Annotated in this window: 48 protein-coding genes (2 of these 48 cut by a window edge); 25 read left to right on the top strand and 23 right to left on the bottom strand. The window is 65.7% G+C overall.

What is annotated here, in order from left to right; translation table 11 throughout:
* From smc to AC3WLX_RS10550, 5 genes are all read right to left on the bottom strand, one after another.
* Window positions 1-2,546 carry the 5' portion of a chromosome segregation protein SMC gene (gene smc / locus AC3WLX_RS10570; protein WP_492335788.1) on the bottom strand. It extends 919 nt beyond the left edge of the window, so only the first 2,546 of its 3,465 coding nucleotides appear in the window; its start codon is at window positions 2,544-2,546; its stop codon lies off the left edge, out of view.
* Window positions 2,547-2,763: 217 nt separating this feature from the next.
* Complete coding sequence (locus AC3WLX_RS10565; RefSeq protein WP_492335787.1) at window positions 2,764-3,420, bottom strand: DsbA family protein; 657 nt, start codon at window positions 3,418-3,420, stop codon at window positions 2,764-2,766.
* 127 nt (window positions 3,421-3,547) lie between these two features.
* Window positions 3,548-4,045: a DUF721 domain-containing protein gene (locus AC3WLX_RS10560; protein ID WP_291624884.1), complete on the bottom strand. Its 498-nt coding sequence runs from the start codon at window positions 4,043-4,045 to the stop codon at window positions 3,548-3,550.
* Window positions 4,046-4,055: 10 nt separating this feature from the next.
* The gene (locus AC3WLX_RS10555) at window positions 4,056-4,376 is read right to left on the bottom strand and encodes a HigA family addiction module antitoxin (protein ID WP_492335786.1); all 321 of its coding nucleotides are present in this window, start codon (window positions 4,374-4,376) and stop codon (window positions 4,056-4,058) included.
* Window positions 4,351-4,632: a type II toxin-antitoxin system RelE/ParE family toxin gene (locus tag AC3WLX_RS10550; protein ID WP_291624888.1), complete on the bottom strand. Its 282-nt coding sequence runs from the start codon at window positions 4,630-4,632 to the stop codon at window positions 4,351-4,353. The genes AC3WLX_RS10555 and AC3WLX_RS10550 overlap by 26 nt, the downstream gene beginning before the upstream one ends.
* Before the next feature lie 82 nt (window positions 4,633-4,714).
* Between AC3WLX_RS10550 and mutY the strand changes: the two genes are divergently transcribed.
* The gene (gene mutY, locus AC3WLX_RS10545) at window positions 4,715-5,824 is read left to right on the top strand and encodes an A/G-specific adenine glycosylase (RefSeq protein WP_492335785.1); all 1,110 of its coding nucleotides are present in this window, start codon (window positions 4,715-4,717) and stop codon (window positions 5,822-5,824) included.
* A 3-nt stretch (window positions 5,825-5,827) separates the two neighbouring features.
* Here the strand turns inward: mutY and AC3WLX_RS10540 are convergent, their stop codons facing one another.
* Window positions 5,828-7,576: a sensor domain-containing diguanylate cyclase gene (locus tag AC3WLX_RS10540; protein WP_492335784.1), complete on the bottom strand. Its 1,749-nt coding sequence runs from the start codon at window positions 7,574-7,576 to the stop codon at window positions 5,828-5,830.
* Between the two features lie 251 nt (window positions 7,577-7,827).
* Between AC3WLX_RS10540 and AC3WLX_RS10535 the strand changes: the two genes are divergently transcribed.
* Entirely contained in the window at window positions 7,828-8,247 is a 420-nt protein-coding gene (locus AC3WLX_RS10535; RefSeq protein ID WP_492335783.1) for a PaaI family thioesterase, read from the top strand.
* A gap of 31 nt (window positions 8,248-8,278) precedes the next feature.
* On the opposite strand, the gene AC3WLX_RS10530 is transcribed toward AC3WLX_RS10535, so the two are convergent.
* Entirely contained in the window at window positions 8,279-9,556 is a 1,278-nt protein-coding gene (locus tag AC3WLX_RS10530; RefSeq protein ID WP_492335782.1) for a flavin-dependent oxidoreductase, read from the bottom strand.
* Window positions 9,557-9,683: 127 nt separating this feature from the next.
* On the opposite strand from AC3WLX_RS10530, the gene AC3WLX_RS10525 reads away from it, so the two are divergent.
* Entirely contained in the window at window positions 9,684-10,304 is a 621-nt protein-coding gene (locus tag AC3WLX_RS10525) for a glutathione S-transferase family protein (RefSeq protein ID WP_291624899.1), read from the top strand.
* 107 nt (window positions 10,305-10,411) lie between these two features.
* On the opposite strand, the gene AC3WLX_RS10520 is transcribed toward AC3WLX_RS10525, so the two are convergent.
* A complete protein-coding gene (locus AC3WLX_RS10520; RefSeq protein ID WP_492335781.1) occupies window positions 10,412-11,332 on the bottom strand; it encodes a LysR family transcriptional regulator in 921 nt (306 codons plus the stop codon).
* Between the two features lie 91 nt (window positions 11,333-11,423).
* On the opposite strand from AC3WLX_RS10520, the gene AC3WLX_RS10515 reads away from it, so the two are divergent.
* From AC3WLX_RS10515 to AC3WLX_RS10495, 5 genes are all read left to right on the top strand, one after another.
* Window positions 11,424-11,867 (top strand): nuclear transport factor 2 family protein, encoded by a 444-nt coding sequence (locus AC3WLX_RS10515; RefSeq protein ID WP_492335780.1) that lies wholly within the window; start codon window positions 11,424-11,426, stop codon window positions 11,865-11,867.
* Between the two features lie 5 nt (window positions 11,868-11,872).
* Window positions 11,873-12,259, top strand: a complete 387-nt coding sequence (locus AC3WLX_RS10510; RefSeq protein ID WP_492335779.1) for a YjiS-like domain-containing protein — start codon at window positions 11,873-11,875, stop codon at window positions 12,257-12,259.
* A complete protein-coding gene (locus AC3WLX_RS10505) occupies window positions 12,198-12,782 on the top strand; it encodes a biliverdin-producing heme oxygenase (protein WP_492335778.1) in 585 nt (194 codons plus the stop codon). The genes AC3WLX_RS10510 and AC3WLX_RS10505 overlap by 62 nt, the downstream gene beginning before the upstream one ends.
* A complete protein-coding gene (locus tag AC3WLX_RS10500; protein WP_492335777.1) occupies window positions 12,779-15,325 on the top strand; it encodes an HWE histidine kinase domain-containing protein in 2,547 nt (848 codons plus the stop codon). Before AC3WLX_RS10505 ends, AC3WLX_RS10500 begins: the two co-directional genes overlap by 4 nt.
* A gap of 259 nt (window positions 15,326-15,584) precedes the next feature.
* Window positions 15,585-17,594, top strand: coding sequence for a methyl-accepting chemotaxis protein (locus AC3WLX_RS10495; RefSeq protein ID WP_492335776.1), 2,010 nt, complete (start codon window positions 15,585-15,587; stop codon window positions 17,592-17,594).
* A gap of 57 nt (window positions 17,595-17,651) precedes the next feature.
* Here the strand turns inward: AC3WLX_RS10495 and AC3WLX_RS10490 are convergent, their stop codons facing one another.
* Both AC3WLX_RS10490 and AC3WLX_RS10485 read right to left on the bottom strand, forming a co-directional pair.
* A complete protein-coding gene (locus tag AC3WLX_RS10490; RefSeq protein ID WP_492335775.1) occupies window positions 17,652-18,332 on the bottom strand; it encodes a glutathione S-transferase family protein in 681 nt (226 codons plus the stop codon).
* Between the two features lie 261 nt (window positions 18,333-18,593).
* Window positions 18,594-19,724, bottom strand: coding sequence for a site-specific DNA-methyltransferase (locus tag AC3WLX_RS10485; RefSeq protein ID WP_492335774.1), 1,131 nt, complete (start codon window positions 19,722-19,724; stop codon window positions 18,594-18,596).
* 431 nt (window positions 19,725-20,155) lie between these two features.
* On the opposite strand from AC3WLX_RS10485, the gene ypfJ reads away from it, so the two are divergent.
* The gene (ypfJ, locus tag AC3WLX_RS10480; protein ID WP_492335773.1) at window positions 20,156-21,088 is read left to right on the top strand and encodes a KPN_02809 family neutral zinc metallopeptidase; all 933 of its coding nucleotides are present in this window, start codon (window positions 20,156-20,158) and stop codon (window positions 21,086-21,088) included.
* 152 nt (window positions 21,089-21,240) lie between these two features.
* Window positions 21,241-21,804 carry a molybdenum cofactor biosynthesis protein B gene (gene moaB / locus AC3WLX_RS10475; protein WP_492335772.1) on the top strand — a complete coding sequence of 188 codons (564 nt, stop codon included), beginning with the start codon at window positions 21,241-21,243 and terminating at the stop codon, window positions 21,802-21,804.
* Window positions 21,805-22,017: 213 nt separating this feature from the next.
* On the opposite strand, the gene AC3WLX_RS10470 is transcribed toward moaB, so the two are convergent.
* Both AC3WLX_RS10470 and AC3WLX_RS10465 read right to left on the bottom strand, forming a co-directional pair.
* Window positions 22,018-22,977 carry a bifunctional helix-turn-helix transcriptional regulator/GNAT family N-acetyltransferase gene (locus AC3WLX_RS10470; RefSeq protein WP_492335771.1) on the bottom strand — a complete coding sequence of 320 codons (960 nt, stop codon included), beginning with the start codon at window positions 22,975-22,977 and terminating at the stop codon, window positions 22,018-22,020.
* Window positions 22,978-23,040: 63 nt separating this feature from the next.
* Window positions 23,041-23,616: a glycosyltransferase family protein gene (locus tag AC3WLX_RS10465; protein WP_492335770.1), complete on the bottom strand. Its 576-nt coding sequence runs from the start codon at window positions 23,614-23,616 to the stop codon at window positions 23,041-23,043.
* Between the two features lie 316 nt (window positions 23,617-23,932).
* Between AC3WLX_RS10465 and AC3WLX_RS10460 the strand changes: the two genes are divergently transcribed.
* Entirely contained in the window at window positions 23,933-24,775 is an 843-nt protein-coding gene (locus tag AC3WLX_RS10460; protein WP_492335769.1) for an RMD1 family protein, read from the top strand.
* Window positions 24,776-24,832: 57 nt separating this feature from the next.
* Here AC3WLX_RS10460 and AC3WLX_RS10455 read toward each other — a convergent pair whose 3' ends face one another.
* The 4 genes from AC3WLX_RS10455 to AC3WLX_RS10440 form a co-directional block, all read right to left on the bottom strand.
* Window positions 24,833-26,440, bottom strand: coding sequence for a PEP/pyruvate-binding domain-containing protein (locus AC3WLX_RS10455; protein ID WP_492335768.1), 1,608 nt, complete (start codon window positions 26,438-26,440; stop codon window positions 24,833-24,835).
* Window positions 26,441-26,451: 11 nt separating this feature from the next.
* Complete coding sequence (locus AC3WLX_RS10450) at window positions 26,452-28,380, bottom strand: hypothetical protein (protein ID WP_492335767.1); 1,929 nt, start codon at window positions 28,378-28,380, stop codon at window positions 26,452-26,454.
* 300 nt (window positions 28,381-28,680) lie between these two features.
* Window positions 28,681-29,871, bottom strand: coding sequence for an acetate/propionate family kinase (locus AC3WLX_RS10445; RefSeq protein ID WP_492335766.1), 1,191 nt, complete (start codon window positions 29,869-29,871; stop codon window positions 28,681-28,683).
* Between the two features lie 2 nt (window positions 29,872-29,873).
* Window positions 29,874-32,288: a phosphoketolase family protein gene (locus tag AC3WLX_RS10440; protein ID WP_492335765.1), complete on the bottom strand. Its 2,415-nt coding sequence runs from the start codon at window positions 32,286-32,288 to the stop codon at window positions 29,874-29,876.
* Window positions 32,289-32,498: 210 nt separating this feature from the next.
* Here AC3WLX_RS10440 and AC3WLX_RS10435 point away from each other — a divergent pair, with 210 nt between their 5' ends.
* From AC3WLX_RS10435 to AC3WLX_RS10425, 3 genes are all read left to right on the top strand, one after another.
* Window positions 32,499-33,662: a PA0069 family radical SAM protein gene (locus tag AC3WLX_RS10435; RefSeq protein ID WP_291629742.1), complete on the top strand. Its 1,164-nt coding sequence runs from the start codon at window positions 32,499-32,501 to the stop codon at window positions 33,660-33,662.
* Window positions 33,663-33,750: 88 nt separating this feature from the next.
* Window positions 33,751-34,605 (top strand): ribonuclease HII, encoded by an 855-nt coding sequence (gene rnhB / locus AC3WLX_RS10430; RefSeq protein ID WP_492335764.1) that lies wholly within the window; start codon window positions 33,751-33,753, stop codon window positions 34,603-34,605.
* Between the two features lie 204 nt (window positions 34,606-34,809).
* Window positions 34,810-36,318: a glycosyltransferase family 39 protein gene (locus AC3WLX_RS10425; RefSeq protein ID WP_492335763.1), complete on the top strand. Its 1,509-nt coding sequence runs from the start codon at window positions 34,810-34,812 to the stop codon at window positions 36,316-36,318.
* Between the two features lie 59 nt (window positions 36,319-36,377).
* Here AC3WLX_RS10425 and AC3WLX_RS10420 read toward each other — a convergent pair whose 3' ends face one another.
* On the bottom strand, window positions 36,378-37,193 hold the full coding sequence (locus AC3WLX_RS10420) for a uracil-DNA glycosylase (protein ID WP_492335762.1): 816 nt from the start codon (window positions 37,191-37,193) through the stop codon (window positions 36,378-36,380).
* Window positions 37,194-37,327: 134 nt separating this feature from the next.
* On the opposite strand from AC3WLX_RS10420, the gene AC3WLX_RS10415 reads away from it, so the two are divergent.
* From AC3WLX_RS10415 to AC3WLX_RS10405, 3 genes are all read left to right on the top strand, one after another.
* Window positions 37,328-38,989 carry an electron transfer flavoprotein-ubiquinone oxidoreductase gene (locus tag AC3WLX_RS10415; protein WP_492335761.1) on the top strand — a complete coding sequence of 554 codons (1,662 nt, stop codon included), beginning with the start codon at window positions 37,328-37,330 and terminating at the stop codon, window positions 38,987-38,989.
* Window positions 38,990-39,277: 288 nt separating this feature from the next.
* Window positions 39,278-41,077, top strand: coding sequence for a tetratricopeptide repeat protein (locus AC3WLX_RS10410; RefSeq protein WP_291630425.1), 1,800 nt, complete (start codon window positions 39,278-39,280; stop codon window positions 41,075-41,077).
* 27 nt (window positions 41,078-41,104) lie between these two features.
* Complete coding sequence (locus AC3WLX_RS10405) at window positions 41,105-41,989, top strand: 4-(cytidine 5'-diphospho)-2-C-methyl-D-erythritol kinase (RefSeq protein ID WP_492335760.1); 885 nt, start codon at window positions 41,105-41,107, stop codon at window positions 41,987-41,989.
* A gap of 111 nt (window positions 41,990-42,100) precedes the next feature.
* On the opposite strand, the gene AC3WLX_RS10400 is transcribed toward AC3WLX_RS10405, so the two are convergent.
* The 5 genes from AC3WLX_RS10400 to AC3WLX_RS10380 all read right to left on the bottom strand — a co-directional run bounded on the left by AC3WLX_RS10400 (window position 42,101) and on the right by AC3WLX_RS10380 (window position 46,979).
* On the bottom strand, window positions 42,101-42,976 hold the full coding sequence (locus AC3WLX_RS10400) for an alpha/beta fold hydrolase (RefSeq protein WP_492335946.1): 876 nt from the start codon (window positions 42,974-42,976) through the stop codon (window positions 42,101-42,103).
* Between the two features lie 7 nt (window positions 42,977-42,983).
* Complete coding sequence (locus AC3WLX_RS10395; RefSeq protein WP_492335759.1) at window positions 42,984-43,616, bottom strand: LysE family translocator; 633 nt, start codon at window positions 43,614-43,616, stop codon at window positions 42,984-42,986.
* Window positions 43,617-43,660: 44 nt separating this feature from the next.
* On the bottom strand, window positions 43,661-44,923 hold the full coding sequence (gene fabF, locus AC3WLX_RS10390; protein ID WP_492335758.1) for a beta-ketoacyl-ACP synthase II: 1,263 nt from the start codon (window positions 44,921-44,923) through the stop codon (window positions 43,661-43,663).
* 1 nt (window position 44,924) lies between these two features.
* The gene (locus tag AC3WLX_RS10385) at window positions 44,925-45,440 is read right to left on the bottom strand and encodes a winged helix-turn-helix transcriptional regulator (RefSeq protein WP_492335757.1); all 516 of its coding nucleotides are present in this window, start codon (window positions 45,438-45,440) and stop codon (window positions 44,925-44,927) included.
* 531 nt (window positions 45,441-45,971) lie between these two features.
* Complete coding sequence (locus AC3WLX_RS10380) at window positions 45,972-46,979, bottom strand: polyprenyl synthetase family protein (RefSeq protein ID WP_291622832.1); 1,008 nt, start codon at window positions 46,977-46,979, stop codon at window positions 45,972-45,974.
* Window positions 46,980-47,110: 131 nt separating this feature from the next.
* Here AC3WLX_RS10380 and AC3WLX_RS10375 point away from each other — a divergent pair, with 131 nt between their 5' ends.
* The 6 genes from AC3WLX_RS10375 (at window position 47,111) to glyS (ending at window position 52,886) form a co-directional block, all read left to right on the top strand.
* Complete coding sequence (locus AC3WLX_RS10375) at window positions 47,111-47,338, top strand: putative signal transducing protein (RefSeq protein WP_492335756.1); 228 nt, start codon at window positions 47,111-47,113, stop codon at window positions 47,336-47,338.
* Window positions 47,331-48,092: a tRNA1(Val) (adenine(37)-N6)-methyltransferase gene (locus tag AC3WLX_RS10370; RefSeq protein WP_492335755.1), complete on the top strand. Its 762-nt coding sequence runs from the start codon at window positions 47,331-47,333 to the stop codon at window positions 48,090-48,092. The genes AC3WLX_RS10375 and AC3WLX_RS10370 overlap by 8 nt, the downstream gene beginning before the upstream one ends.
* Before the next feature lie 215 nt (window positions 48,093-48,307).
* Window positions 48,308-49,216 (top strand): S49 family peptidase, encoded by a 909-nt coding sequence (locus AC3WLX_RS10365; RefSeq protein ID WP_291622826.1) that lies wholly within the window; start codon window positions 48,308-48,310, stop codon window positions 49,214-49,216.
* 104 nt (window positions 49,217-49,320) lie between these two features.
* Window positions 49,321-49,512 carry a hypothetical protein gene (locus tag AC3WLX_RS10360; RefSeq protein WP_291622834.1) on the top strand — a complete coding sequence of 64 codons (192 nt, stop codon included), beginning with the start codon at window positions 49,321-49,323 and terminating at the stop codon, window positions 49,510-49,512.
* 207 nt (window positions 49,513-49,719) lie between these two features.
* Window positions 49,720-50,655: a glycine--tRNA ligase subunit alpha gene (locus tag AC3WLX_RS10355; protein ID WP_492335754.1), complete on the top strand. Its 936-nt coding sequence runs from the start codon at window positions 49,720-49,722 to the stop codon at window positions 50,653-50,655.
* Window positions 50,655-52,886 (top strand): glycine--tRNA ligase subunit beta, encoded by a 2,232-nt coding sequence (glyS, locus tag AC3WLX_RS10350; protein ID WP_492335753.1) that lies wholly within the window; start codon window positions 50,655-50,657, stop codon window positions 52,884-52,886. Before AC3WLX_RS10355 ends, glyS begins: the two co-directional genes overlap by 1 nt.
* 333 nt (window positions 52,887-53,219) lie before the next feature.
* On the opposite strand, the gene AC3WLX_RS10345 is transcribed toward glyS, so the two are convergent.
* The gene (locus tag AC3WLX_RS10345; protein WP_291622820.1) at window positions 53,220-53,570 is read right to left on the bottom strand and encodes a DUF1236 domain-containing protein; all 351 of its coding nucleotides are present in this window, start codon (window positions 53,568-53,570) and stop codon (window positions 53,220-53,222) included.
* Between the two features lie 223 nt (window positions 53,571-53,793).
* Here AC3WLX_RS10345 and AC3WLX_RS10340 point away from each other — a divergent pair, with 223 nt between their 5' ends.
* Together AC3WLX_RS10340 and ppdK are read left to right on the top strand one after the other, a co-directional pair.
* Entirely contained in the window at window positions 53,794-53,949 is a 156-nt protein-coding gene (locus AC3WLX_RS10340; protein WP_008562090.1) for a DUF3096 domain-containing protein, read from the top strand.
* 99 nt (window positions 53,950-54,048) lie between these two features.
* Window positions 54,049-56,248 carry the 5' portion of a pyruvate, phosphate dikinase gene (gene ppdK, locus AC3WLX_RS10335; RefSeq protein WP_492335752.1) on the top strand. Its footprint extends 755 nt past the window's final position, so the window shows 2,200 of its 2,955 coding nt (coding positions 1-2,200); its start codon is at window positions 54,049-54,051; its stop codon lies off the right edge, out of view.

The raw sequence follows: 56,248 nt of genomic DNA, 5'->3' as shown, positions 1-56,248 counted from the left end.
GCCATGCGGCGGTCGTTCTCGGCGTACTCGATCTCGGTGATCAGCGCACTGCGCTTCTCGGCGAACACGGCCGGCGCGTTCTCCAGTTCGCTGCGCTCGATCGTGAGCTCGGCGATGCGGGCCTGGATGGTGTCGATATGGGAGGCCGCGCTCTCCTTGCGGTTCTGCCACTCGGTGCGCTCGGCGAGGATCGCCTGCACGCGCCGGTCGGCAAGCTCGGCTTCGCGCGCCAGCGCCTGCGCCTCGGCGCGAACCTGGGCGGCCATGCGGCGGTGGCCTTCGATGTCGCTGCGGACGGCGGCGAGACGCGTCTCGGTGTCCTCGCTCGACGGCAGCTCGCCGATACCGGCCTGGGCGTATTCATAGGCGGCCTCGGCCTCGGCGCGGTCGGCGGCGAGGCGGCTGTGCGCTTCCGACAGTGTCGCCTTGCGCGCGGCATGGCGGCTGATCTCGCGCTCGGCATTGGCATGGCGCTCGCGCGCGACGTTCAGCTCGCGCTGCGCGGCCCGCCAGGCTTCGCGGCTGGCGCCTTCGGTGCTCGCCGCCATTTGCAGCTCCGACTCGGCGTTCTCCAGCGCCTGGCGCTTGATCTGCGCGTCGATGCGGGCCTGCTCCAGCTCGTTCTCGATGTCGACGAGACGGGCGCGTTCGGCCAGGCGCCGCGCGGCGCCGGTCGGGGCGTGCGCCGCGGCGACGAAGCCGTCCCAGCGCCAGACGTCGCCCTCGGGCGACACCAGCCGTTGGCCGGTCTTGAGCTGCGACACAAGCTCAGCACCGCGCTCGCGTGGCACCACGCCGATTTGCGCGAGGCGGCGCGCCAGTTCGGCCGGCGCCTGCACATGATTGGACAGCGGAACGGCGCCTTCGGGCAGCTCGGGATCGCCTTCGGTGTGGCCGACATTGGTCCAGCGCATCGGCGCCGACGGGTCGATCGGCGCGTCGAGGTCGTCGCCGAGCGCGGCGCCGATCGCCTTTTCAAAGCCTTTGTCGACGGTGATGCCGTCGATGATCGGCGGCCACAAATTCTTGGTCTCGCCGTTGACGATCTTGGAGATCGTGCGCGCCTCGGTCTCGAGCCGCTGCACGCGCTTGTCGGCCTCGACCAGCGGCGAGCGCGAGGATTCCAGGGTCTGGCGTGCGGCAACGTGAGCGGTTTCGCTCGCCTGCGCGGCAGCTTCGGACGCCGCCAGCGTCTCTTCCGCGGTCTCGACCAGCGCGGTCAGCTCGTCAAGATCGCCGAAGCCGCCAGTCGCCTCAGTGAGCTTCTGCTCTTCCGCCGCGACGTTCGCGATCTCCTGGTCGAGCCGGCCGAGCTTGTCGCGGTGGGTGCGGACGTTGGCCTCGAGCTGGTTGCGCTTGGCGGTGAGGTCGGCGAGCGCGGTGGTGAGCTCGGCAAACTGCTGCTCGGTCTCGGTCAGCACCGCCTCGGCCTCGGCGACGCGCTCGTCGACGCCGGAGCGCTTTTCGACACGCGACTTGATCTCTTCCTTCAGCTCGGCGTCTTCGGCGTCGAGCCGCTGCAGCGCGACGTCGGCATCCATGGTCTGCTGCTGGGCGCGGGAAATATCGCCCTCGAACTGGGCGAGGCGGCGCTCGAGCTCGGCGACGCGCTCCTTGGCGCGCTCTTCCTCACGGTCGAGCTGCTCGCGGGCATTGGTCAGGCGCTGCAGGCCGGCGGCGGCGCGCGCTTCCGCATCGCGCAGCGCCGGCATCTCGGCGGCGCGGATCGCCTGGATGCGGGCGGCTTCCGCCTGGTGCTGGGTGCGCTCCGCCATCTCGCGCACGGCGAGATCATGGGTCTGGCCGGATTCGTTGACGTCGGCATGGGCGCCGATCCAGCGCAGGTGGAACAGCGTGGCTTCGGCCTTGCGAACCTTGGCCGCGACCTCGCGGTAGCGCACGGCCTGGCGGGCTTGCTTCTTGAGGCCTTCCATCTGGCCGGAGAGCTGGCCGATCACGTCCTCGACGCGGGTGAGGTTGGTTTCGGCCGCCTTCAGCCGTAGCTCGGCTTCGTGGCGGCGGGCGTGCAGGCCGGCGACGCCCGCGGCGTCTTCCAGCACGCGGCGGCGCTGCTCGGGCTTGGCCTGGATGATCTCGCCGATCTTGCCCTGGTGGACGAGGGCGGGCGATCGCGCGCCGGTCGCGGCATCTGCGAACAGGATCTGCACGTCGCGGGCGCGCACGTCGCGGCCGTTGATGCGGTAGACCGAACCGGCCTCGCGCTCGATGCGACGGGAGATCTCGAGAAGCTGGCTGTCGTTCACCGCCGCCGGCGCGGTCCGATCGGCGTTGTCGATCGTCATCGTCACTTCGGCGTGGTTGCGCGCAGGACGATTGCCGGAGCCTGCGAAGATCACCGCGTCCATGTCGGCCGCGCGCAAGCTCTTGTAGGAGGTTTCACCCATCGCCCAGCGCAGCGCCTCGACGAGATTCGACTTGCCGCAGCCGTTGGGGCCGACCACGCCGGTCAAGCCGGGCTCGATGACGAAGTCCGTGGGCTCAACGAAGGACTTGAAGCCGTGTAGGCGCAGGCGGGTGATTTTCATAAAGCACGCATCTCTGTTGGCAGGCGCGAATCCCCTGCCGGGACAATACCATGGAAGGCATGTCGCTATCCGGGGCGAGTCGCGCGAGGCGCCTCATGCGGCTGGACAATGGCCGCGCTATGCCGCGAGGGCAACCGGCGAAAGCCGCTTTTCCCAAGGGATTTATGCCGGCAACGATCGGGCTTTCGAGATGCGAATCAGAGTCTTGACGAGCGAATCAGCTCTTCAGGAGCGGATTGATCTTCTTGGCGAACTCCTCGAACGAGGTCTCGCCCTTGATCTTCTCGCCGTTGATGAAGAAGGTCGGCGTCGAATCCACCTTGAGCACGTCGCTGGCATATTTCTGGTCGGCGGCGATCTTGTCGAGCAGCGCCTGATCCTTCAGGCAGGCCTCGACCTGCGCTTGCGTGAGGCCGGCCTGCTTGCCGATCCGCGTCAGGGTCTCCGTGGTGTTCTTCATCACCCAGTCGCTCTGCTGGCGGAACAGCATGTCTGTGACCGCGAAATATTTCGGCGCGTCGTCCTTGGCGATGCAGCGCGACAGCATCGAGCCCGCGGCGGCTTTGATGTCGAGCGGGAATTCGCGGAAGATGTAACGCACCTTGCCGGTGTCGATGTATTCCGTCTTGATCTTGGGGAACACCTGCTCGTTGAAGGTCGCGCAATGCGGGCAGGTCATCGAGGCGTATTCGGTGATGGTGACGGCGGCATCCTTCGGGCCGAGTGCCATGTCCGGCAGCGACACCGGCTTGGCCACATCGGCGGCCGACTGCGCCATCGCTTCCGAGATCAACCGCAGCGGCGAGAGCCCGGCGAACGCGGCAAGCCCGGTCAGCGACAGCATCGTGGTGAAGACGCGGCGGGTGATGATCAAGGTCGGCTCCCGGGATTGGCAGGGTATCGCCCGAGGTTCCCCTTCGGACGGCCTGTCGCTAGCTTGAAACGTCGTTTGAGGCAATGGCGGCGCTGCGGACTGGTTCAGTTTGGCCGCAAAATGAGGCTCAATTTCGCTTGATGGCCGCCCCGAGGCGCGCCAGCGCCGTCTTCAGTTCTTCATCTTCGATGCCGGTCAGGTTCTCGGCCACCTTGGCGACGGCCTTGGGGTCCGGCGGGCCGGGCCGCTTTCGGACTTGGGGCCGCGACAGGGGGGCCTGGCGGAAGGCCAGCTTGCCGACCGCGCTCCAGCCGAAGAAGCGGTTGACCCGCTCCAGGATCACGTCGGCGGAATGCTGGATCTCCAGCGCCATCGGCCCCTCGACCCGCAGCACCAGCGTTGCCGGCTCCTGCGGCTGGCCCTCCACCGGCCGCGGCCATTGCATCTTGAGCGGCTCGGCATGGGCCGCGATCTCGGGCCCCGCAATCTGCGCCCACCGCGTCACCAGCTCGCGCGCCGCAAAGCCCTGCTTGGCATAGGCTTCGGCAAAGACGTCGTTGAGCAGGATCCCGAGCGGTTTCGCGCTGATGGGGCCGGGTTTGAAGATGGGACCGGGTTTGGACATGAGGCGTCCGTTATGCCGCGGCACGAGGCCGGATGGCCTTGAGGTCGCGATCGATCTCGCGCCGCCGCTGCATCAGATCATAGTCCATCTGCAGACCCAGGAAAAAGCCCTCCGACAGACCGAAATAGCGGGCGAGCCGCAGGTCAGTGTCGGCGGTAATGTCGCGCTTGCCGAGGACGATCTCGTTGATCCGCCGCGGCGGGACGTGAACGGCCCGCGCCAGCGCGTTCTGGCTCAGCTCCATCGGCTTCAAAAACTCCTCCAGCAGGATCTCGCCGGGATGAGGATTGCGGAGGAACCCGTTCCTAATGGTAGTCGACGATTTCGACATCTCTCGGTCCTCCTTCATCCCACACAAAACAGATGCGCCACTGATCGTTGATCCGGATCGAGTGCTGACCTTCGCGGTCGGCTTTCAGGGCTTCCAGCCGATTGCCCGGAGGAACCCTAAGATCCGCCAACAACCGCGCCTGGTTCAACAGGCGCAGCTTTCGCAAAGCCACATTTTGAATGTCAGGCGGCAGTCTTCGACTTCGCCGACCGGACCAGATCAACTCTGTCTCGGCGTTGGCGAAGCTCTGGATCATGTCTGTGTATAACGCAAGGCGTTATAGCGTGCAACGGTCGGTCGCGCTGGCCACAGGCAGGATCCTCCTCTAGTAAAGGTGCATGCTCTCCACGACTGCGCGCAAGAAGGAACGGAGTACGGCGTCGTCGGCCCGCCCGCTCGCGCTCCTGCAATGGTACGACCGCCATCGCCGCCGATTGCCCTGGCGCGCCGCGCCGGGCGAGGCGACCGATCCCTACCGCGTCTGGCTGTCCGAGATCATGCTCCAGCAGACCACGGTGAAGGCGGTCGGTCCGTATTTCGAAAAGTTCGTCGCGCGCTGGCCTGACGTCACGGCATTGGGGCGAGCTTCGCAGGACGACGTACTGCGGATGTGGGCCGGGCTCGGCTATTACTCGCGGGCGCGAAACCTCCATGCTTGCGCGGTCGCGGTGATGCGCGAGCATGACGGCGTGTTTCCGGACACCGAGGAGGGGTTGCGCGCGCTGCCGGGGATCGGGCCCTACACCGCTGCCGCGATTGCGGCGATCGCGTTCGACCGCCGCACCATGCCGGTCGACGGCAACATCGAGCGCGTGGTGTCGCGGCTGTTTGCGGTCGAGGAGGAACTGCCCCAAGCCAAGCCGCTCATCCAGCAGCTCGCCGCGACGCTGCTGGCAGATTCTCGCGCCGGCGACGAGAAGTCTCGCGCCGGCGACAGCGCGCAGGCGCTGATGGATTTGGGCGCCTCGATCTGCACCCCGAAGAAGCCGGCCTGCTCGCTCTGTCCGCTGAACGAGGACTGCACCGCGCGTGCGCAAGGCACCCAGGAGACGTTTCCACGCAAGGCGCCGAAGAAGAGCGGCACGCTCAGGCGCGGCGCCGCCTTCGTGGTCACGCGCGGCGACGAGCTGCTGGTCCGCTCGAGGCCCGAAAAGGGCCTGCTCGGCGGCATGACGGAGGTGCCGGGCTCCGACTGGCTTGCCGGCCAGGACGACGCGGCGGCGAGGCAACAGGCGCCCGAGCTGAAGGGGCTGTCGCGCTGGCAGCGCAAGGTGGGCGTCGTCACCCACGTCTTCACGCATTTCCCGCTCGAACTGGTGGTCTATACCGCGAAGGTCGAGGACCGCACCCGCGCCCCGGCGGGCATGCGCTGGGTGCCGATCGCGACTCTGGCGGATGAAGCGCTGCCTAACGTGATGCGCAAGGTCATCGCGCATGCGCTGGACTGAACGTCAGGCGGCGCGCGCGGCGCGTTCGTCGGTCGCCGGCATCAGGAAGGTGCGGTTACGTCCCGTTTTCTTGGCGACATAGAGACCCTGGTCGGCGCGCTCGATGACGTCCTGCACGTCGCGGTCGCTCTCGTCGAACAGCGCGAGCCCGACCGAGACCGTGATCGGGATGACGATATCGCCATGGCGCACCGTCGCGCTCTCGATTGAGGTCCTGATGCGATCGGCGAGCAGCACCGCGGTCTCCTGGTCAATCTCGCGCAGCAGCACCACGAATTCCTCGCCGCCGAAGCGGGCGGCTTTGTCGGTGGTCCGGATCGACTGGCCGACGATCTCGGCGACGCGCTTGATGGCATCGTCGCCGGCGGCGTGACCATGCGTGTCGTTGATCTTCTTGAAGTGATCGATGTCGATCATCAGCGTCGCCATGTTGCGCTTGTAGCGGCGGCAATACGCGACGGCGTCGTCGGCGACGGTCAGGAAGGAGCGGCGGTTCATCAGGCCGGTCATGAAATCGGTGTCGGCCAGCTGGCGCAACTTGAGCATGTCCTCCTGGAGCTGCATCGCATTCTCGGTCGCGCGCAGCTCGGCCTCCTTGGTGCGCTCCTCGGCAAGCCCGATGCGGCGCAGCAGCGAGCGCAGCGCGCGTGACAGCTGCACCACTTCCGCCGAGCCGCTCTGTCGCGCAAGCATGGTCAAGCCATGGGCGCGTCCGATGCGATCGGCTTCCCGCGTGATGGCAATGATCGGGGCCGCGATCCGGCGCGAAACCAAAGCAGCCAGCGACAGCGCGATCAGCGCGGTTGCGGCACCGATCGCCAGAATCGCCCACGCCGATGACATTGCCGCCTTGAATGCCACGCTCGCCGGCCGGCTCGCGGTAACGATCCAGTTCAGGCCCTGATAGTCGCGGTGACCCCTGCCGACATGGAACGCCGTCAGCATCTGCTCGCCGTTCTCAATTTCCCTGAATGTGCCGGCGCCGGCTTTCACTATGCCCGCAAGCTCATCCCCGCCATAGCGGATGGTCTCTCTCTGCGGGCCCAGCAGGACCATGCCACCCTTACTGAGAATCGACAACGTCGCGTCGGCGTTTCCATCATTGTCCGCGACGTCCTTGATCAAGGTGCTTGCCCAATCCCAGTTCAGGTGACCCCCGAGCACGCCGAGCAGATTGCCGTTGGTGTCACGTACGGGAACAGCGATATCGACGAAACGGTAGGGCTCCTTATTGGCGCGCTGGGGTAACAGCGAGGACAGAAGCACGGCTTCATGGACGTCGTCGACTGCGACTTTCTCCAGGCCTTGCCTGAACCAGGGACGCGCGGCCACGGACCTGCCTTGCAGCAGGCCGCCAGTGTCCGCTACCACATTGCCGTTTGCATCGGCGAAACCAATCCAGGCAAATTCGGAAAATGAACGCTGGAGGTTCTCGAGCGAATTGCGCAAGGCGGCCGGATCACCCAGCCACTGTCTTTGCATTGGCTGCAGTTCCGCGAACAGCTTCATCTCCTGCTGGCGCGTCGCCATGAAACGATCGAGCCGCCCCGAGGCCGTTGATGCCGTTGCGGTCAGGCTCTGCTCGATGAGCGCGGCGGTGTTTCTGTAACTGATGAGCGCGGCGCCGGCTGCCAGCGTCCCCACGAGCACGATGGACATGGCCGCAACGGCCGCGGCGATCTGCGTCCGTACTGTGAGATGGTCTTCAAACGCATGCAGGCGGTTCGCGGCCTGCTGCAAGAGGGATCGCATGGAAAGGCTCCGGTATCGCCGTCGCTTTTCCCAAGAGGTAATTTCCAACCGCTTACCGCGGGATTGTCCGATTGGATCGTATTGAACCGATCGTGAAATCGCGTGGTTGATGCGCGCTTAACGGCGCGTGGGCCGCAGCGAAGCCACACAATCTTCGATGGTTTCCCCGGAGTTTCGCGATGCGGGATCGAGGCTGCTGACATCAAGCTGTCAGCAGCGTTGCGCTATCAATGCAGGCGACGGGGTTCCACATGGTCAAGACCGCGCTCGACAACTTTCCGAGGCCTCCCTGCGCCGAGCTGCTCGGCTGGCGCCTGCTCGATGCCCGTCCGGAGGAGGGCTGGATCAGGCTCGGCTTCGAGGCCAAGCCGGAATTCTGCAATCCGGCCGGCTTCATCCAGGGCGGCATGCTCTCGGCCATGCTCGACGACACCATGGGCCCGGCGGTGCTGGTGATGAGCGAGGGCCGGCTCTACACCACCACCATCAGCATGACGGTGAACTTCCTCACTCCGGCAAGGCCCGGCCCGATCATTGGTGAAGCAAAGGTGACCCAGCTCGGCAAGACAATCGCCTTCGTCGAGGCCAGGCTGATGGCCGAGGACGGCACGCTGCTGGCGACGGCAAGCGCCAGTGAGCGGCTATTGGAGGCGGCGAGGGTGGTCAAGTGAAGCGGGCCCGAGCCGCTTTTGAGCGAGCGCATCACGCCCCTGCCCGCGCGTCCTTGCTCACGATCGGCGGCTTGGCGTTCAGCGCTTCCACCTGGAATCCCGCGACGCGCTTGTAATTGGCGGCGATGTCTTCCAGTTCCTTTTGCGACAGCACGTCGGTGACGACCTTGTATCCGTCGGGCGCGCGCTCCTCGACCAGCTGCATCACCTGCTCGGGGCCGTTCTTGCGGTTGAGCAGGACGAGGTCGGTGGTCGCGGGCCGGCGCTCGGCTTCATAGGCGAGCAGGGCGGCTTGCGTCGGGCCATGCGCGAGAATCTCGCGGGTGATGACACGTGCGTCGAGGATCGCCTGCGAGGCGCCGTTCGACCCGATCGGGTACATCGGGTGCGCGGCGTCGCCCATCAGCGTGACCTTGCCGAAGGTCCATTGTGCCACCGGATCGCGGTCGACCAGCGGATATTCGTAAGCATGCGGGCAGGCCTTGATCAGCCCGGGCACGTCGAGCCAGTCGAACGTCCAGCTCTCGAACCAGGGCAAGAACTCTTCCAGCCGCGCAGTGCGGTTATAGTCCTCGCGACGCCACTGATAGGTCGGCGGCATGTGGCGCTCCGCGACCCAGTTGATCTGATGGTTGCCGTTGGCATCCGGTTCTTTCGAGATCGGATAGCAGACGAATTTCAGGATCTCGTGACCGGCCATGATCATGGTGCGGCCGGTGAGGAAGGCTTTCGCCGGCGTGACGCCGCGCCAGAGGATGCGGCCGTTCCAGATCGGCGGGCCTTCATCGGGATAGAGCTTTTCTCGTACAGCGGAATGGATGCCGTCGGCGGCGATCAGGATCGCGCCCTCGTAGGTCCCGGCCGCTTTGCCGGTCGCCTTGTCGATGAAGTTGGCGCGCACGCCGTTTGCGGTCTCGGTCCAGCCGGTCAGATGATGGCTGGTGAGGATGTTATCGCGGCTGAGCCGCTCGACCGCTGTGTCGAGCAGGATCTGCTGGAGGGTGCCGCGATGGATCGAGAATTGCGGCCATTTGTAGCCGGCTTCCAGCCCGCGCGGCTCGCTCCAGATCGGCTTGCCGTGCTTGGAAAAATAGGCGAGCTCGCGCGTCCGCACGCCGCTGGCGTCGAGCTTGTCCAGCAGCCCGAGCTCGATCAGCTCGCGCACCGCATGAGGCAGCACGTTGATGCCGACGCCGAGCGGCTTCAGTGCCGCAACGCTCTCGAACACTTTCACGGGAACGCCGATTCCGTGCAGGCTGAGCGCAAGCGTCAGCCCGCCGATGCCGCCGCCGGCGATGAGTACGGTCATGAGATCCCCCTCCGATTGCAGGCGTCTTGGCACAGGCGGGCAGCGGTGGGCAACTGCGAAGAGACCGCGATGCTATGGACCTGGAGGTCTCCAGCCGTTAACTTCCGGTTTTCCCATGAGGTCCGACATGCTCAAGCTCTACTACGCCACCGGCACCTGCGCGCTCGCCACCTACATCACCCTGGAAGAAGCTGGCGCCGACTACGCGGCCGAACGGCTGAGCTTCAAGGACAATCAGCAGAACAGCCCGGACTATCTCGCCATAAACCCGAAGGGCCGCGTGCCGGCGCTGGTGACCGATCGGGGCGTCCTGACCGAGACGCCGGCGATGCTGGCCTACCTCGCGCAAGTGTTCCCCAAGGCGAAGCTCGCGCCGCTCGACGACCCCTTCGACTTTGCCCAGGTGCAGTCGTTCAACTCCTATCTCTGCTCCACCGTTCACATCAACCACGCCCACAAGATGCGCGGCGCGCGCTGGGCGACGGAAGAGAGCTCGTTCGCCGACATGAAGGCGATGGTCCCGAAGACCATGGCCGCCTGCTTCAAGCTCATCGAGCAAAAGATGTTTCGGGGACCCTGGGTGATGGGCGAGCAGTTCACGATCTGCGATCCCTATCTCTACACGCTCTCGACCTGGCTCGAAGGCGACAGTGTCGACATCAACGCGACGCCAAAGATCGCCGACCACTTCAAGCGCATGTCGGACCGCCCGGCCGTCGCAAAGGTGATGGAAGCTCAGAAGGCGTAAGGGCTCTTGTAGGGTGGGTTAGATGCGCAGATGCGCAAAGCGCATTTGCGCAGCGTAACCCACCGTGCATCGGCAATCGCAACGAAGTTGGTGGACTACGCCTTCGGCTAATCCACCTTACGACCCCTCTCCAATTCCCGTCCCGTCTCCAGCATCAGCCGCCGCAGCCAGATCGAGCCGGGGTCCATCTGCGCGCGGGTCGGATGGAACATGAACTGCTCGTCGATGCCGGGGTCGAGCGGCGGCGTCACCGTGACGAGGCCGAGCTGCTTCGAGAGCGCGGCGATCAGCCGGCGCGGCACGAAGGCGACGAGGTCGGTGCGGGCGGCGACGTGCAGCGCTTCGAGATAGCCCGACACCACCAGCGAAATGTGCCGCTCGATGCCTTCGGTCCGCAGCCAGGTGTCGATGAGATCCTCCGCATTACCGCGGATGATCACGCCGACATGGCGCGCGGCGAGGAAGGTCTCGCGCCGCTTCAGCTTCGCGGCCATGGGGTGGCCGCGCCGGACCGCCAGCGCATCGCTGTCGGTATAGAGCAATTGCCGGTGAAAGCCCTTGAAGGCGTTGCCGATCGAGATCACGAGGTCGATGGTGCGGGCGAACTCGGCGTGGAAGATCGCAGGCCCCCGCCACGGCACGACGTCGATCCGCATGTTGGGCGCGGCCTTCGTCACCTTCTCCATCAAGGGCGGCATCAGCAGCTCGACCGCCAGGTCCGGCATCATCAGGCGGAATTGCCGCTCGCTGCGTGGGGCGTCGAAATCGTCAGGCACGAACAGTCCGCGCACCTGGTCGAGCGCCTGAGCGAGCGGCGCACGTAAGGCCTGGGCTCGCGGCGTCAACTCCATGCGCGCGCCGGTGCGCACCAGCAGCGGATCGCCGAAGATGTCGCGCAGACGTTGCAGGGCGTGGCTGGTGGCCGGCTGCGACAGCCCGATGCGCATGGCTGCGCGGCTGACATTGGCCTCGCGCAGCAGAGCGTCGAGGGCCGTCAACAGATTGAGGTCGAGCGAATGCAAATTCATCAAGCGAATATATATCATACTCTCTATCGATTTGAAGAATGCTGACGGCCAGACGATGATCTCCGTATCGCCACTCCACGGAGATGCCGTCATGAGCGCTGCCACCAACAAGAAACTGATGCAGGATATCTTCGCCGCCGCCGCCAATCCCGATCCGGCCGCGCGCGATCGCGCCCTGTTCACCGCAAGCCTTGCCGAGGATGCCAAATGGGTCGTGACCGGCCAGTACTCCTGGTCACGCACCTTTTCCGGCAAGGAGGCGATCCTCAACGACCTCCACGGCTATGTGCGGACCCGCCTGCGCGACCGCACGCGCACCGTCGCGCACCGCTTCATCGCCGACGGCGACATGGTCGTCGTAGAGGCCAAGGGCGATAACGTCACGCCCGAGGGCGTGCGCTACGACAACGACTATTGCCTGGTGTTTCGTTTCGAGAACGGCAAGATCAAGGAAATCCGCGAGTACTGCGACTCGATCCTGACCGAGAAGGCGCTCGGTCGCTTTCCGGAGGCGTCGGTGAGGACGGCGAGCTGAAGGGAATGGGTGCCACCTCCGCCGGCCGCTTTCGTCGTGCCGAAAGGGCGAGGGGGGTGCGGGTCTGGCGAGCATTCGTCGAGATGGTCGGCGCCAGGCGCGAAAGGTCCCGCGCCCTTGCGCAACTCGTTGCCATGACCGAGCGGGAACTCCTGGACTGCGGGATGACCCGGGGAGATCGCCTACGAGCTGCGAAAGCCCCGGCGGCGGAAACAAAGGGGAGGACGGGCCCGCCGCCCTGGGATCCTGGTGGAACTTTTCAGGGCGGCGGACGTTTCTTTCGCTTCCGGGGCAATTGCGCCCCCGACACCGGGCGCGTCTGGAAATTGCATGCTTGTTGGGGTTTCGAACGTTGCGACACAGGTCAACCCCGGCTTCTCTGGATTTCGTGAGCGATTGAGAGATGCGACTGCGGCTGCGCACCGGGAACTCGATGCGCAGCTTTCGTCGTTCGATCTCACCGTTCTGGCGGGCTACCGCCGTTTTCTCCAAGCCAGCGCCGGCGCGCTGCTGCCGCTCGAAGCCGCCCTCGTCGAGGCGGGTGTCGCCGACCTGTTTCCGGACTGGCCGGAGCGCACGCGCAGTGCCGCGATCGCGGCCGATCTCGGACGGCTCGGCAGCGACGCGCAATCCACCGTCTCGGTGCCGCCGCTCACCCCCAGCGGTATGCTCGGCGCCATGTACGTGCTCGAAGGTTCCCGGCTCGGAGCCAAATTCCTGCTCAGGGAGCTCGCGGACGCCACCGACCCGCGCATCACGCAAGCGACCAGCTATCTCCGCCACGGTGCGGGCAAGCGCCTCTGGCAGAGCTTCCTGTCGACGCTTGAAAGCGAACGGTTCTGCGACGAGGTCGAAGCGATCGCGGGAGCGCGCATCGCCTTCGCCGCGTTCGAGCGGGCGGCGGACTGCGCATGAACGAAGCCGTCGATCTCACCAATTGCGATCGCGAGCCCATCCACGTTCCCGGCAGCGTGCAGCCTTACGGCTTTCTGCTCACGGTGCTCTCCGATTTAACGATCTGCATGGCGTCTGAGAATGCCGGCAGCTTCCTCGCGACCGAAGTGGCCGATCTGCTCCAGCAGCCGCTGTCGCGGGTTTTTTCCGAAGCTGCCGTCGAGACCATCCGCCGCCACGTCGACCATTTGAGCGGGCCGGATGCGACCGAGCGCCTGTTCGGCATCGAGATCCAGACTGGCAAGCCGCCATACGATCTCTCGATCCATTTCTCCGGGGTCTATCTTGTGATCGAGGCGGAGCCCAGCGTCGAGGAGCCCGGTGTCAATTCCGGTGAGCTGGTCCGCCTGATGCTGGAGCGGATCCGCAAGACGCGCGGCATGGACGAACTGGCACGGGAAGCCGCGCGCCAGCTCAAAGTGCTGACCGGATTCGATCGCGTCATGGTCTACCAGTTTCATCCGGACGGGTCCGGGGAGGTCATCGCAGAGACCGCGCAAGCAGGACTCGAATCCTTCCTCGGCCTCCATTATCCGGCGTCCGACATTCCCCGGCAGGCCCGCATCCTCTATCAGCGCAACTGGCTGCGCATCATTGCCGACATCAACGCCAGGCCCGCTGCGCTGGTCTCCACGCCCACGCACAACGCCGGTCTGCTCGATCTTTCGATGAGCGTGTTGCGATCGGTCTCGCCGATCCACATCGAATATCTGCGCAACATGGGCGTCGCCGCGTCGATGTCGGTGTCGATCCTGCGCGAAGGCAAGCTGTGGGGCTTGTTCGCCTGCCATCATTACTCCCCGCGCTATATCTCGTTCGAGAAGCGCACCGCGGCCGAGCTGTTCGGACAGATGTTCTCCTGGATCGTCGAGGGACGCGAGCGCGAGGGCGATGTGGCCTATGAGGCGCGAGCTCACCAGGTCCAGGAGCGCTTGATCGAAATCGCGGCCTCACACGAGCACAGCCGGCGTGCGATCGTCGACTTTCTCGGCGACTATCGCAAGATGATCGCGTGCGACGGCGTCGCGGTCTGGTCCGACAACAAGATCACGCTCGAGGGCGAGACGCCCACAGAAGACGAGGTGAAGGACCTCGTTGCCTTCATCAACAGGACGTCGCCGGGACGAATCTTCGCCAGCGCCGAGATTGCCAAGGTCTATGCCGCCGGCCAGGCCTTCCGCGACCGCGCTGCAGGCTTTCTCGCCATCCCGATCTCGCGAACCCCGCGCGACTGCCTGATCTTCTTCCGCCGCGAGGTTACGCGCTCGGTGAACTGGGCAGGCGCCCCCAACAAGGTCTACGACGAGGGCCCGAACGGGCCGCGGCTGACGCCGCGCAAGAGCTTCGAGCTCTGGCAGGAAACGGTGGCCGGCCAGTCGAAGCCGTGGTCGGCGGCCGATATCCGCATCGCCGAGAGCCTGCGCGTCACGCTGCTGGAGGTGATCCTGCAATTGTCCGACCTCGCCGCGCGCGAGCGCCGTGGGGCGCAGGAGCGGCAGGAGTTGATGATCGCCGAGCTCAATCATCGCGTCCGCAACATCCTGAGCCTGGTGCGTGCGCTGGTGGCGCAGAGCAAGGACACCGCGACGAGCGTGGAGGAGTTTGCCAGCGTGCTCGGCGGCCGCATCCAGGCGCTGGCCCGTGCCCACGATCAGATCACCAACCTGAACTGGGCGCCGGTGGCGCTGCGAACCCTCGTCGAATCCGAGGCCGGCGCCTATCTCGGGGCGCGCGCGGGCCGGGTGAAACTGGGTGGACCGGACGTCGCGCTTGATCCCAAGGCGTTTGCCACCCTCGCCCTCGTCGTGCACGAGATGATGACGAACTCCGCCAAGTACGGCGCGCTCGCCGATTCCACCGGGAATGTCGAGGTGGTTTGGCGCCTCGATCCCGCGTCGAGCCTCGTGATCGAATGGAAGGAAAGCGGCGGCCCGCCGGTGCAGCCGCCCACGCGGCGCGGCTTCGGCACCACGATCATCGAGCGCTCGGTGCCGTTCGATCTCAAGGGCGATGCCGAAATCCGTTTCGATCTTCTGGGAGTCCAGGCGAAGTTCGTCATTCCCGCCAATTTCGTTGAACTTGTGCCATCAATTGCAGGAGCCGCCATGCGGATCGAGGAGCAGCAGGCCAACCGTCCGCGGATTTCGGAGACTGCGCTGATCGTGGAGGACAATCTGATCATCGCCATGGCGGCCGAGGTCATCCTGCTCGATCTTGGCGCCCGCCACGTCGACACCGCCGCGAGCGTCGACCAGGCACTGCGCTCGATCGAGCGCACGCGGCCGAGCTTTGCTCTGCTCGACCTCAACCTCGGCAGCGAGAGCAGCATCAAGGTGGCGCAGAAGCTGAAGGAAATCGGCGTGCCCTTCATCTTTGCAACCGGCTACGGCGAACGCGCGCCTCTGCCGGCGGAGCTGGCCTCGGTGCCGGTCGTCCAGAAGCCGTACACGCTCGAAGTAGTCGAGCACGCCCTCGGCAAACTGCAGCGGGCCGGCGCCGCGTGAGCGTTGGCATGCAGCGCTCTGCATGACGCTGCGCATTGGCGTGCAAACTCTGCATAGCTGCCGAGAAAAACAGCAGGTTTCGTGCCGCCCGATCTCAATCGCGCGAAAAATTTGAAGGTTCAATTAACGAGTGTCCTCCATTGTGTCGCGGCGCAGCGTGGGTCGCGAGAATGCGACGCGCGGCTGCCGGGGTGGCCGGTCATGATCGCCGGAATCGTTCGGCCGCCCGAAGTGGAATGCATCTGGGTGGACAGTGGGAATGCCGAAATTTCGTTTGCGGATCAGGGGACGCCTGTACGCAGGCTTCATGGCCCTGGTGGCGGTCGGTCTCGTGATGGCAGTCGTTGCCATCTGGAATTTGCGGGACGTGCAGGATCAGGTCGCAAGACAATCCGCCCTCTCGGACAGCACGGCGCGGGTGCTGGAAATATCGGCGCATCTCCAGGCGATCCAGCGGGCCAACCTGCGTTACGTCTACGACGCCAACGAGTCCGCGATGAAGGAGGCCTCCGAGCGGGAGACCGCGGCGACCGAACTGCTGCGGGTCGGCGCCAAGGGGACGATCTCGGAGCAGCGGCGCGCGCTCTATAACGGCCTCATCGACGACATTGCCAAAATGCGACGCCTGCGTGACAATCTCGGCGACGCCGTCAACGAGACGAGAACGGGCAAGGCGACGCTGCTGCCGAGTGGCGAGGATCTGGCCACCAAAACGAACAAGCTCGTCGACGTGGCGCGCGCCGCCGTCGATGAAGATACCGCCTCCCTCGTCGCGGATCTCGAATCGCGAATCCTGCTCGTAAGGATCGTAAACTGGCGTTTTCTGGCCCTTCGCGATGCCCAGGGCCCTGCGACCTTCAGGGCGAGCATCGACAGGGCATTGCAACGGCTCGGGGCACTCGAAAAGAGCCCGCAGGCGGCCGTGTTGCGCGCCACGCTGGCGCCGGTGAAGACCTCGCTTGAGACCTACAAGACGGCGTTCGAGACCACCTCTGCGGCGATGCTCAAGGCAGACGAGATCTACCACAAGGACCTCGCGCCCCTCATCGCCGACAGCATCGGCAGGCTCAAGGTCGCGGAAGCGACGCTGAAGACGGACTATCAGGCATCGCGCACCACCGCCGAGGCCGTGATCTCCGGCACGACGACCGTTCAGGCGATCGCCGGTGGCCTCGCCATCCTGTTCGGCGGCCTCGTCGCCTTCCTGATCGCCCGCAGCATCGTCGGTCCCCTGACCTCGATGACGGGTGCGATGGGGCGGCTTGCCGGCGGCAATCTCGAGGTCGAGATTCCCGGCCGCGGCAGGGCCGACGAGATCGGCGACATGGCCAAGGCAATCCAGGTGTTCAAGGACAACATGATCGAGACCGAGCGCATGCGCGCCGAGCAGGCCGAGCTCGAGGCGCGTCAGGCCGAGAACCGCAAGAAGGACATGGCCCGGCTGGCCGATCAGTTCGAGCAGGCCGTGGGTGAGATCGTCAACACGGTGTCATCGGCGTCGAACGAGCTGGAAGCCTCCGCGGGCACCTTGACCACCACCGCCGCGCGCGCTCAGGACCTCTCGACGGAGGTCGCCAGCGCCTCGCAGGAGGCTTCGGCCAATGTGCAGGCGGTCGCCTCGGCGACCGAGGAGCTTTCGTCCTCGGTCTCCGAGATCGCGCGCCAGGTGCAGGAATCCGCCCGCATCGCCACCGAGGCCGTCGGTCAGGCAAGCCGGACCAACGAGCGCGTCGGCGCGCTCTCCAAGGCCGCCGCGCGGATCGGCGACGTCGTCGAGCTGATCAGCACCATCGCCGGCCAGACCAACCTCTTGGCGCTGAACGCCACGATCGAGGCGGCCCGTGCGGGCGACGCCGGCCGCGGCTTTGCGGTGGTCGCTACCGAGGTCAAGGCGCTCGCCGAGCAGACCGCCAGGGCCACCGGCGAGATTGCCCAGCAGATCTCCGGCATCCAGGCCGCCACGGAAGAATCCGTCGGCTCGATCCGGGAGATCAGCGGCACCATCGAGCGGCTGTCGGAGATTGCGTCGACGGTCGCTGCCGCCGTGGAGCAGCAGGGCGCCGCGACGCAGGAGATCTCCCGCAACGTCCAGCAGGCGGCCCAGGGCACGCAGCTCGTCTCGACCAACATCGGCGACGTGCAGCGCGGCGCCTCCGAAACCGGATCGGCCTCCTCGCAGGTGCTGTCGGCGGCGCGTTCGCTCTCGGCCGACAGCAACCGGCTGAAGCAGGAGGTGGCCAAGTTCCTGGGCTCGGTGCACGCCGCCTGAAGGCAAAGCCAAGAGGCCACGCGCATGCGCGTGGCCTCGACGTCGAAAGTGACGTGATCAGGCGACCTTGGTCGTCATGTGCTTGAACATGTTGGCGCGCGCCTCGTCGTCCATCTCGGCCTTGAAGGTGAACTTGTCCTTCAGGGCGATGGCGCGCGCCGCCGCCGGGCGCGCCGAAATCTCGTCGACCAGCCGCTTCACGTTCGGGTATCGCGCAAAGGCGTCGTCGCCGAGCTTGAACGGTACCATGCGCGCCCAGCCCCACAGCGCCATGTCGACGATCGAATAATCGTCGCCGACCATGTAGCGGCGGTCTTTGAGGTGACCGTCGAGAATCCTGTAGTGGCGATCAGTCTCGTACTGGTAGCGGTTATGGGCGTAGTCGTGGTTCTGGTCCTTCGGCGCAAAGTGCTTGAAGTGCACGGCCTGGCCCGAATACGGCCCGACGCCGCTGGCCACGAACATCAGCCAGGACAGCAATTCGGCGCGGTTCGAGGGCAGGAATTTTCCGGTCTTCTCGGCGAGATAGAGCAGGATGGCGTTCGAGTCGAACACGATCGTCCCATTGTCGTCGATCGCCGGCACCTTGCCGTTCGGATTGACCTTGAGATAGTCCGGCGCGAACTGCTCGCCCTTGCGGGTGTCGACCTTCACCGGCTCGTAGGCCAAGCCGGCCTCCTCCAGAAACAGCGCGACCTTGGTCGGATTCGGCGATCCGTTGAAATAGAATTTGAGCATCACATATCTCCCTGTTGTCTCTTGCGCGCGAGTTGCGGCGTCCTTCGCCAAACATTGTCTTGCCTGAAGGCGACGCACGAGAGCAACCGGCGAGTTTGCCAGGCGTTGTCTGCGCGCTACGCAGATCAGGCGGCGTAACAAAAGACCGATTGCCGCCGTAATGACCGTCGCCGCGCCGGTCTCCTCACAGCGGCGGCATTCAACCTTAGTTGTCATTCCGGGCTCTCGCTTCGCGAGCCCCGGAATGACGGAGGAGGAGGCCTACTCCGCCGCCATGCCGGCGCGGATCTCGGCGCGGAGCTCGTCGATCAGCTTGAGGCCCTTCTTGGTCTCGACGTGCCAGAAGGTCCAGCCGTTGCAGGCCTGCGCGCCTTGCGCCACCGCGCCGATGCGGTGGATCGAGCCGACCTTGTCGCCGAGCATGATGGCGCCGTCGGCGCGCACGAGGGCGCCGAGCTTCTTCTTGGCGTCGAACAGCTTCGTGCCGGGCATGATCATGCCGCGCTCGATCAGCTCGGAGAACGCGACGCGCGGTGCCTCGCGCGCGGTCATGAACGGGGCGAGGCTCTCCTCCGGCAGCGGTTCGACCCTGGCGATACGCGCTTCCGCGGCCTTGGCGTAGGTCTTGTCGCGTTCGAAGCCGATATAGGAGCGGCCGAGGCGCTTGGCGACGGCGCCGGTGGTGCCGGTGCCGTTGAAGGGATCGATCACGAGATCGCCGGGCTTGGACGAGGACAGCAGCACGCGCGCCAGCAGGCCTTCCGGCTTCTGGGTCGGATGCACTTTCTTGCCGTCGGCGCCCTTGAGACGCTCCTCGCCGGTGCAGAGCGGGATCAGCCAGTCGGAGCGCGCCTGCACGTCCTCGTTGGCCGCCTTCAGCGCCTCGTAGTTGAACGTATAGCCCTTGGCCTTCTCGTCGCGCGCGGCCCAGATCATGGTCTCGTGCGCGTTGGTGAAACGGCGGCCGCGGAAATTCGGCATCGGGTTGGTCTTGCGCCAGACGATGTCGTTCAGGAGCCAGAAGCCGAGGTCCTGCATGATCGCGCCGACGCGGAAGATGTTGTGATAGGAGCCGATCACCCAGATCGTCGCCGACGGCTTCATCGCGCGGCGGGCGGCGAGCAGCCAGGCCCGGGTGAAATCGTCGTAGGCGGCAAACGAATCGAACTTGTCCCAGTCGTCGTCGACGGCATCGACGTGCGATTCGTCGGGGCGCTTGAGATCGCCCTTGAGCTGGAGATTGTAGGGCGGATCGGCGAACACGAGATCGACCGAACCTGCCTGCAGCTTCGACATCTCGGCGACGCAATCGCCGAGGATGATGCGATGCGAGGCGGACTCAAAATTTGTGCGGGGCGCCCTTGCAGACGCCCCGCGACGCGACTCTACCATGACTCAAGAACTCTGACTCAGGCGACGCTGTCGGCGACGCGGGACCAAACAACCGACTGGCCGTTACATTGCAGGGGCAAAGTAAAAATCGACTTAATCCGCTGCTTTCGTGAGCGATCCTCGCATCATCGTTCGTGCATCATTTGTCGTGCGCATTCGCCTTGTTTTGCAGTGTCTTTCGTGCCTGTGAGGCTCGCGGGATCGATCGTGGCGGCAAAAAGGCTGCAAATTTCTCTCGGAAAAATCTGCTCCGTCCTCGGAAAATTTTGCTGGCACCGACCTGCTGTCGCACTAGGCAATTTTTGCCGGCCACGATATTGATAAAGGCAACGGAAATTTTACGTATGTGGCGCGTTGAGCTTTCGCGCTGGTGCGCGCCGTCGAAAACTGAAGTCGAAAACTGAATCAGGGACCCCAGAGGAAAGGCCGCCATGCGCTACGATGACTTCCGCCGCAGCGACGACATCGAGGATCGTCGCGACGAAGGTGGCGGCGGCGGAGGCGGCGGGTTCGGCCTGCCCATGGGCGGGGGAGGGCTCGGCATCGGCACCATCATCATCCTCGGCCTGGTCGGCTACGCCTTCGGCATCGACCCGCGCATCCTGATCGGTGGCGCCGAGATCCTTACCGGTGGCGGCCATGCGCCGACCTACCAGACCGACCGCCAGGCCTCCTCGGGCAAGCGCGGCGCGCCGACCGACGAGATGGGCAGCATGATCTCGGGCATCCTCGGCGAAATCGACGACCGCTGGACCGAAATCTTCCAGGCCAACGGCCAGACCTATACCGGTCCCAAGATCGTGCTGTTCCGCAACGCGACCAATGGCGGACGCTGCGGCATGGCGCAGTCGGCCATGGGGCCGTTCTACTGCCCGCCCGACCGGACCATCTTCCTCGACACCGCCTTCTTCCGCGAGGTCGAGACGCGCTTTCGCGGCTGCTCCGGCAAGTCGGCGTGCAGTTTCACGACCGCCTACATCATCGCGCACGAAGTCGGCCATCACATCCAGAATCTCCTCGGCATCATTCCGCGCGTGACGCGGCTGCAGCAGCAGGCCGGCAGCAAGGCCGAGGCCAACGCGCTGCAGGTGAAGGTCGAGTTGCAGGCCGATTGCCTGTCCGGCGTCTGGGTCAATCGCGAGGCCAAGAAGCGCCCGAACTTCCTCGAGCCCGGCGACATCGAGGCCGCGCTGACCACGGCGAGCGCCATCGGCGACGACACGCTGCAGCGGCAGGCCACCGGCCGCGTCGTGCCTGACTCCTTCACCCACGGCTCGGCGGCGCAGCGCAAGCAATGGTTCATGACCGGCTACCAGCAGGGCACGGTCCAGGCCTGCAACACGTTCGGCGCGGGAGCGCTGTAGTTATCCGTCATCCTGAGGTGCTCGCCTCTTGGCGAGCCTCGAAGGATGACGAGCCCGTGGCCCATCCTTCGAGGCCCGCCCTGCGGTGCGCTCGCACCGCAGGGCGGGCACCTCAGGATGACGGCGGTGGTTGAGGAAGCAGGAGTGAGGTCATGGCCTCCATCGACGAATCCAAGCAGTTCATCCCGCTCAACATCGCGGTGCTGACGGTGTCCGACACGCGCGCGCTCGCGGATGACAAGTCCGGCCAGACCCTGGTCGATCGCCTCACAGCGGCGGGCCACCACCTTGCCGCGCGCGAAATCGTCACCGACGATGTCGAGACGATCCGCGACGTGATCCGCCGCTGGATTGCCGACAGTGGCATCGACGTCGTGATCACCACCGGCGGCACCGGCTTTACCGGACGCGACGTCACGCCGGAGGCAATCGAGCCGCTGTTCGAGAAGCGCATGGACGGCTTCTCGATCGCGTTTCACATGCTGAGTCATGCCAAGATCGGCACATCCACGATCCAGAGCCGCGCCACCGCGGGCGTCGCAGGTGCGACCTACATCTTCTGCCTGCCGGGCTCGCCCGGCGCCTGCCGCGACGGCTGGGACGGCATCCTGGCGGCCCAGCTCGACTACCGCACCCGCCCCTGCAACTTCGTCGAGATCATGCCGCGCCTGGACGAGCATCTGCGCCGGCCGAAGGCGCAAGGCGCGACGGTGTGAGCGCGGGCAGTTTCGTCCCTTCCCCCTCATGTCCGCCGAAGCCTTGGCGAAGGCGGATGTGGGAGAAGGTGGCGCGAAGCGCCGGATGAGGGGTTCTCTCCGCGCGCACCAATGCTTGTGGAGACATACCCCTCACCCAAACGAGCTTGCGTTTGCTAGTTGACCGCAAGGGGAGAGGGCGCAGCAACGCGCATCTCGCTCGCTGCAAGATCGTCAGAGATCCCGCTCCCACGTCTCGCCGATCAAGTCCTGCCCGAAGCTGTGATGCGGCTCCGTCGCCACCAGCTTGAATCCAGCACTCTGATAGATCCCGCGCGCGGCAACCAGGATGCTCTGCGTCCACAGCGTCATCTTGCCGTAGCCCCGCTCACGTGCGCCCTGGATGCACTGCTCGACCAGCGCGCGGCCGACGCCGAGCCCCCGTGCCTTCTTCTCCACCTGCAACAGGCGGAGCTTGGCGATGTCGTCAGTGGCCTTCACCAGAAACACCGAGCCGACCGGCTCGCCACCGACCTCCGCAATCCAGCAGTGCTCGCGCGCGGGGTCGTAGTTCTTGATGAACTGCGCGCAGATCTCGGCGACCAGCGCCTCGTAGCTGATGTCCCAATTGTAGTCCGCGGCGTAGGCGGCAGCCTGCCGGGAGATCACCCAGCCCATGTCGCCGACGCGATGACTGCGGAGCATGAAAGCGGCGGGCTGATTTCGAGGCGGCTCCAGCACGGCCTCGATGGTCGCCATGGCCTGCGTCAGCCGGCTCGCATCGCCGGGCGAAAGCCGAGCCAGCATTGCGGCGACCTCGTTTTGCGAACTCAGGTTCAGCTTGGCGAAGGCCTGCCGGCCCTTGGCGGTGAGGCTGAGCTGGTATTGCCTGCGATCTGCGGGCAGGGGCTTTCGCGTGATCAGCCCCTTCTCGTCGAAGCTCTGGACGATGCGGCTGAGATAGCCGGGATCGAGACCGAGCTCGCTTCCGATCTCTTTAGCCGCGAGGTCGTCGCGCTGCGCCAGTTCGTAGAGCACGCGCGCTTCGCTGAGCGAAAACGCGCTGTTGCCGAGGTGCTGGTCGAGTACGCCGAGTTTGCGGGTATAGAAGCGGTTGAAAGCGCGGACCGCTGCGATGGGGTCGGAGGCGTCCTGAACGGACGCCGTGCTCGACTGTGAAGATGTCGACAGCATGGGATCACCTCAATACTTGCCATTGTCAATTAATTATTTGACATTGGCAAGCGTATCGGTGGTTCAGCCGGTCATGACGATCCGGCTGCGGAGCATGGTCCGGGACGACCGCCCGAGCCGCCGCAGCAGCCGCGCCTCGGAATGGCGGGCGTGGGGCGGGTAGCCGCCGATCCGGTCGTAATGATCTCGTGCGATCAGCAGCCCCTGGTCGCCGAGGGGACCGACGAGGTGGCGAGCCACGGCCCAGAGCACGTCGCGCAACGCGGTATTGGCGTAGGGCGAGCGCGCATAGCGGAACACCGCGGCACGATCCCGGCCGCTGGTCGCGACGGCCTGGATAAACTGGGTGGTTTCCTCGATCCACCCCGTCTCCAGCACGGCGCCTGCGGGGAGGAACATCAACCACGGCGATCGGGCCTGGAGCGCGCCGGCGGCCAGCGCCGCGCCTTGCGAGGCACCTTCCAGGCCGATGAAGCGGCATCCCGCGACGTCGGCGACGCGCTCGATGACGCCGTTGCGCGTGCCGTCGACGAGAATGACTTCCCGGATGACGCCGGCAGCGGCGCCCGGGACCAGCGCGGCGAGGGTTGCGACCGCCGTCTGCTCGACGCCTTCGGTCGGAATGATGACACTCAGCATGATCGAGGCTTCAATGTCCGCAATTCGGGAGAAGCGTAGCGCTGCATGCGGCTGTCATAAACCCGTAGCGTGGCCGAGTGCAACTTTCCGGCGGTGCCGCGGCGTGCGATGGTAAACCGCAGCAGGTCATTGCAGCCTAATGTGTCCTGCGCGGCCGGTAATTTTGCCGAATGTTTCGGCACAAGTCCCACCCGGCGGCATTGGCCCGAGTGCCTCATGGCGACATCGCGCTGCGAAGGCACTTGGTCGCTTGCGGATGCGGGTTGCAGGAAAAGTCGAACGAAATGTGTGATCTTGCTCGCGGGAGACGCTTCATATGAACGCCGATCATCTCGCCGTTGGCACCGCGCCAACATCGCCGAAGCAAGAGGCTGCGCCGACCCTGCGGATCCGTGCGCTGATGCTGGGCGACCGCATCAATGCGTCCGGCCTCGAGATCGGAACGCTGGTGTCCTCGACGCCGGCCGCCTTCCGTGTCCATGCCGGTCTTGCCGTGATCTTTCGCTACGGCGTCGTCGTGCTGATCGGGCTGCTTCCGTCCGAGGAGAAGGTTCTCATCGACAACCTGAAATCGCGGGTGACCGGAGAGCTCAGCCCGTACGAGGAGGAGATCGCGCAGGCGCAGCTCTGCCACGACGAGGCTGCCGAGGCGATCCAGCCCGGCGGGCCGATTTGCCTTGCCAAATTCTCCGATGACCGCCTGCTGCTGGTTGCGGATGCGCTCGCCAAGAGCACGTCGCTGGCGCGCGACGAGCGGCGCGTCGCCGCGGTCTTCGACGTGATCGAGCCGTTTGCACGCGAGCTCGCCGAACACGGCCGTACGCCGCAACGGCGCAAGGGCATCCTGCAATTGATCGGCAACGCACTGCTGGTGCAGCAGCGGGTCGCCGGCCGCGTCGCCATCGCCGAGAAGCCCGACGTGCTCTGGGAGAAGCCCGAGCTCGATCGGCTCTATTCGCGCCTGGAGGACGAGTACGAGCTGAAGGAGCGCCTCGACACGCTCGAGCGCAAGCTTGCGGCGGTGTCGGAGACCGCCAACGCGCTCACCGACATCATTGACACCCAGCGCTCGCTCCGCCTGGAAATTGCCGTCGTGGTGCTGATCCTGATCGAGGTCGCGATGGGGACTTTTCAGCTCCTGACCGGCCGCGGCCACTAAGCATGATCCGAAAAGATCATGAGGCGCGACGGCGATTCATCCGAATCTCATCGCGCTTCAAGGTACGGCGGCGCGCCTGTCATGCCGGCAAGATTGCTCCTGCCACGCCGCGATCTCGGCGAGCTCCGCTTCGGGCCGTGTCCGGATCGTCTCGCATCGTCCGAGATAGAGCTCTCCGGCATCGCCCTCGATCGTCATCCACTCGCCTTCGGCAAGTGTGAGATGGCCGAGCTGGGCCTGCTTCGCGGCGGTATCGATCTTCAGCTCACGGCAACCCACCACGCACGGCTTGCCCATTTGCCGCGCCACCAGGGCCGCATGCGAGGTGCGCGCGCCGACGGACGTGACGATGCCGGCGGCAAGCGCGAAGCCCGCGACGTCGGCGGTGCTGGTGTCCGGGCGCAGCAGGATGACCGGCTCGCCCGCCTCCGAGAGGCGCTGAGCGCTTTCGGACGAGAACGCCGCCCGCCCGATCCCGATGCCGCCGGAGGCGCCGATGCCGGTCGTCGCCGGCCGGCCTGGAGCAACCAATCTGGTTTCGGTGAGCGAGGCGAGATCGATCTCGGCGACCCGCTCCAAGGCTTCGTCCTTCGAGATCAGGCCTTCATGCACGAGGTCGATCGCAATCCTGGCGGCGGCCCGCGGCGTACGCTTGGCCGTCCGGGTCTGGAGGATCCAGAGCTTGCCGTTCTCGACCGTGAACTCGACGTCCTGGACGTCGGCGAAGGCGTGCTCGAGTCGCCTCAGGACATCGCCAAGCTCGGCTTCGAGCTTCGGCAGCTCGCGGGCGATCGCTTCAGTCGTGTCGGGCGCGCGCCGTCCGGAGACGACGTCTTCGCCCTGCGCATCGAGCACGAGGTCGATCATCGGGCGCGGCGCGCCCGTGGACGGATCGCGCGAGAAGGCCACGCCGGCGCCGGAGGCGAGACCGCCATTGCCGAACACCATCGCCTGCACGGTCACGGCGGTGCCTTCGAGTGTTTCGAGGTGCTGGAGGCTTCGATAGGTCAGCGCACGCTCGCTCGTCCAGGAACGATAGACTGCCTGGGCTGCCGCCTCCAATTGGGCGAACGCGTCCTCCAGCAGGCCATCGGCGCGATCCTCGATCAGCGCCTGCTCGCGGCTGGCGAGCCGCGCGAGCGCCTCGCTGTCGAGCTCACGGTCGATGCCGGCATCTTCGGCCGTGACGAGCTCCGCGATGCATGCCGCAAAGGCGGCCTGGTCGAGCTCCAGCACAGTCTCGCCAAAGCTCTCCAGGAAGCGTCGTCGGCAATCCCAGGCGAGGCGCGGCCGGCCGGTCGCACGGATCAGGCCATGCACGGCGTCCATCGTGCAGCCGACATTGAGGACGGTTTCGAGCATGCCCGGCATCGACCGCGCCGCCCCCGAGCGGACCGATACCAGCAGCGGCTGCCGGCGGTCGCCGAAGCGCTTTCCGGTGGCGCTCTCCAGGAAGGAGATTCCCTCCTTCAAGCCGTCGCGCAGATGCCGCGTGGCATGCGCATGGCCGGCAATGATTTCGGCGCAGAGCTTGACCGGGAGCACGAAGGCGGGCGGCACCGGCAGGCCCAGCGCCGCCATGCGGGCGAGATTGGCGGCCTTGGCGCCGATCTCTTCGGCGGGCCGCAAGTCGGCGGCATCAGCGCCGATACGCACGATATGCATGGGTAGCTTCCTCAGGCTGCGAGATCGATCATGATGTGACGGCGGAGCAGATGGCCGAACGCGGCGAAGCGATCGGTAGCGCGCTCGACGGCGCGGGCGAGCTCGATCACCGACAGCGAGGTCGCGACGTCGAAGCCGCCGCCGAAGACAAGCGCGGTCGTCGCGCGTTCGCGGCTGTCCGCGGCGTGTTCCGCGTCGATCAGGCGCGTCACCGCGGACAGCGCGTCCTCGGAATCGGCGCGCCGTCCTTCCGGCACGTCGATCGCAGCGGCGATGCCGCTCGCGGCCACTTCGGTCGCGGTCGCTGCCACTGCGCAAAGCTCGGCCAGCGATGCCAGCAAGGACGGATCGGTCTTCTCCGGCATCAGCGAGGCGATGAATGCGGCCTGCTCTAGCTCGTCGATCGCTTCTTCGGCGCGATCGATCAACTGGCCGATCAGCGGGCGGGCATTGAGGCGATCGACCTCGTTGCGGCCCTCTAGCGCGATTCTGTCGGCCTTCTGCTCGACCATGCCGCAGCGTTGCGTCAGCAGCTTTCCGTCGGCGGGCTGACCGGCCTGCAGCGCGGCAATGTGGCGCGAGATCGCCGTGACGAGATCGTGGGCGAGGCCGATCTGACGCAGCACGGCTGCGAGCAGAGCCCCGTCGACGCGATCGAGGTGCCGAATCAGATCGGCTTCGATCTGGTCGCGCACCGTCCTGACCGAGCGGCCCGCAAGCAGTGCTTCGGTGGACGCTCGGAGAGATGCCTTCAGAAAATCGATTGCAGCGTTGCGGCCGAGCGCCTGGTCGAGCCGCTCGCCGAAGCCGATCCGCGTGGGTGCGGCGTTCCGCACCGCAGAGCCCAGCAGGTCGTTGCCGCCGAGCTCGAGGAAGCCGCGATGGCCGATCCGGTGACGCGCCGCCCATTCCAGGATGCGGGCTGCGTCATCTTTGGCGACCCAGGTCCTGAGCAGCTTGCGCGCCTTGTTCCAGTCGATCAGAAAGACCAGCGCGGCGCCGAGCGCGGCGAGGAATTCGTTGCGCTCGGCGGCGTGGTCGGCCTGAAACTGGCCGGTGACGAGATAGAAGGAATTCTCCTCGCCGAGGCCGGCTGCGGTGTGACGATCGAGGCCGCTCCAGGTCGCCTCGAATTCGTCGAACAGCGAGATGAAGTACTTCGCCCGCGCCAGATGCACATCGGTGTAGGTGACGGTGACCGCATTCTTCTTCACCGCGATCACGACCACATGGGCGTCGGTTGTGCCGATGTCGTTCTGGATCAGCAGCCGGCCGCCGGCCCGCGTGGCCATCGTGTCGAGACCGGGGTGATTGAACTTGAGACCCCGCGTCGCGTTCAGGCCCTTCATGAAGGCCGCGACGGCCGGCCGGTCCTCGCTGTGCAGGCCGAAGACATGGGCGCCGTCGAGCGCTTCCTCCGAGCAGGTCGTTGCAAGCCTGTTGAGCTGCTTGTGCAGATCCATGACGAGGCGATGCAGGCTGTCGCCGCCGGCGTCGGCGACCCCGGTCAGGTGCGCGATGCGGGAGAGCTCGATCTCGCCGGTGGCATCGAGCAGGCCGGCTGCGCGGATCGCCGCGAGCCGCGCCTGCGCCCGCTCGCCGTCGTTCGCCGCACCGGCGCCGACGGCGCGGATCATGGCCGCCGCGTCGTCCGCGATCTCCTGCATCAGCTTCGCGAGATCGGGAGCCGCGAGGCGGTCCTGTCCAATCAGATGCGCGCCGCCGATCAGCGCGGCGATCCCCGCGGGGGCGATGCCTGCGGTCTGGCTTTCGACGCCGAGGTCATTGGCAGGCCGGCCAGGCTCCCGCGCATGCTGGGCCGCCGCCTGTAGTGCACTCATCCGCACCTTGATGCGATCGTTGGCGGCGAGCCCTTCCGCCACCAGCGCGGGCAGCAGGATGCCGCCTTGTCCGAGCTCTTCGATGATGTGGGTCTTCATGATCCGTCCGCAACCAGAAGTGATGCGCTTTCTTTGCCGCGAAGACGCAACGACAGCATTGCGGCAGATCATTCATAAAAATGTCACGTGATGTGGCGTTCGCGAACCAGCAGGCGATCGCGCAGGCTTGTAGCATCAGCGATGCGCACGCCTCGCCCTTCGAGACGACCGCTGCGCGGTCTCTTCAGGATGAGGCTAAACAGTGTGCGTGCTCGTTGGAGTGCCCCCACCGACCTCGGTCCTCATCCTGAGGGCCCGCCAACGGCGGGCGTCTCGAAGGATGGCCACAGGCGAAACTCTCTATATGCAATTGCCCTGGCGGATCAGAGCAGTGCAATGACGCGCGATCATCATCTCTTCGTTGGTCGGGATGACGAAGACCTCGACGGCGCTGCTGCTGCCATTGATGCGCTCGCGCGCGGCATCATTGGCCGTGGCATCGATGCGCAAGCCCACCCATGCGAGACGCTCGCCGATAGCGCCGCGGATCTCCTTGGCATGCTCGCCGATGCCGCCGGTGAAGACCAGGCAGTCCAGACCGCCGAGCGTGGTCGCCATCATTGCGACAGCCTGCGCCGCACGGAAGGTGAAGAGATCGACCGCCTCTCGCGCCGCAATCTCGCCGCTCGCGAGCAGCGTGCGCATGTCCGCGGATATGCCGGAGACCCCGAGCAGGCCGGACTCGTGATAGAGTAGGTGCTGGACCTGCTCGACCGACATGTTCTCCTGTTGTTGCAGGTAAAGCAGCACGCCCGGATCGATCGTGCCGCAGCGTGTCCCCATCACGAGGCCGTCGAGCGGCGTCAGCCCCATCGTGGTGTCGATGCTGCGGCCATCGCGCAACGCGCACAGGCTCGCCCCGTTGCCGAGATGCGCGATGACGGTTCGCCCGGCCGCGAGCTCCGGCGCGATCTCGGCGAGGCGTCCTGCGACATATTCGAACGAGAGGCCGTGAAAGCCGTAGCGCCGGACGCCACGCGCCTCGAAGCGCCCGGGAATGGCGAAGCGGCTCGCAGGCGGCGCGAGGCCGTGGTGGAAGGCGGTGTCGAAGCACGCGATCTGCGTCAGCTCGGGCCGGATCGCCGCGAACGTGCGAACCGGCGCAAGGCAGCGCGGCTGGTGCAGCGGCGCCAATGGTGTCAATGCCTCCAGCTTCGCCGTGATGTCGTCCGTCAGCGCGACCGGGCCGGAATAATCCGGCCCGCCGTGAACGATGCGGTGCCCGACAGCGCGCAGGCTACGTTCGCCGAACCGGTTCTCGATGAAGGCGAGCACGTCCGCGAACAAATGGCCGGCGGCACCGTCCGGCGCCTCCTTTCGCGTCGCGAACAGATCCTCGCCGGCGGGGCCCTTCACCACGAGCTGCGGCTTCGCCTCGTGCTCGTCGAGCAGGCCCTTGCAGAGCAGGGTGGGCTCGGTCGTCGAGACATCGAACACGCCGAACTTGATGCTCGACGATCCCGAGTTGAGGACGAGGACCGTGTCCGGCATCGCTAGTCGCCGGCTTCGGCCGGCGTGTTGCCGCCGGCGCTGTTTTGCCAGACCCAGTCGCGGATCTCGGGCATGTCCTCGCCGTGCTCTCGGACATAGCGCGTGTGTTCGATCAGCTTGTCGCGGAACTGCTGCTTGGCGTGCGCAGCCTTGGTCGCCAGACCCGGCACGCGCTCGATCGCCTCGATCGCGAGATGGTAACGGTCGAGCCCGTTGAGCACGACCATGTCGAACGGCGTCGTCGTGGTGCCTTCCTCGGCAAAGCCGCGCACATGCATGCCGGCATGGTTGGTGCGGCTGTAGGTCAGCCGGTGGATCAGATAGGGATAGCCGTGATAGGCGAAGATGACGGGCTTGTACGAGGTGAACAGACGGTCGAATTCGCGATCCGAAAGTCCGTGAGGGTGCTGGTTCTCCGGCTGCAGCGTCATGAGGTCGACGACGTTGACGACGCGGATCTTCAGGTCCGGCAGTGCCTTGCGCAAAAGGTCGGCGGCGGCGAGCGTCTCCAGCGTCGGCACGTCGCCGGCACAGGCCATCACCACGTCGGGCTCGCCCTTTCCGTCCTCCGTTCCCGCCCAGGTCCAGATGCCGATGCCGGCATCGCAATGCGTTGCCGCGTCCTGCATCGACAGCCATTGCGGCGCCGGCTGCTTGCCGGCGACGATCACGTTGATGCGGTTGTAGGTGCGCAAGGCATGGTCGGCGATCCACAGCAGGGTGTTGGCGTCCGGCGGGAAGTAGATGCGGACGATGTCGGCCTTCTTGTTGGCGACGAGATCGACGAAGCCGGGATCCTGATGGCTGAAGCCGTTGTGGTCCTGGCGCCAGACATGGGAGGTCAGGAGATAGTTGAGCGAGGCGATCGGGCGGCGCCACGGCAGCTCGCGCGTCACCTTCAACCATTTGGCATGCTGGTTGAACATGGAATCCACGATGTGGATGAAGGCCTCGTAGCACGAGAAGAAGCCGTGCCGTCCCGTCAGCAGATAGCCCTCGAGCCAGCCCTGGCAGAGATGCTCGCTCAAGACCTCCATCACGCGGCCGTCCTGGGCGAGATGCACGTCGTAGGGTTCGGTCGGCTCCATCCACACCCGTTCGGTCGCCTCGAACACGGCATCGAGGCGGTTTGACGCGGTCTCGTCCGGGCCCATGATGCGGAAGTTACGCTCCTTCTCGTTGAGGCGGATGACATCGCGCAGGAACTTGCCGAGCTCGCGCGTCGCTTCGGCAATGACTTCGCCAGGCTGCGGCACGTCCACCGCGAAGCTGCGAAAGTCCGGCAGCTTCAGCTCCTTCTTCAACAGGCCGCCGTTGGCATGCGGGTTGGCGCCCATGCGCCTGACGCCTTCGGGCGCGAGCGCCTGAAGCTCGGGAATGAGCGCGCCGTTCGCATCGAACAGCTCTTCGGGCTCGTAACTGCGCATCCAGTCTTCGAGGATTTTCAGATGCGCCGGATTTTCCCGGCAGCCTGCGACCGGCACTTGGTGCGCGCGCCAAAAGCCCTCGACCTTCTTGCCGTCGACCTCTTTCGGGCCGGTCCAGCCCTTTGGGCTGCGCAGCACGATCATCGGCCAGCGCGGCCGCTCGACGCTTGTCCGCCCGTCGCGGGCGTGCTGCTGGATCGAGCGGATGCTCGTCAACGCGACGTCGAGTGCATCCGCCATAGCCTGGTGCATTAATCTGGGATCATCGCCTTCGACGAACAGGGGCTCATGGCCGAACCCGCGGAACAGATCGCGGATCTCCGCATCCTTCATCCGCCCCAGCACGGTGGGATTTGCGATCTTGTAGCCGTTGAGATGCAGGATCGGCAGCACCGCGCCGTCATGGGCGGGGTTCAGGAACTTGTTGGAGTGCCAGGACGCGGCGAGCGGGCCGGTCTCGGCCTCGCCGTCGCCGACCACGCAGGCGACGATCAGATCGGGGTTGTCGAATGCAGCGCCATAGGCGTGCACCAGCGCATAGCCAAGCTCGCCGCCCTCGTGGATCGAGCCCGGCGTTTCCGGCGCCGCATGGCTCGGGATGCCGCCGGGGAATGAGAACTGCCTGAACAGCTTGCGTAATCCGTCCGCGTTGCGGGCGATCTCGGGGTAGATCTCGCTGTAGCTGCCCTCGAGATAAGTGTTGGCGACCATGCCCGGTCCGCCATGACCGGGGCCGCAGACATAGATGACGCTGAGGTCCAGCGCGCGGATCACGCGATTGAGATGGGCATAGATGAAGTTCAGCCCCGGCGTCGTGCCCCAATGTCCGAGCAGACGCGGCTTGATGTGCTCGGGCCGCAGGGGCTCGCGCAGCAGCGGATTGTCGAGCAGGTAGATCTGCCCGACGGAGAGGTAGTTGGCGGCGCGCCAATAGCGATCGAGCAGATCGAGGTCGCTGCTCGCTTCGGCCGTTTTTTGCTGGATTGTCATGTTCCTGCCAACCTTCACTTCGCGATCGTCACCAACCCGGTTCCGGGGCGATCGATCCTTCGGGCATGAAACGGGATGGTCGTGACGGCCATGTTGCGTGAGGTCAAAGGCGAGCGCGCGAAGTTTGGGCAGCTCTACTTTGCATGGGGTTGTTTTCACGTTTTTGGTTTGTGTTCTTGATTTGTTCCGTTCACATGCTATCTTGGCTTCATGAGTCCAGCATCCTCTCATGCTCTCAAGCACCCGCCGGTCACGGCGCCCTCCGAGCCGGCGGGTGCGCCTTCGGATTTCCCTGAGCTTGGCGTCGCCATCGAGCGCGCGCGGAGGCGAGGGCGGGGCGCCCAGTCGAACGCCAGCGGCCGCTACGAGGCCGAGGCCCGCGTCGCTTTCGATGACGGCTGGCAGAGCCTGGACGAGCTGCCGCCGTTCAAGACCACTGTCGCTATCGACACTTCGCGCAAGGTGATCACCCGCAATGATTCCCCCGACATCGGCTTCGACCGCTCGATCAATCCCTATCGCGGCTGCGAGCATGGCTGCGTCTATTGCTTCGCGCGGCCGACCCACGCCTATCTCGGCCTGTCGCCGGGGCTGGATTTCGAGTCAAAGCTGTTCGCCAAGCCAGAGGCGCCGGCGCTGCTCGAGAAGGAGCTCGCCGCCGCCGGCTACGAGCCGCGGACGATTGCGATCGGCACCAACACCGATCCCTATCAGCCGATCGAGCGCGAGCGGAAGATCATGCGCGGCATCCTCGAGGTTCTGGAGCGCGCCTCGCATCCCGTCGGCATCGTCACCAAATCGGCGCTGGTCCTGCGCGACATCGACATTCTCCAGCGGATGGCCAAGCGCAATCTCGCCAAGGTCGCGATCTCAGTGACCTCGCTTGATCCGAAGCTGGCGCGGACCATGGAGCCGCGGGCCTCGACGCCGACGAAGCGGCTGGAGGCGCTCAAACAGCTCTCGGAGGCCGGCATTCCGACCACCGTGATGGTTGCGCCCGTGATCCCCGCGCTGAACGATTCCGAGATCGAGCGCATCCTCGATGCCGCCGCCCATGCTGGCGTCAAGGAAGCCGCCTATGTGTTGCTGCGGCTGCCGCTGGAGGTCCGCGATCTCTTCCGCGAATGGCTGATGGCGAACTATCCGGACCGCTATCGCCACGTCTTCACCCTGATCCGCGACATGCGCGGCGGGCGCGACTACGACGCCAAATGGGGCGAGCGGATGAAGGGCACGGGACCGATGGCCTGGACCATCGGCCGCCGCTTCGAGATCGCCTGCGAGCGGCTCGGCCTCAACAAGCGGCGTTCCAAGCTGACGACGGACCACTTTGCCCGGCCAAAGCGGAACGGCGATCAGCTCAGCCTGTTTTGAGCGGCAGCTGGCAGTGGCGGCCTGAATAGCGGGAATATCCTGGGTTCAGGGTTGCGCTGGCGAAGCCCCCTGGCGCACGATCCCGGCCATGATTCGGGACTCCTCCGCCAAGACCCCAGCCAAAGCCGCGCCGAAGAAAAAGGCCGCGAACAAGGCTGTGCCAGCCAAGGCCAAGATTTCTGCGGCCGATGTGGCGAAGGTTCCTGCCGGCAAGAAAGGCATCATTGCCGTTGCGGCCCCCAGCTTTCGCCGCGAGCGCGCGCTGATCAAGCGCGGCGTCTGGCCGATCGCCGGCTGCGACGAGGCCGGCCGCGGGCCGCTGGCCGGCCCGGTGGTGGCCGCCGCGGTGATTCTCGACCCCGACCGCATCCCGCGCGGCATCGACGATTCCAAGCGCCTGACCGCCGAGGAGCGCGAAAAGCTGTTCGACAAGATATGCGCCACGGCGCAGGTCTCGGTCGCCGTCGCCTCGCCGGCGCGAATCGACCGCGACAACATCCTGCGGGCATCGCTATGGGCGCTGAAGCGCGCCGTGGTGGCTCTGCCGGAGACCCCGAGGCACGTCTTCGTGGACGGCCGCGACCGGCTCGACACCAATTGCGACTGCGAGGCCGTGATCGGCGGCGACGGCATCGTGCTGTCGATCGCGGCAGCCTCTATCGTGGCCAAGGTCACCCGCGACCGGCTGATGTGCGCGCTGGCGCAGGACTGTCCCGGCTATGGCTTCGAGCAGCACAAGGGCTACGCCGTCCCCGAACATCTCGACGCCCTCAATCGCCTCGGCCCTTCCATTCACCACCGCAGCTTCTTCGCCCCCGTCGCCGCCGCTCGCGCCAAGCACATGCCCTGGACCGTCGAGCCGGTGCAGGACTTGTTCTCGGTGGCCGATGTCGAGGTGCCGGCGGACGCTCCAATCGAGATTGGCACTTCCGCGAACCTCTAGCTGATCCCGCTACAGCTTTCCCATTCGTCATGGCCGGGTTTGACCCGGCCATCCACGTCTTACACGCAGCACGAAGAACGTGGATGCCCGGGACAAGCCCGGGCATGACGATCTGCGGCGGTTGCCACGACGCGCGGCGCCCATTATCAAAACAGACGTGAGCGAACAGGGCCGGCTGGACTGGCCGCATCTTTCGGACGTTGCATGCGGTTTACCTCCCTGGTCATCGAGCTCATTCGCGCCCGGCCGCGACTGATCGTGTGGATTGCCGTGCTGCTGCAGGCTTTGATGTGGCTGCTTGTGGCGCTGGTGTTCTACCGCAGCCCGCCCGGCAGCCTCGCGACCCTCCTCGCTTTCGGCAGGGAATACCAGGTCGGCACCGATCTCGGCCCACCGCTTGCGATCTGGCTCGCCGACATCGCCTACCGCGCCGCCGGCGGCCACATGTTCGGCGTCTATGTGCTCGCCCAGCTCTGCGAGATCGTGACCTTCATCGCGCTCTACCATCTCGCCCGTGCCGTGGTCGGCTCGCAGCAGGCGGTGCTCGCCGTGCTGCTCACCATGCCCGTGTTGGCCTTCTCCTCGTCAGCGCTGGACTTCGGCCCGCTGATCCTGGCACGGCCGCTCTGGGCGCTGCTGCTGCTGCACTCCTGGCAGATCATGGGCCAGCGCCGCGGCAACGCCTGGTTCGCATGGTCGATCGAAGCCGGCCTCCTGCTGCTGACGACGCCGGCCGCGATCTTTCTGCTGCTGCTGATCGTCGTCTTCGCGGTCTCGACCGCCGGCGGGCGCCGAACCTTGCGCGGGCTCGATCCGTTGTTCGCGCTGGTCGTCGTCGCCGTGCTGGCGCTGCCCTATGCGGTGTGGCTGATGCGGGCCGAGACCTTGACGCTGCCGGCCTTGCCGCAAGTGACCGAGCTCGAGGCCCGCGCGCTGCATGCGGCCTGGCTGCTCGGCGGGCTCGCGCTGGGGGCAGCCGCGATCCCGGCGCTGACCTTCCTCAACACCGGGCTGTTCGCCGGCAAGGGCGAGGAGCCGCCGATCATCTTCCGCCCGCCGGTCGCACCGCTCGCGCGCAACTTCGTCTATTTCTTCGCGCTGGCCCTGCCGCTCGGCGCCGTGCTGACCTCGGGCCTGCTGGGGCTCGATTCCGTCGTCGGCGGCCCCGGTGTGGTGCTCATCATGTCGGGGCTTGCGGTGGTCGTCGCGGCCGGCGATCTCATCGCGATGCGCCATGCGCGGATGCTGCGTACGGTTTGGGCTGCCGCCGTGATCGCGCCCGCCGCCGGCGTGGTGCTCGCCGTCCTGTTCCTGCCCTGGACCGGCGCGAACGAGATCGCGACCTCGATGCCGGCACGCGCGATCTCGGACTTCTTCGACGAGAGCTTTGCCCGGCGCACCAACCATCGCCTTCGTGCCGTCGCCGGCGAGACCCAGCTCGCCAGCCTCATTACGCTGCATTCCGGCCGGCCGCATCTCTTCATCGATGCCGACCCCGCGCGGACGCCGTGGATGAATCAGACGAAGTTCAGCGAGACCGGCGGTGTCGTGGTCTGGCGCGCCTCCGATACCGCCGGCACGCCGCCGCCGGACATCCTGAAACGCTTCCCCGGCATCGTGCCGGAAGTGCCGCGTGCCTTCGAATGGCTGGTGACGGGCCGCCAGCAGCTCTTGCGCATCGGCTGGGCCATCGTACGGCCGAAGGGGACGTAGGTCGGTGTCATTCCGGGGCGCGGCGAAGCCGCGAGCCCGGAATGACGGTGTGTGTGTCGTTACACGGCGCCTTGCGCCAGCGCCTTCGCGATCGCCCGCAGGTCCTGCCACGCCAATCGCTTATAGGACGGCGAGCGCAACAGATACGCCGGGTGGAACGTCGGCAGCGCGCGGATCACCCGCTGGCCGGTGTCGTAGTCGAACCAGCGCCCGCGGGTGCGCATGATGCCCTCGCGCGTCGACAGCAGCGTCTGCGTCGAGGGATTGCCGAGCGTCACCAGCACGTCCGGATTCACCAGCTCGATGTGGCGCTGGATAAAGGGCAGGCAGATCTGCGTCTCCTGCGGCGTCGGCGTGCGGTTGCCGGGCGGCCGCCAGGGGATCACGTTGGCGATGTAGGCGGTGGTGCGGTCGAGGCCGATCGCGCCAATCATCAGGTCGAGCAGCTTGCCGCTGCGTCCGACGAAGGGCAGTCCCTCGATGTCCTCGTCGCGGCCCGGCGCCTCGCCGACGAACATGATGCGCGCCTGCGGGTTGCCGTCGGCGAACACCAGCCGCGTCGCCGTGTGCTTCAGCGCGCAGCCCTCGAAACTCTGCATCAGTTCGCGCAGCGCCTCCAACGTCGGCGCCGTGCGCGCGGCCTCGCGGGCGGACGCGATCGCGACGTCCGGTGCAGGCGCGGCTTCGCCGCGCATGACCGCCGGTGCGGCGACCGGCCGCGGTGCCTCGACCGGCGGTGCTGTACGCGGGGCCGGCGGCGGGACATCCAATTCCGCCAGGCGGTCGATCGGTTCCTCCGCGAGCGCGCAATCGACACCGGCCTCCAGATAGAAGGCGAGCAGCTCTCGGACGTTGGGTGCGGGTTCTGGGATCATGGAAAGTCTGACTTTTATACCACCTTGAGCAGCCTTGCATCCCAGCGGAGTGCATTTCCGAGGTTGTCCTGCCCGGAAAAATCGGAAACAAGGGGGCGCAAATGACCAAGGACCGTCTCAAGGGCTGAGATCAGATGAGCACCGAAGAACTTCCCCCGCGCGAATCCATGGAATTCGACGTCGTCATCGTCGGCGCCGGCCCCTCGGGTCTGTCGGCCGCGATCCGGCTGAAGCAGCTCAATGCCGATCTCAACGTCGTCGTGGTGGAGAAGGGCTCCGAGGTCGGCGCGCACATCCTCTCGGGCGCGGTGATCGATCCCGCCGGCCTGGACAAGCTGATCCCGGACTGGCGCGAGGATTCCGACTGCCCGCTGAAGACGCAGGTCAAGGACGACCGGTTTTACTGGATGACGGGCGCCGGCGCGATCAAGCTGCCAGGCTTCATCATGCCGCCGCTGATGCACAACCATCATTGCTACATCGGCTCGCTCGGCAATGTCTGCCGCTGGCTGGCGCGCAGGGCCGAGGCGCTCGGGGTCGAGATCTATCCGGGCTTTGCCGCCGCCGAAGTGCTGTATGACGAGGACGGCAATGTCAAGGGCATCGCCACCGGCGACATGGGCGTCGGCCGCGACGGCAAGCCGAAGGATTCCTTCACCCGCGGCATGGAATTGCTCGGCAAGTACACGCTGTTCGCCGAAGGCGCCCGCGGCAGCCTGACCAAACTGCTCATCAACAAGTTTGCGCTCGACGCCAAGAGCGAGCCGCCGAAATTCGGCATCGGCCTCAAGGAAGTCTGGCAAATCGACCCCGCCAAGCACCAGAAGGGATTGATCCAGCATTCCTTCGGCTGGCCGCTCGACATGAAGACCGGTGGCGGCTCGTTCCTCTATCATTACGACGACAATCTCGTGGCCGTCGGCTTCGTCGTGCATCTCAACTACGACGATCCGTATCTGTCGCCATTCGACGAGTTCCAGCGCTTCAAGACCCATCCCTCGATCCGTGGCACTTTCGAAGGTGCCAAGCGGCTGGCCTACGGCGCGCGCGCCATCACCGAGGGCGGTTATCAGTCGGTGCCGAAGCTCAGCTTCCCGGGCGGCGCGCTGATCGGCTGCGCGGCCGGCTTCGTCAACGTGCCGCGCATCAAGGGCGTGCACAATGCCATGGGCACCGGCATGCTCGCGGCCGAGCATGTCGCAGCCGCGCTTGCCGCCGAGCGCGCCAATGACGAGCTCGTCGAATACGAGAACGCCTGGCGGTCCTCGTCGGTCGGCAAGGACCTGTTCCTGGTGCGCAACGTCAAGCCACTGTGGTCGAAGTTCGGCACCGTGCTCGGAGTTGCGCTGGGCGGCTTCGACATGTGGTGCAACACGCTGTTCGGCGGCTCGCTTTTCGGCACCCAGTCCCATCTCAAGCATGACCGCGCCACGCTCGATCCGGCCAAGCAGCACACGCCCAAGAACTACCCCAAGCCTGACGGCAAGCTCTCTTTCGACAAGCTCTCCTCGGTGTTCCTGTCCAACACCAATCATGAGGAGGACCAGCCGGTCCATCTGAAGGTCACGGACATGAACCTGCAGAAGACCTCCGAGCACGACGTCTATGCCGGTCCCTCGAACCGCTATTGCCCGGCCGGCGTCTATGAGTGGATCGAGGAGGGATCAGGTCCGCGCTTCCAGATCAACGCCCAGAACTGCGTCCACTGCAAGACCTGCGACGTGAAGGATCCCAACGGCAACATCACCTGGGTTCCGCCCGAGGGCGGCGGCGGCCCGAACTACGAGGCGATGTAAGGGCGGGTCACGCCAGGGATTTGCCGCACGTTCGCGTGAGGATCCGGCTGCGGCCACCGGCCGCGGCCACGATAAGGCCATAGTGACGGCGTCTTGGGGCGCTGTCGGCGGATTCACTTGCCGATTTGGCCGGTGCGGCGGGGATCGCCGGGTCCGAATCCTTGCGGCGAAGCGCCAAAAGCGGCATTGTCGGCCTGACGGTTCCGGGTCCCGATGCCACCGGCCGCGTTCGCCTGCGACACGGCCCTCTGCTGCAAACCAGGCACTACCAACTCAAGGCGAGCCCTGATGTTTTCAAATCGTTTCAACCGCTGGACTGCCGCCGCCGCCATCGTCCTCATGGGCACCGCGCTCGTGGCGGTCCCCGGCGCGGTCCTGGCGCAGACGCCGGATCACCCGGAGAACACGGCGGCGCCGTTTCCGACCCGGAACGATCTGAAGTCGCTCACCGGTGCCGGCAGCTATCTTGCCGCCCGCCACGCCAGTGTCGAGCGCGACGCGGCCGCGGCCGCTGCATTCTACCGTTCGGCCCTGCGCACCGATCCGAAGAACAACGAGTTGCTCGACCGTGCCTTCATCTCGTCGGTCTCCGACGGCGACATCGAGGAGGCGGTCAAGCTCGCCGAGCGCATCCTCACAATCGACAAGACCAATCGCGTCGCGCGCCTCGTGGTCGGCGTGCACGATCTCAAGCTGAAGAAGTACGCTGCGGCGCAGACCAACATCAACCAGTCGATCCGCGGTCCGATCACGGATCTCGTCGCGACGCTGCTGTCGGGTTGGGCCGCCTATGGTGCCGGCGACGCCAAGGGCGGTGTCGCCACCATCGACAAGCTGGCGGGGCCGGAGTGGTATCCGTTGTTCAAGGATCTGCATACCGGCATGATCCTCGAACTTTCCGGCAAGGAGAAGGATGCCGGTACCCGGTTCGAGCGGGCCTATAAACTCGACGATTCCATGCTGCGCGTGACGGAGGCCTATGCGCGTTGGCTGTCGCGCAACAAGGAGTCCGCCGCCGCGACCACCGTCTACCAGGCCTTCGACAAGAAGCTCGCGCGCCATCCCTTGATCCAGGAAGGCCTGCGCGAAACCAAGGCCGGCAAGAAGATGCCGCCGCTGGTCGATTCCGCACAGGCCGGCGCCGCCGAAGCACTGTACGGCATCGGCGCCACCCTGACCCGCCGCGGCGGCGAGGATCTGGCGCTGGTCTATCTCCAGCTCTCGCTCTACCTGCAGCCGACCCACCCGTTGGCGCTGCTCTCGCTCGCCGATCTCTACGAATCGGTGAAGCGGCCGAAGATGGCGATCAAGGTTTATGAGCGTGTGCCGGCGACGTCGCCGCTCAAGCGCAATGCGCAGATCCAGCTTGCCATCGACCTCGATTCCGCCGACCGCACCGAGGAGGCGATCAAGATCCTCAAGGGTGTCACCGCGGAGGATCCCAAGGACCTCGAAGCCATCATGGCGCTCGGCAACATCGAGCGCGGGCGCAAGCGGTTCGGCGACTGCGGCGCGACCTATTCGCAAGGCATCGACGTGCTGCCGCCGGGCAACGACAAGGCCAACAGCGTCTGGTACTATTATCGCGGCATCTGCGCGGAGCGCTCCAAGCAGTGGGCCAAGGCCGAGGCCGACATGAAGAAGGCGCTCGAGCTGCAGCCCGACCAGCCCCACGTCCTCAACTATCTCGGTTATTCCTGGGTCGACCAGGGCATCAACCTCGACGAAGGCATGAAGATGATCAAGCGCGCCGTCGAGCAGCGTCCCGACGACGGCTACATCGTCGATTCCCTCGGCTGGGCCTATTACCGCATCGGCAATTACGAGGAGGCGGTGAAGAACCTCGAGCGCGCGATCGATCTCAAGCCGGAGGACCCTACCATCAACGACCATCTCGGCGACGCCTATTGGCGCGTCGGCCGCACCCTGGAGGCCAAATTCCAGTGGGCGCATGCCCGCGATCTCAAGCCGGAGCCGGAAGAGCTGCCGAAGATCGAGGCCAAGATCGCCAACGGTCTGCCTGATGACAATTCGAACTCTTCGGCCGCGCAGGCGGAAAAGAAGAAGGACGACGGCAAGGGCGGTTGAGCTGAGGAAGAGTGGGGGCTGTCGCCGATGCCGGCGTTGACTGAAGAAGGGCGCGCGAAGGTCAATCTCAGCCTTCGCGTCGTGGGCCGTCGCGCCGACGGCTATCATGATCTCGAAAGCGTGGTTGCGTTCGCCGACTGTGCCGACCGGCTCACGCTGGAGCCGGGCGGGGAGCTGAAGCTCACCACCACCGGGCCGCTGGCCGCGGCTTGCGGCGATACCGCCGACAATCTCGTGCTCAAGGCCGCCGCGCTTCTGGCCGAGGCGGTGCCGGGCCTGAAGCTGGGCGCCTTCGCGCTCGACAAGGTGCTTCCGGTCGCCGCCGGCATCGGTGGTGGTTCGGCCGATGCCGCCGCGGCATTGCGGCTGTTGGCGCGCCTCAACGATCTGTCGCTCGATGATCCCCGCCTCCAGAAGGTCGCGCTCGCGACCGGCGCCGACGTGCCGGTGTGTCTCCTCTCGCGCGCCTGCGACATGACCGGCGTCGGCGAGCAGTTGCTGCCGCTGGCGCTGCCGAGCATGCCCTGTGTGATGGTCAATCCGCGTGTGCCTGTTGCCACCAAGGATGTGTTCCAGGCCCTGGGCTTGCGCAACGGCGAGCTTCTGGTCGGCGTCACCGACGTGATCCGCGCTCCCGCTTGGCCGGATGAGGGAGCCTCGGTCACCGATTGGGTCGAGGTGCTCGAGGACGTCGCTAATGATCTCGAAGCGCCCGCGATGCGCATCGAGCCCGTGATCGGCGAGGTGCTGGAAGCCTTGCGAGGTTCCGCCGGCGTCAAGCTTGCGCGCATGTCCGGCTCGGGTGCCACGTGCTTTGCGATCTATGGCGCCCCGGCCGAGGCGCATGCCGCCGCCGAAAGGATCCGGCGCGATCACCCCGGCTGGTGGGTGCATGCGGGCACGTTGAGCTAACCAATTCCCCCAACGGCGCTGCGTGGTCCGGATGAGCGAAGCGATATCCGGGGATACCTGCCTCGCGGCATCCCGCATGTCGCTTCGCTCATGCGGGCTACAAAGACCGCGCTAACCGGCTTCGTTCTCGTCGAGCCCCAAAAACCTTCGGATCTCGCCCAACACCTCCTGCGGCTTGTCGTGCTGCAGCCAGTGTCCCGCCCCGGCAATGGTCTCGATGTGCGCGTTCTGGAAATAGCGCTCTAGGCCTGCCGCCTTAGCGCCGGCCAGAAAGCTTTCGCCGGCATTGAGCAGCAACGTCGGGCAGGCGATGCGTGACCACAGGGCGACGTGGTCGTCCGGCCAGAGCCGGTGCGGCGCGGAGGCGCGCTGATAAGGATCGAACTTCCAGCTATAGGTGCCGTCCTCGTTCTGCCGCGCGCCGTGTGTGGCGAGATGCAGCGCGAGCGCCCGGTCGAGGCGCTTGTTGTGCAGCATCATCTGCGCGGCGGCAGCCTCGAGCGTCGCGTAGCGGCGCGGCGCCCGGTCGTGCAGTCTGTCGAGCTGCGCCACCCATCTGGCGATGCGTTCGTGCACCGGCGGCTTCGTCGCATCCGGCAGCATGGTCACACCGTCGAGGACGACGAGCTTGGTCACGAACTCGGGGAATGAGCCCGAGAAGATCAGGCTCACCATGCCGCCCATCGAATGGCCGATGAGAGTGACTTCAGGCGCTGCAACGGTGCGAAGGAGCTGTGCGAGATCGTAGACATATTCGGTCAGCGCGTAGCTTCCGCCCTTGGTCCAGTCGGAATCGCCGTGGCCGCGCAGGTCCGGCGCGAGCACGTGAAAATGCGGCTGCAACGATCGGGCAATGTGATCCCAGCTGCGGCAATGATCGCGGCCGCCATGGACCAGGATCAGGACCGGCGCACCCTCGTTGCCCCAGTCGGCATAATGCAGCCGAAGGCCATGCGATTCATAGAAGCGGTCTTGCGGGGCGAGCATCGTGTCGCTATCCATTCACCGGCCGCCGCGCCAGCGCGAGCGTGAGGCCGAGGCTGGCGATGAAGACGCCCGAGCCTTGCGTGAGGCGCCGCATCAGCTTTGGCCGTCCGATCAGCTGCGTGCGCGTCGCCGAGGCCATCAGCACCACGACGATGTCGGCCAGCGTGTTCAACGCCACTGAGATCGCGCCCAACATGATGAACTGCAGCGTCGGGTTCGATCCCGTGGGATCGAGGAACTGTGGAATGAAAGCGAGGAAGAACGCCGCGGTCTTCGGATTCAGCGCCTCGACCAGCACGCCGTCGCGGAAGGCGTGCTTGTCGCCGGTGGGCTCGCTCCCGAGCTCCATCACGCGGCCGGCGCTGCGAAAGGTCTTGATGCCGAGCCAGACCAGATAGAGTGCCCCGACGAATTTCACGGCGGAAAACAGCTCCGCGCTGGCCAGGATGATCGCGGAGATGCCAAGGCTGCCCGCCACGACATGGACCAGCCCGCCCAGCGCCGTGCCCGCAGTCGAGGCGAAACCGCTGGCGCGTCCCTCCGACAAAGTCCGCGCGGCAACGTAGAAGATGCCTGGGCCGGGAACGGCGGCAATGAGGAAGGCGGCGGCCAGGAACAGCCAGAAATTGGGCTCGATCATCCTGTTTTCGTAACGGAGCGAGCGGCGATTGCAAGGCCCTCTCGCTAGCCCATCCGGCGGAAGATCACGCTGGCGTTCACCCCGCCGAAGCCGAACCCGTTCGAGATGGCGTTCTGCATCGGCATCGCTCTCGCTGCGCCAGCAACGATGTCGATGCCTTCAGCGCCGGGATTCGGATTCTCGAAATTGAGCGTCGGCGGCGCGGTCTGGTCGCGCAGAGCGAGCACGGTGAAGATCGCCTCCAGGCCGCCGGCAGCGCCGAGCAGATGGCCCGTGGCCGATTTGGTCGCGCTGACGGCGATGCTGCGGTCGCGGCCGAACAGCGCGGCGATCGCGCCGAGCTCGCTCTCGTCGCCGGCCGGGGTCGAGGTCGCGTGCGCATTGAGATGCTGAACATCCCCCGGCGCAAGCCTCGCCTGCCGCAGCGCGATCTCCATGGCGCGGCGGGCGCCGTCGCCATCGGGTGGGCCCGAGGTCATGTGATAGGCGTCAGCCGTCGTGCCGTAGCCGACGATCTCCGCGATCGGCCGCGCACCGCGTGCCAGCGCATGCTCGAGCGCCTCGATCACCAGGATGCCGGCGCCTTCGCCCATCACGAAGCCGTCGCGCTTTTGATCGAACGGACGTGAGGCCCGAGCGGGCTCGTCGTTGAAGCCGCTCGAGAGGGCGCGCGCGGCGGCAAAGCCGCCAAGGCTGACGATGTCGATGCAAGCCTCCGCGCCGCCGCAGATTGCGACATCGGCCTCGCCTGATCGGATCATGCGCGCGGCATCGCCGATCGCTTGCACGCCGGCGGCGCAGGCCGTGACCGGCGTGCCCAGCCCACCCTTGTAGCCGTATTTGATCGACACGTGGCCGGCGGCGAGATTGGCGAGGAACGAGGGAATCGTGAAAGGCGAGAGCCTCCGCGCGCCGCGTTGCTCGGTGATGCGCACCGCCTCCGCCATCGCCGGAAAGCCGCCGACGCCGGAGCCGATGATTGTCGCGGTGCGCTCCAGCTCGGACGCATCCTGCGGCGTCCATCCGGCCTGCGCCACGGCTTCTGCGGTGGCGAGCAACGCAAACAGGATGAAACGGTCCATCTTGCGCTGGTCTTTTGGCGGCGCAGCCTGCGCCGGGTCGAAGCCGCCTTCGGCGTCGTCGGACTTGTCGGGCACGAGGCCGGCGACGCGCGCCGGCAGCGCCTGTGCCCATTCGGGCAACGGGCGGAGTCCGCTTTGCCCCGCGAGCAGCCGGTGCCAGGACAGTTCGACGCCGCAGCCGAGCGGCGACACCGCGCCCATTCCAGTGACGACGATACGACGCATGTCAGTCTCCAGCCGGCGCGATGGCCGGGTTCATGGCCTTGAGCGAAGCGAGCCGCGTGCGCATGCCGCGGCTGGCGCGAGGACCGGCGACCACGACAGCATTGGCGAGCGTGATCGGACGCAGGTCGGTGGCATCCACCACGATCGGATCGAGCGGACGGACGTCGTCGCGGCTCGCCAGCAGGATGGATTCGCCCTTGGGGGCGAGATGCTTGTTGCCCCAGGCGAGCAGCGCCGCGATCACGGGGAAGAAATCCCGCGCCTTGTCCGTCAGCACATATTCATGACGCGGCGGCCGCTCCTGATAGCGGCGCCGGACGAACATGCCTGATGCGGTGAGATGAGCGAGCCGCCGTGACAGGATGTTCGGCGCGATCCCGAGGCTTTGCGAGAACTCGTCGAACTTCGTCGCGCCCTGAAACGCATCGCGCAGGATCAGGATGCTCCACCATTCACCGACCGTCTCCACGGCACGGCCGACCGGGCATTCCTGGATGGAGGGGGATTTGGGTTGCATGGCTGGAGGTTAGTAGCGTAACTTTCAAAATGCAAGTTACTAGGTGAGCGAGCCATACCTACTGAATGAGGCTACGTCTGCTGGTGAGTTAAAGCGCGCTCCCGTGCCCCGGACGCAGCGCAGCGCCTTTTGGCGGTGCGCTGCAGAGCCGGGGCCCATATCGCTGATCGCTGGATCTCGCATGGGTCCCGGCTCTGCGCAGCAGCGCTTCATGCTGCAGTGCGTCCGGGACGGGAGAGCGAGCGGTGCCGGTTGGCCTTACGCCATCATTGCGAGCGTAGCGAAGGAATCCAGGCCTTCTGCGCAGCCGGAGGATTGCTTCGCTGCGCTCGCAATGACGCTGTTGATGCAGCGTGCTCAACTCTATCGCCGTCATCCTGAGGTGCTCGCCTTGCAAGGCATGGCGAGCCTCGAAGGGCGACGACCCGGCTGCATCTCGGCCGCGCATCTTTCGAGGCTCGCGCCCCCGGATGACGGAGCTGATCGCCTTGCTAGGATTTAGAGCAAGGCGAGTCGCCTCCAGCCAGTCGCCTAATGCGACCGTGCCAGGCAGAACGCGACGACCTGCTCCAGTGCGCTCTTCATCGGCGAGGACGGGAATAGCGCCAGCGCGTCGACGGCCATGGCGCCGTAGTGCTGGGCGCGGCTCAGAGTGTCCTCGAGCGCGCGGTGCTTGTTCATGAGCCCGATGGCGTGGTCGAGATCGGAATCGCCGATCTCGCCGCGCTCCAGCGCGCGGATCCAGAAGGCGCGCTCGGTGTCGTTGCCGCGGCGGAAGGCGAGCACGACGGGCAGGGTGATCTTGCCTTCCCGGAAATCGTCGCCGGTGTTCTTGCCGAGCTTGGCGCTCTTGCCGCCGTAGTCGAGCACGTCGTCGACGAGCTGGAAGGCGATACCGAGATTCATGCCGACCGAGCGGCAGGCGGTCTGCTCCGCCTTCGGCCGGTTGGCGATGACGGGGCCAACCTCGCAGGCGGCGGCGAACAATTCGGCCGTCTTGCCGCGGATCACGGCGAGATATTCGTCCTCGGTCGTCGCGGTGTTCTTGGCGGCCGCAAGCTGCATCACCTCGCCCTCGGCGATGGTGGCGGCGGCCGCGGAGAGAATGTCGAGCGCGCGGAGCGAACCGACCTCGACCATCATGCGGAAAGCCTGTCCCAGCAGGAAGTCGCCGACCAGCACGCTCGCCTCGTTGCCCCAGAGCATGCGTGCCGACAGCTTGCCGCGGCGCATCTCGCTCTCGTCGACGACGTCGTCGTGGAGCAGGGTGGCGGTATGCATGAACTCGACGGAGGCAGCCAGCTTGATATGGCCGTCGCCGGTGTAACCGGCGAGATTGGCCATGGCGAGCGTCAGCATCGGGCGCAGGCGCTTGCCCCCGGAGGAGATCAGGTGGTTGGCGACCTCCGGGATCATGGTCACCTCGGAGCCGGTCCGCGACAGGATCGTGGCGTTGACGCGCTCCATGTCAGGGGCGACAAGGGCAACCAGCTCTTCGATCGACGCGCCGGGAGTTTCGAAAGGTACGATGACGGCCACGCCGGTCTCCAATATTTGCCCCGGAAGGGCTATTCTGACGGAAAGACAATAGAAACTGGCGGCGGACGCGGCAAGACCTCGGAACCATTGACATTTGCCGCCGTCACCCCTTCAGGCAGGAGATCTACGTTTTGCGTGAACTGGTTCGGACCAACGACATGGTGCTGGTGTCGGCGATCGGCGCGCTGCTCGATGGCGCCAACATCCATCATCTGGTGCTTGACCAGAACATGAGCATCATCGAGGGCTCGCTCGGCATCCTGCCGCGGCGGATCCTGGTTCATGAGGACGACGCCGAGGAGGCGAGGGCGCTCCTCACCGAGGCCGGCCTCAGCCACGAACTGCGCGACGATGACTGAGGCCGCAGATGTCACGGAGGACGGCTTTCTCGGCGGGCAATTGCGCTTGATGCAGAAGCGATCCGGCCATCGCGCCGGACACGACGCCATCCTGCTTGCGGCGGCCACGGACGTGCGGGCCGGGGACCGCGTGGTCGATTTCGGCGCCGGCGTCGGCACGGCGGGGCTCGCGCTGGCTCGGCGTATCGAGGGGATCAGGCTCAGCCTGGTCGAGATCGATCCGGAACTGGTCGAGCTCGCGCGGGCCAATGCTGCCGCGAACGTGATCACCGCCGAGGCCATCGTGCTCGACGTCGCCGCCGATGCGCAGGCGTTTGCCGCGAACGGGCTCCTGCCCGACAGTGTCGATGCGGTGCTGATGAACCCGCCCTTCAACGATCCCGCACGCCATCGCGGCTCACCCGATCAGGCGCGTCACACTGCGCATGTGGCGAGGGAAGAGACGCTGCATGCGTGGGTGCACGCTGCGCGACGTATCCTCCGATCGAACGGCATGATGACTCTGGTCTGGCGCGCAGATGGAATCGCGGATGTCTTGGCAGCGCTGTCACGCGGCTTCGGCAGCATCGCGATCCTGCCCGTTCACGGCGAAGCGGGAAAGCCCGCGATCCGCGTGCTGGTGCGCGCGGTCAAAGGCGGCCGGGCTCCGACGCGGCTGCTGCCGGGCCTCATGCTCAACGACGAGTCAAAAGTGCCGGGGAAAGAGGTGAAGGCCATTCTGGAGGGGAGGGCAGCGTTGCCGCTGGAACCGTGATGGTCTACTGCGGCAGCGATTCTGTCTGCTGCTCTGGCGCAGATGTGAAGCGAATCGCCGTGAAAAGCGCACCGATCAGCAACAACAGCAGATAGATCTTCATGGCGTTTCCTCCACCGCCTATTGCAGCCTCCCAACGGGCATTCTGCAAAACACGTTCCAGGCACTTTCAATGACACTCGCGTGATAAGAAATGGTTAATCAGAGGTAAGGGTATGGCCGAGCAATTGAATGATCGTGAGAGTTCCGGCCTGGCCGACAAGCTCATGCAATACCTGCCCGCGCGCTTCCGCCCTGGAACGGCAGTGGTGCCGGTGGTGCGGCTGTCGGGCGTGATCGGTGCGGTGACGCCGCTGCGTCCCGGCCTGACGCTTGCGAGTGTCGCGCGCGTGCTCGAGCGCGCGTTTTCCTATCGGCACGCCAAGGCGGTGGCGCTGGTGATCAATTCGCCCGGCGGCTCGCCGGTGCAGTCGCGCCAGATCTTCTTGCGCATCAAGCAGCTCGCGGCTGAAAAGAAGCTGCCGGTCCTCGTGTTCGTCGAGGATGTCGCGGCGTCCGGCGGCTATATGATCGCCTGCGCCGGCGACGAGATCATCTGCGATCCCTCCTCGATCCTCGGCTCCATCGGCGTGGTCGGTGGCAGCTTTGGATTCCAGGAAGCGATCAGGCGGCTCGGCATCGAGCGGCGCCTCTACACATCGGGCGAGCACAAGGCGATGCTCGACCCGTTCCTCCCTGAAAATCCCGATGACGTCGCCAGATTGAAAGCGATCCAGCGCGAGATCCACCAGATCTTCATCTCGCTGGTCAAGGACAGCCGCGGCGCACGGCTGAAGGGACCGGACGACACCCTGTTCACGGGCGAATACTGGGCCGGCGATAGCGCCGTCGCGCTGGGGCTGGCCGACAGCATCGGCGATCTCCGCTCAACTCTTCGTGCCCGCTATGGCGAGAAGGTTCTCACCCCCGTGATCGCCCAGCCTACCGGGCTGCTTTCCGGCTTCCTGGGGCGGAAATCGCCTGGTGCGGGCCAGCTTCTGGCCCTGGAATCCGTGGCCGGCCTGCCGGATGAACTGATCTCGGCGGTGGAAACGCGGGCGATTTGGGCGAAATTCGGGTTCTAGGGCTCGCGCTTCCGCGCCATTTGGTCCCTTTGCGGGCCAATTGCGGCGCAGCTCCGACTGCGCGAGAATGCGCGTGGGGGCTGAGCATGAATGAGGATCGACCGATGCCGCCGTTCGTCGCTTTCGCGGGCGTCCTGGGCGGGCTTGCCGTGGTCCGCTGGGCCTACAAGACCGCTGTCCGGATCAATCAGGAGCTGGAGGAGATGCGCCTGTCGCGCGTCACCGAGGGCGCTCCTGTGGGGGACGTCAAGACATTGAAGCGTGACCCCGTGACGGGAGCGTATAGGCCGGGTTAGGTGCCCCGCTCTCTCGTCATTCCGGGGCTCGCGAAGCGAGAACCCGGAATCCATCGGACCACGGAATGAGCGGCGCAATGGATTCCGGGCTCGCCCTGCGGGCGCCCCGGAATGACGGCCCTTTCCGTCCCCTTCGCCTTGATTCCCATCCCCGCCGTCGATACGGTCCCGCGCGATTCAAACCCCCCGCGAGAGCCCGATCTGACGATGGACGCCTCATTGCCCGCCCATATGCGCCCGGAACGCTCGTTCCAGGGCTTCATCCTCGCGCTCCAGCGGTTCTGGGCCGAGCAGGGCTGCGTGATCCTGCAGCCCTACGATATGGAGATGGGCGCGGGCACCTTCCATCCGGCGACCACGCTGCGCGCGCTCGGGCCAAAGCCCTGGAATGCCGCCTATGTGCAGCCCTCGCGCCGGCCAAAGGACGGCCGTTACGGCGAGAACCCGAACCGGTTGCAGCATTATTACCAGTTCCAGGTGATCATGAAGCCGTCACCGCCGAACCTTCAGGAACTGTACCTGAAGTCGCTCGCCGCCATCGGCATCGATTCCTCCGTGCACGACATCCGCTTCGTCGAGGACGATTGGGAGAGTCCGACGCTAGGTGCCTGGGGTTTGGGCTGGGAGTGCTGGTGCGACGGCATGGAGGTCAGCCAGTTCACTTACTTCCAGCAGGTCGCGGGATTCGAATGCGCGCCGGTTGCGGGCGAGCTCACCTACGGGCTCGAGCGTCTCGCGATGTATGTGCAAGGCGTCGACCGCGTCTACGACCTCAACTTCAACGGCCGCGAGGGCGATGCCAAGGTCACTTATGGCGACGTCTTCCTGCAGGCCGAGCGGGAATATTCGAAGCACAATTTTGAAGTTGCCGACACCGCGATGCTGTTCGAGCAGTTCAAGATGGCGGAGAACGCTTGCCGGAAATATCTCGACGCCGGGTGGAAGGACGGCAAGCGCGAGGCGCATCTGATGGCGCTGCCGGCTTACGACCAGTGCATCAAGGCCAGCCACGTCTTCAACCTGCTCGATGCGCGCGGCGTGATCTCGGTGACCGAGCGGCAGAGCTACATTCTTCGCGTGCGCGAACTGGCAAAAGCCTGCGGCGAGGCCTGGATTCATACTGAAGCGGGCGGAGCGGCCTGATGCCCGATCTTTTGCTTGAACTGTTTTCGGAAGAAATTCCCGCGCGCATGCAAGCCAAGGCAGCGGATGACCTGCGCCGTCTCGTCACCGACAAGCTCGTCGCCGAAGGCCTGGTCTATGAAGGCGCGAAGGCGTTCGCGACGCCGCGCCGGCTTGCGCTCACCGTGCACGGCATCCCCGCGCGCCAGCCTGACCTCAAGACCGAGCGGCGCGGCCCGAAGGTCGGCGCGCCCGATGCGGCCGTGCAGGGTTTTCTCAAGGCGACGGGATTGAAGTCGCTGGATGAAGCAAAAATCCAGCGCGACCCCAAGGGTGACTTCTACGTCGGCCTGATCGAGAAGCCCGGCCGCGACGCCATCGACGTGCTCGCGGAGATACTGCCCGTGATCATCCGCACCTTCCCCTGGCCGAAATCGATGCGCTGGGGCGCGCGTTCCGGAAAGCCCGGCTCGCTCAACTGGGTGCGTCCGCTGCACGCGATCACCGCGACCTTCGGCCTCGAGACCGAAGAGCCCGATGTCGTGAAGTTCGAGATCGACGGCATCGAGAGCGGCCAGACCACTTACGGCCATCGCTTCCTTGCGCCGGCAGCGATCTCCGTGCGCCGCTTCGAGGACTACGAAGCCAAACTGCTCAACGCCAAGGTCGTGCTCGACCCTGAAAGGCGCAAGGATACGATCCTCACCGACGCCAAGCAGCTCGCCTTCGCGCAAGGGTTCGAGCTGGTCGAGGACCAGACCCTGCTCGACGAGGTCGCCGGCCTCGTCGAATGGCCGGTCGTGCTGATGGGCTCGTTCGAGCCGGAATTCCTGGCGACGCCTGCCGAAGTCATCCGCGCCACCATCCGCAACAACCAGAAGTGCTTCGTGGTGCGCGACCCCAAGACGGGCAAGCTCGCGAGCAAGTTCATTCTCGTCGCCAATATCGAGGCGACCGACGGCGGCGCCACCATCATCGCCGGCAACGAGCGCGTGATCCGCGCGCGGTTGTCGGATGCGAAGTTCTTCTACGAGACCGACCTCAAGACCAAGCTCGAGGAGCGCCTGCCGAAGTTCGAGCAGATCGTGTTTCACGAGAAGCTCGGGACGCAGGCGGAGCGGATCGAGCGTATTGAGGAAACGGCGGAGGAAATTGCTCAGCTTATCGGCGCCAATGTTGAAAAGGCTAAGCGCGCTGCAAAGTTGGCAAAGGCCGATCTGCTGACCGAAGTTGTCGGGGAATTTCCCGAAGTGCAGGGCTTGATGGGCAAATACTACGCACTTGCGTCAGGCGAGGATGCGTCTGTCGCGGCCGCCTGCGAAGAGCACTACAAGCCGCAGGGGCCGAGTGACCAAGTTCCCTCTGATTTGGTGAGCGTGACTGTCGCTCTTGCAGACAAGATCGATACGCTCGTCGGCTTTTGGGCGATTGATGAGAAGCCGACCGGAAGCAAAGATCCCTATGCGTTGCGCAGAGCGGCGCTCAGCGTGATCCGACTGATCGTCGAGAATGGGTTACGCTTGAAGTTGAAGCCGCTTTTGGTCAGCGCGGCACAAGCAGTTGGTGATCACTTGAGAGATCCGGAGCTGGATCGCGATTTTGAGGCGGCGCAAAGACTTGATGACGCGTTCGGGGGAGATTCTCGCGTTGACGAGTTGATGGAGGCGGACCGAGCAAGATCGTCGAACGACTTCGGTAGATCGGAGCGTAAGACGGCCGCGGTTTTGGATAATCTCCTCGCCTTTTTCGCCGACCGCCTCAAGGTCCAGCTCCGCGAGCAGGGCGCGCGGCACGATCTCGTCGATGCCGTGTTCGCACTCGGCGGTCAGGACGACCTCCTGATGATCGTCCGGCGCGTCGAGGCGCTCGGCAAATTCCTCGAGTCCGACGACGGCAAGAACCTGCTCGCCGGCGCCAAGCGCGCCAGCAATATCCTCAGCATCGAGGAGAAGAAGGACAAGCGCAGCTTCGACGGCGAGCCGGATGCGGCGCTCTACAGCCTCGCTGAGGAGAAGGCGCTGGCCAAGGCGATCGGTGAGGTGAAGGCGGAAGCCAGCGCCGCCGTCGCCAGGGAAGACTTTGCCGCCGCGATGAGCGCGATGGCGAAGCTGCGTCCGCCGGTCGATGCCTTCTTCGACAGGGTGCGCGTCAACGACGACGATGCCAAGGTGCGCGAGAACCGGCTGAAGCTCCTGAACGAGATCCGCAGCGCCACGCGCGCGGTGGCGGATTTCTCGAAGATCCAGGATTGAGGCGCGAGATCCCCGGTTCAGGCGCGCCGAACGCCGCAAACACAGACGTCATTCCGGGGCGCGCCGCTTGGCGCGAGCCCGGAATCCATTTCTCCTCGTAACTCGCGGCACGATGGATTCCGGGCTCGCGCTATGCGCGCCCCGGAATGACGGCTGTTGATGTGTCGCACACAAAAATGCCCCGCCCGGCGGGGGGAGGACCGGGCGGGGCTGATGTCCGATTAACACAGTTCGCGCCAGCCTGATGTGACGCGCCGGACATCGATTGGGCGGATAGCGTCTTCACGCGAGACGGCAACCGCCTCACGTGAAGAAGCGCTTCCAACTACGAATCTAGTCCACCACCTCGACGATGCGGCGCGAGCGTGGCTCGACCAGCACGGTTTCGCCGTTCACGACGGTGTAGCGATAGGTGGTGGCGCCGAAGCGTTGCGGCACGTCATAATAGGTGACGCCAGCCTCGGGTAAGGTGGTGCCGACCACGACGCGATCCGGAATGCTGAAGGCTGGTACACGCTGCTCGACAACATACTCACGAAAGGCGGGCCGGTGTTCGACTGCAATCGTCGGGCCGTCAACCACGGCGGGCGCGCGTCCGACCGTGACGGTGCTTTGCGCCTGCGCGGCAAGCGGCGAGCCGATCATGGCCGCGAGCGCTGCAAGAGCAAGAATCCTGTTCCGCATGGGCAACTCCTTCAACGTGATGTCCAGCCGCGCAAGCGGCGCGACCGGTTGCCAATGCATGCCCAAAGCCAATGTTCCGGGAAAAGGCCGGCCTTATTCGCGGCAATTTCAGGCAGTTTCGCGGGCACGGGAACTCTCGGCCGGTGCTGCGCATCTCTACTCGCGGAACCTGTCCGGGTATGATCCGCGCGCGATTCGCCCCACCTCCACAGAAAGATAGTTCATGCACATCACCGTCGCCCACATTTCGCCGATCCTGTCGTTGATTGCGGGCGTGCTCATTCTGATCATGCCGCGGCTTCTCAACCTCATCGTCGCGATCTTCCTCATCGTCAACGGCGCGATCGGACTCGGGCTCCTGAAGTGGCTCCGCTTCTAAGCGGCGTTCACTTTTCGGAACTGTCCGCCTTGCGCGGGCCCGCCCAAAGTGGTGTAAGGCCCGCGATTTCCCATTCCTCTCGCAGGTTGTGTGCAAGCTATGGCCAAAGCCGCCTCGAAGCCCAAGAAAATGCCAGCGAAAATGCCAGCGAAATCAAAGCCCTCTGCTGCCGCGAAAGCCGCGCCGCCAGCCCGCAAGGCGCTGGCCCAGAGCGCGCCGAAGCCGGTCGCCAAAGCTGCTGCTGCCAAGGCCGCTGGAAAGCCGGCTGCTAAGCCGGTTTCAAAGGCCGTGACCAAGGCGGCCGCGCCGAAGGTCGCTGCCAAGCCCGCTCCGAAGACGGCTGCACCTGCCAAGGCAGCGCCTGCTGCGGCCAAAGCCGGCAAATGGGTCTACACGTTCGGCGACGGCAAGGCCGAAGGCCGCTCGCAAATGCGCGACCTGCTCGGCGGCAAGGGCGCCAATCTCGCCGAAATGGCCAATCTCGGCCTCCCCGTGCCTCCGGGCTTCACCATCCCGACCTCGGTCTGCACTTATTTCTACGCCCACGACAAGACCTATCCGAAGGAGTTGCAGTCGCAGGTTGAGAAGGCGCTCGACTATGTCGGCAAGTTGACCGGCAAGATCTTCGGCGATTCCAGGAATCCGCTGCTCGTGTCGGTGCGCTCCGGCGCGCGCGCCTCGATGCCGGGCATGATGGACACCGTTCTGAATCTCGGCCTCAACGACCAGACCGTGGAAGCGCTGGCAGAATTGTCGGGCGACCGCCGCTTCGCCTATGACAGCTATCGCCGCTTCATCACGATGTATTCGGACGTGGTGCTCGGCTTCGAGCACCATCACTTCGAGGAAATCCTCGACACCTTCAAGGACAGCCAGGGCTATACGCTCGACACCGACCTGTCGGCTGACGAATGGGTCGAACTGGTCGGCAAGTACAAGGACGCGGTCGCGCGCGAGACCGGCAAGGACTTCCCGCAGGATCCGCACGACCAGCTCTGGGGTGCGATCGGCGCGGTGTTCTCATCCTGGATGAACGCGCGCGCGGTGACCTATCGCAAGCTGCACGACATTCCGGAATCCTGGGGCACCGCGGTCAACGTGCAGGCCATGGTGTTCGGCAACATGGGCGAGACCTCGGCGACCGGCGTCGCTTTCACCCGCAATCCCTCCACCGGCGAGAGCAAGCTCTACGGCGAGTTCCTGATCAACGCGCAAGGCGAGGACGTGGTGGCGGGCATCCGCACGCCGCAGGACATCACCGAGGACGCGCGCAAGGAGTCGGGCTCCGACAAGGCGTCGATGGAAGCGGCAATGCCGGAGGCGTTCAAGGAGCTGACGCGGATCTACACGCTGCTCGAGAAGCACTACCGCGACATGCAGGACATGGAGTTCACCGTCGAGCAAGGCAAGCTCTGGATGCTGCAGACCCGCGGCGGCAAGCGCACCGCGAAGGCGGCGCTGCGCATCGCGGTCGAGCTCGCCAACGAGGGCCTGATCTCGAAGGAGGAAGCGGTGATGCGGATCGATCCGGCGTCACTCGACCAGCTTCTGCATCCGACCATCGATCCCAACGCCAAGCGCGACGTGATTGCCACCGGCCTTCCGGCTTCGCCTGGCGCGGCCTCCGGCGAGATCGTATTCTCCTCGGACGAGGCCGCCAAGCTCCAGGGCGATGGGCGCAAAGTGATTTTGGTCCGCATCGAGACCAGCCCCGAAGACATTCACGGCATGCACGCCGCTGAAGGCATCCTGACCACCCGCGGCGGCATGACCTCGCATGCCGCGGTGGTCGCGCGCGGCATGGGCAAGCCCTGCGTCTCCGGCTGCGGCACCATCCGCGTCGATTACGGCCGCGGCACCATGAGCATCGGCTCGCGCACCTTCAAGACCGGCGACGTCATCACCATCGACGGTTCGCTCGGCCAGGTGCTCGCCGGCCGCATGCCGATGATCGAGCCGGAGCTCTCCGGCGAGTTCGGCACGCTGATGAACTGGGCCGACCAGGTCCGCAAGATCGGTGTCCGCGTCAACGGCGACACGCCCGATGATGCGCGCACCGCGATCAAGTTCGGCGCGGAAGGCATCGGCCTCTGCCGCACCGAGCATATGTTCTTCGAGGAGACGCGCATCCGCACGGTGCGCGAGATGATCCTCTCCGAGGACGAGCAGTCGCGCCGCGCCGCGCTGGCAAAACTGCTGCCGATGCAGCGCGCCGACTTCGTCGAGCTGTTCGAGATCATGAAGGGCCTGCCGGTCACGATCCGGCTTCTGGATCCCCCCCTTCACGAATTCCTGCCGC

Source organism: Bradyrhizobium sp. FW305-F6, assembly GCF_058782905.1.
The sequence above is the reverse complement of the archived record's forward strand: the minus strand, read 5'-3'. Positions and strand labels throughout refer to the sequence as shown.

What these genes read in the sequence shown, in the direction of transcription:
- AC3WLX_RS10560 (WP_291624884.1), bottom strand. Translation starts at nt 4,045, where the DNA reads ATGTCCAAACCCGGTCCCATCTTCAAACCCGGCCCCATCAGCGCGAAA.
- mutY (WP_492335785.1), top strand. Translation starts at nt 4,715, where the DNA reads ATGCTCTCCACGACTGCGCGCAAGAAGGAACGGAGTACGGCGTCGTCG.
- AC3WLX_RS10510 (WP_492335779.1), top strand. Translation starts at nt 11,873, where the DNA reads ATGGGTGCCACCTCCGCCGGCCGCTTTCGTCGTGCCGAAAGGGCGAGG.
- AC3WLX_RS10455 (WP_492335768.1), bottom strand. Translation starts at nt 26,440, where the DNA reads ATGCATATCGTGCGTATCGGCGCTGATGCCGCCGACTTGCGGCCCGCC.
- AC3WLX_RS10370 (WP_492335755.1), top strand. Translation starts at nt 47,331, where the DNA reads ATGACTGAGGCCGCAGATGTCACGGAGGACGGCTTTCTCGGCGGGCAA.
- AC3WLX_RS10495 (WP_492335776.1), top strand. Translation starts at nt 15,585, where the DNA reads ATGCCGAAATTTCGTTTGCGGATCAGGGGACGCCTGTACGCAGGCTTC.
- AC3WLX_RS10445 (WP_492335766.1), bottom strand. Translation starts at nt 29,871, where the DNA reads ATGCCGGACACGGTCCTCGTCCTCAACTCGGGATCGTCGAGCATCAAG.
- AC3WLX_RS10340 (WP_008562090.1), top strand. Translation starts at nt 53,794, where the DNA reads ATGCACATCACCGTCGCCCACATTTCGCCGATCCTGTCGTTGATTGCG.
- AC3WLX_RS10450 (WP_492335767.1), bottom strand. Translation starts at nt 28,380, where the DNA reads ATGAAGACCCACATCATCGAAGAGCTCGGACAAGGCGGCATCCTGCTG.
- AC3WLX_RS10535 (WP_492335783.1), top strand. Translation starts at nt 7,828, where the DNA reads ATGGTCAAGACCGCGCTCGACAACTTTCCGAGGCCTCCCTGCGCCGAG.
- rnhB (WP_492335764.1), top strand. Translation starts at nt 33,751, where the DNA reads ATGATTCGGGACTCCTCCGCCAAGACCCCAGCCAAAGCCGCGCCGAAG.
- AC3WLX_RS10400 (WP_492335946.1), bottom strand. Translation starts at nt 42,976, where the DNA reads ATGCTCGCCCCGCAAGACCGCTTCTATGAATCGCATGGCCTTCGGCTG.
- AC3WLX_RS10365 (WP_291622826.1), top strand. Translation starts at nt 48,308, where the DNA reads ATGGCCGAGCAATTGAATGATCGTGAGAGTTCCGGCCTGGCCGACAAG.
- AC3WLX_RS10490 (WP_492335775.1), bottom strand. Translation starts at nt 18,332, where the DNA reads ATGCTCAAATTCTATTTCAACGGATCGCCGAATCCGACCAAGGTCGCG.
- AC3WLX_RS10525 (WP_291624899.1), top strand. Translation starts at nt 9,684, where the DNA reads ATGCTCAAGCTCTACTACGCCACCGGCACCTGCGCGCTCGCCACCTAC.
- AC3WLX_RS10395 (WP_492335759.1), bottom strand. Translation starts at nt 43,616, where the DNA reads ATGATCGAGCCCAATTTCTGGCTGTTCCTGGCCGCCGCCTTCCTCATT.
- ypfJ (WP_492335773.1), top strand. Translation starts at nt 20,156, where the DNA reads ATGCGCTACGATGACTTCCGCCGCAGCGACGACATCGAGGATCGTCGC.
- AC3WLX_RS10485 (WP_492335774.1), bottom strand. Translation starts at nt 19,724, where the DNA reads ATGGTAGAGTCGCGTCGCGGGGCGTCTGCAAGGGCGCCCCGCACAAAT.
- AC3WLX_RS10500 (WP_492335777.1), top strand. Translation starts at nt 12,779, where the DNA reads ATGAACGAAGCCGTCGATCTCACCAATTGCGATCGCGAGCCCATCCAC.
- AC3WLX_RS10410 (WP_291630425.1), top strand. Translation starts at nt 39,278, where the DNA reads ATGTTTTCAAATCGTTTCAACCGCTGGACTGCCGCCGCCGCCATCGTC.
- moaB (WP_492335772.1), top strand. Translation starts at nt 21,241, where the DNA reads ATGGCCTCCATCGACGAATCCAAGCAGTTCATCCCGCTCAACATCGCG.
- AC3WLX_RS10360 (WP_291622834.1), top strand. Translation starts at nt 49,321, where the DNA reads ATGCCGCCGTTCGTCGCTTTCGCGGGCGTCCTGGGCGGGCTTGCCGTG.
- AC3WLX_RS10530 (WP_492335782.1), bottom strand. Translation starts at nt 9,556, where the DNA reads ATGACCGTACTCATCGCCGGCGGCGGCATCGGCGGGCTGACGCTTGCG.
- AC3WLX_RS10470 (WP_492335771.1), bottom strand. Translation starts at nt 22,977, where the DNA reads ATGCTGTCGACATCTTCACAGTCGAGCACGGCGTCCGTTCAGGACGCC.
- AC3WLX_RS10555 (WP_492335786.1), bottom strand. Translation starts at nt 4,376, where the DNA reads ATGTCGAAATCGTCGACTACCATTAGGAACGGGTTCCTCCGCAATCCT.
- AC3WLX_RS10415 (WP_492335761.1), top strand. Translation starts at nt 37,328, where the DNA reads ATGAGCACCGAAGAACTTCCCCCGCGCGAATCCATGGAATTCGACGTC.
- AC3WLX_RS10460 (WP_492335769.1), top strand. Translation starts at nt 23,933, where the DNA reads ATGAACGCCGATCATCTCGCCGTTGGCACCGCGCCAACATCGCCGAAG.
- AC3WLX_RS10345 (WP_291622820.1), bottom strand. Translation starts at nt 53,570, where the DNA reads ATGCGGAACAGGATTCTTGCTCTTGCAGCGCTCGCGGCCATGATCGGC.
- AC3WLX_RS10550 (WP_291624888.1), bottom strand. Translation starts at nt 4,632, where the DNA reads ATGATCCAGAGCTTCGCCAACGCCGAGACAGAGTTGATCTGGTCCGGT.
- AC3WLX_RS10440 (WP_492335765.1), bottom strand. Translation starts at nt 32,288, where the DNA reads ATGACAATCCAGCAAAAAACGGCCGAAGCGAGCAGCGACCTCGATCTG.
- fabF (WP_492335758.1), bottom strand. Translation starts at nt 44,923, where the DNA reads ATGCGTCGTATCGTCGTCACTGGAATGGGCGCGGTGTCGCCGCTCGGC.
- AC3WLX_RS10465 (WP_492335770.1), bottom strand. Translation starts at nt 23,616, where the DNA reads ATGCTGAGTGTCATCATTCCGACCGAAGGCGTCGAGCAGACGGCGGTC.
- AC3WLX_RS10435 (WP_291629742.1), top strand. Translation starts at nt 32,499, where the DNA reads ATGAGTCCAGCATCCTCTCATGCTCTCAAGCACCCGCCGGTCACGGCG.
- AC3WLX_RS10515 (WP_492335780.1), top strand. Translation starts at nt 11,424, where the DNA reads ATGAGCGCTGCCACCAACAAGAAACTGATGCAGGATATCTTCGCCGCC.
- AC3WLX_RS10520 (WP_492335781.1), bottom strand. Translation starts at nt 11,332, where the DNA reads ATGAATTTGCATTCGCTCGACCTCAATCTGTTGACGGCCCTCGACGCT.
- AC3WLX_RS10420 (WP_492335762.1), bottom strand. Translation starts at nt 37,193, where the DNA reads ATGATCCCAGAACCCGCACCCAACGTCCGAGAGCTGCTCGCCTTCTAT.
- AC3WLX_RS10540 (WP_492335784.1), bottom strand. Translation starts at nt 7,576, where the DNA reads ATGCGATCCCTCTTGCAGCAGGCCGCGAACCGCCTGCATGCGTTTGAA.
- AC3WLX_RS10405 (WP_492335760.1), top strand. Translation starts at nt 41,105, where the DNA reads ATGCCGGCGTTGACTGAAGAAGGGCGCGCGAAGGTCAATCTCAGCCTT.
- AC3WLX_RS10385 (WP_492335757.1), bottom strand. Translation starts at nt 45,440, where the DNA reads ATGCAACCCAAATCCCCCTCCATCCAGGAATGCCCGGTCGGCCGTGCC.
- AC3WLX_RS10355 (WP_492335754.1), top strand. Translation starts at nt 49,720, where the DNA reads ATGGACGCCTCATTGCCCGCCCATATGCGCCCGGAACGCTCGTTCCAG.
- AC3WLX_RS10505 (WP_492335778.1), top strand. Translation starts at nt 12,198, where the DNA reads ATGCTTGTTGGGGTTTCGAACGTTGCGACACAGGTCAACCCCGGCTTC.
- glyS (WP_492335753.1), top strand. Translation starts at nt 50,655, where the DNA reads ATGCCCGATCTTTTGCTTGAACTGTTTTCGGAAGAAATTCCCGCGCGC.
- AC3WLX_RS10425 (WP_492335763.1), top strand. Translation starts at nt 34,810, where the DNA reads ATGCGGTTTACCTCCCTGGTCATCGAGCTCATTCGCGCCCGGCCGCGA.